General features: G+C 45.8%; 61 protein-coding genes, 1 tRNA gene and 1 pseudogene (1 of these 63 running past the window's edge). 31 read left to right on the top strand and 32 right to left on the bottom strand.

Going from position 1 to position 56417, the window contains the following annotated elements:
• A protein-coding gene (locus tag QUA16_RS07115; protein WP_333102455.1) for a hypothetical protein crosses the window boundary here: on the top strand, positions 1-468 show its 3' portion. Its footprint begins 114 nt before the window's first position; 468 of the gene's 582 nt are visible here — the last part of the coding sequence; its start codon lies off the left edge, out of view; the stop codon is at positions 466-468.
• Here the strand turns inward: QUA16_RS07115 and QUA16_RS07110 are convergent.
• Entirely contained in the window at positions 458-832 is a 375-nt protein-coding gene (locus QUA16_RS07110; RefSeq protein ID WP_333102456.1) for a nucleotidyltransferase domain-containing protein, read from the bottom strand. The genes QUA16_RS07115 and QUA16_RS07110 overlap by 11 nt on opposite strands.
• A gap of 86 nt (positions 833-918) precedes the next feature.
• Here QUA16_RS07110 and QUA16_RS07105 point away from each other — a divergent pair, with 86 nt between their 5' ends.
• Both QUA16_RS07105 and QUA16_RS07100 read left to right on the top strand, forming a co-directional pair.
• Positions 919-1242 (top strand): hypothetical protein, encoded by a 324-nt coding sequence (locus QUA16_RS07105; protein ID WP_333102457.1) that lies wholly within the window; start codon positions 919-921, stop codon positions 1240-1242.
• Between the two features lie 16 nt (positions 1243-1258).
• Positions 1259-1777 (top strand): SCO4402 family protein, encoded by a 519-nt coding sequence (locus QUA16_RS07100; RefSeq protein ID WP_333102458.1) that lies wholly within the window; start codon positions 1259-1261, stop codon positions 1775-1777.
• Here QUA16_RS07100 and QUA16_RS07095 read toward each other — a convergent pair.
• Positions 1716-2135: a hypothetical protein gene (locus tag QUA16_RS07095; RefSeq protein ID WP_333181066.1), complete on the bottom strand. Its 420-nt coding sequence runs from the start codon at positions 2133-2135 to the stop codon at positions 1716-1718. The two genes, QUA16_RS07100 and QUA16_RS07095, sit on opposite strands and share 62 nt — an antisense overlap.
• An 89-nt stretch (positions 2136-2224) precedes the next feature.
• Here QUA16_RS07095 and QUA16_RS07090 point away from each other — a divergent pair, with 89 nt between their 5' ends.
• Positions 2225-2371, top strand: coding sequence for a hypothetical protein (locus QUA16_RS07090; RefSeq protein ID WP_333102460.1), 147 nt, complete (start codon positions 2225-2227; stop codon positions 2369-2371).
• Here QUA16_RS07090 and QUA16_RS07085 read toward each other — a convergent pair.
• Positions 2354-3115 carry a lecithin retinol acyltransferase family protein gene (locus tag QUA16_RS07085; RefSeq protein ID WP_333102461.1) on the bottom strand — a complete coding sequence of 254 codons (762 nt, stop codon included), beginning with the start codon at positions 3113-3115 and terminating at the stop codon, positions 2354-2356. The two genes, QUA16_RS07090 and QUA16_RS07085, sit on opposite strands and share 18 nt — an antisense overlap.
• Positions 3116-3274: 159 nt before the next feature.
• On the opposite strand from QUA16_RS07085, the gene QUA16_RS07080 reads away from it, so the two are divergent.
• The 3 genes from QUA16_RS07080 to QUA16_RS07070 are packed head-to-tail and all read left to right on the top strand — an operon-like array spanning position 3275 to position 3940.
• Positions 3275-3454: a hypothetical protein gene (locus QUA16_RS07080; RefSeq protein WP_333102462.1), complete on the top strand. Its 180-nt coding sequence runs from the start codon at positions 3275-3277 to the stop codon at positions 3452-3454.
• 28 nt (positions 3455-3482) lie between these two features.
• Entirely contained in the window at positions 3483-3752 is a 270-nt protein-coding gene (locus tag QUA16_RS07075; protein WP_333102463.1) for a type II toxin-antitoxin system Phd/YefM family antitoxin, read from the top strand.
• A complete protein-coding gene (locus QUA16_RS07070; protein ID WP_333102464.1) occupies positions 3749-3940 on the top strand; it encodes a hypothetical protein in 192 nt (63 codons plus the stop codon). The genes QUA16_RS07075 and QUA16_RS07070 overlap by 4 nt, the downstream gene beginning before the upstream one ends.
• A gap of 33 nt (positions 3941-3973) precedes the next feature.
• On the opposite strand, the gene QUA16_RS07065 is transcribed toward QUA16_RS07070, so the two are convergent.
• Both QUA16_RS07065 and QUA16_RS07060 read right to left on the bottom strand, forming a co-directional pair.
• Positions 3974-4333, bottom strand: coding sequence for a DUF5615 family PIN-like protein (locus tag QUA16_RS07065; protein ID WP_333102465.1), 360 nt, complete (start codon positions 4331-4333; stop codon positions 3974-3976).
• Positions 4330-4662, bottom strand: coding sequence for a DUF433 domain-containing protein (locus QUA16_RS07060; RefSeq protein WP_333055073.1), 333 nt, complete (start codon positions 4660-4662; stop codon positions 4330-4332). The genes QUA16_RS07065 and QUA16_RS07060 overlap by 4 nt, the downstream gene beginning before the upstream one ends.
• A gap of 106 nt (positions 4663-4768) precedes the next feature.
• On the opposite strand from QUA16_RS07060, the gene trpC reads away from it, so the two are divergent.
• The 3 genes from trpC (at position 4769) to QUA16_RS07045 (ending at position 7499) form a co-directional block, all read left to right on the top strand.
• Positions 4769-5668, top strand: a complete 900-nt coding sequence (gene trpC, locus QUA16_RS07055; RefSeq protein ID WP_333102466.1) for an indole-3-glycerol phosphate synthase TrpC — start codon at positions 4769-4771, stop codon at positions 5666-5668.
• Between the two features lie 349 nt (positions 5669-6017).
• Complete coding sequence (locus tag QUA16_RS07050; protein ID WP_333055069.1) at positions 6018-6263, top strand: DUF5340 domain-containing protein; 246 nt, start codon at positions 6018-6020, stop codon at positions 6261-6263.
• Between the two features lie 78 nt (positions 6264-6341).
• On the top strand, positions 6342-7499 hold the full coding sequence (locus QUA16_RS07045) for an alanine--glyoxylate aminotransferase family protein (protein ID WP_333102467.1): 1158 nt from the start codon (positions 6342-6344) through the stop codon (positions 7497-7499).
• Between the two features lie 55 nt (positions 7500-7554).
• Here QUA16_RS07045 and QUA16_RS07040 read toward each other — a convergent pair whose 3' ends face one another.
• The 4 genes from QUA16_RS07040 to nblR form a co-directional block, all read right to left on the bottom strand.
• Positions 7555-7767, bottom strand: a complete 213-nt coding sequence (locus QUA16_RS07040; RefSeq protein WP_333102468.1) for a DUF2949 domain-containing protein — start codon at positions 7765-7767, stop codon at positions 7555-7557.
• Positions 7768-7882: 115 nt separating this feature from the next.
• The gene (locus QUA16_RS07035) at positions 7883-8095 is read right to left on the bottom strand and encodes a hypothetical protein (protein ID WP_333102469.1); all 213 of its coding nucleotides are present in this window, start codon (positions 8093-8095) and stop codon (positions 7883-7885) included.
• A 493-nt stretch (positions 8096-8588) separates the two neighbouring features.
• On the bottom strand, positions 8589-9104 hold the full coding sequence (locus tag QUA16_RS07030; RefSeq protein WP_333102470.1) for a DUF192 domain-containing protein: 516 nt from the start codon (positions 9102-9104) through the stop codon (positions 8589-8591).
• Positions 9105-9256: 152 nt separating this feature from the next.
• Positions 9257-9952, bottom strand: coding sequence for a response regulator transcription factor NblR (gene nblR / locus QUA16_RS07025; protein WP_333102471.1), 696 nt, complete (start codon positions 9950-9952; stop codon positions 9257-9259).
• Positions 9953-10283: 331 nt separating this feature from the next.
• On the opposite strand from nblR, the gene rbsK reads away from it, so the two are divergent.
• Positions 10284-11204, top strand: a complete 921-nt coding sequence (rbsK, locus tag QUA16_RS07020; protein ID WP_333102472.1) for a ribokinase — start codon at positions 10284-10286, stop codon at positions 11202-11204.
• A 467-nt stretch (positions 11205-11671) separates the two neighbouring features.
• Here rbsK and QUA16_RS07015 read toward each other — a convergent pair whose 3' ends face one another.
• Positions 11672-12949 carry a ribulose bisphosphate carboxylase small subunit gene (locus QUA16_RS07015; protein ID WP_333102473.1) on the bottom strand — a complete coding sequence of 426 codons (1278 nt, stop codon included), beginning with the start codon at positions 12947-12949 and terminating at the stop codon, positions 11672-11674.
• A gap of 128 nt (positions 12950-13077) precedes the next feature.
• Between QUA16_RS07015 and QUA16_RS07010 the strand changes: the two genes are divergently transcribed.
• The 3 genes from QUA16_RS07010 (at position 13078) to QUA16_RS07000 (ending at position 20249) form a co-directional block, all read left to right on the top strand.
• A complete protein-coding gene (locus QUA16_RS07010; RefSeq protein WP_333102474.1) occupies positions 13078-14349 on the top strand; it encodes an aspartate aminotransferase family protein in 1272 nt (423 codons plus the stop codon).
• A gap of 829 nt (positions 14350-15178) precedes the next feature.
• Positions 15179-16528, top strand: coding sequence for a transposase (locus tag QUA16_RS07005; RefSeq protein WP_333102475.1), 1350 nt, complete (start codon positions 15179-15181; stop codon positions 16526-16528).
• Positions 16529-16568: 40 nt separating this feature from the next.
• Positions 16569-20249 (top strand): CHAT domain-containing tetratricopeptide repeat protein, encoded by a 3681-nt coding sequence (locus QUA16_RS07000; RefSeq protein WP_333102476.1) that lies wholly within the window; start codon positions 16569-16571, stop codon positions 20247-20249.
• A 296-nt stretch (positions 20250-20545) separates the two neighbouring features.
• Here the strand turns inward: QUA16_RS07000 and QUA16_RS06995 are convergent, their stop codons facing one another.
• Entirely contained in the window at positions 20546-20980 is a 435-nt protein-coding gene (locus tag QUA16_RS06995) for a CAAD domain-containing protein (RefSeq protein WP_333102509.1), read from the bottom strand.
• A 402-nt stretch (positions 20981-21382) separates the two neighbouring features.
• Positions 21383-22825 (bottom strand): annotated as a pseudogene (gene gltX / locus QUA16_RS06990) (glutamate--tRNA ligase); the annotation flags it as partial.
• A gap of 349 nt (positions 22826-23174) precedes the next feature.
• On the opposite strand from gltX, the gene QUA16_RS06985 reads away from it, so the two are divergent.
• Together QUA16_RS06985 and QUA16_RS06980 are read left to right on the top strand one after the other, a co-directional pair.
• Entirely contained in the window at positions 23175-23672 is a 498-nt protein-coding gene (locus QUA16_RS06985) for a DUF393 domain-containing protein (RefSeq protein ID WP_333102477.1), read from the top strand.
• A 97-nt stretch (positions 23673-23769) separates the two neighbouring features.
• Positions 23770-23979, top strand: coding sequence for a hypothetical protein (locus QUA16_RS06980; RefSeq protein ID WP_333095267.1), 210 nt, complete (start codon positions 23770-23772; stop codon positions 23977-23979).
• Positions 23980-24025: 46 nt separating this feature from the next.
• Here the strand turns inward: QUA16_RS06980 and QUA16_RS06975 are convergent, their stop codons facing one another.
• The 5 genes from QUA16_RS06975 to QUA16_RS06955 form a co-directional block, all read right to left on the bottom strand.
• Complete coding sequence (locus tag QUA16_RS06975) at positions 24026-24619, bottom strand: nucleotidyltransferase family protein (RefSeq protein WP_333102478.1); 594 nt, start codon at positions 24617-24619, stop codon at positions 24026-24028.
• A gap of 43 nt (positions 24620-24662) precedes the next feature.
• Positions 24663-25325: a Uma2 family endonuclease gene (locus tag QUA16_RS06970; RefSeq protein WP_333102479.1), complete on the bottom strand. Its 663-nt coding sequence runs from the start codon at positions 25323-25325 to the stop codon at positions 24663-24665.
• A 163-nt stretch (positions 25326-25488) separates the two neighbouring features.
• Positions 25489-25562, bottom strand: a tRNA-Asp gene (locus tag QUA16_RS06965).
• 56 nt (positions 25563-25618) lie between these two features.
• A complete protein-coding gene (locus QUA16_RS06960) occupies positions 25619-26701 on the bottom strand; it encodes an esterase-like activity of phytase family protein (protein WP_333102480.1) in 1083 nt (360 codons plus the stop codon).
• A 133-nt stretch (positions 26702-26834) separates the two neighbouring features.
• Complete coding sequence (locus tag QUA16_RS06955; protein ID WP_333102481.1) at positions 26835-28703, bottom strand: TM0106 family RecB-like putative nuclease; 1869 nt, start codon at positions 28701-28703, stop codon at positions 26835-26837.
• Between the two features lie 160 nt (positions 28704-28863).
• Between QUA16_RS06955 and QUA16_RS06950 the strand changes: the two genes are divergently transcribed.
• The 3 genes from QUA16_RS06950 to QUA16_RS06940 all read left to right on the top strand — a co-directional run bounded on the left by QUA16_RS06950 (position 28864) and on the right by QUA16_RS06940 (position 30695).
• Entirely contained in the window at positions 28864-30021 is a 1158-nt protein-coding gene (locus tag QUA16_RS06950) for an aminotransferase class V-fold PLP-dependent enzyme (RefSeq protein WP_333102482.1), read from the top strand.
• A gap of 144 nt (positions 30022-30165) precedes the next feature.
• Positions 30166-30390: a DUF2281 domain-containing protein gene (locus QUA16_RS06945; protein ID WP_333102483.1), complete on the top strand. Its 225-nt coding sequence runs from the start codon at positions 30166-30168 to the stop codon at positions 30388-30390.
• Positions 30390-30695, top strand: a complete 306-nt coding sequence (locus tag QUA16_RS06940) for a VapC toxin family PIN domain ribonuclease (RefSeq protein WP_333102484.1) — start codon at positions 30390-30392, stop codon at positions 30693-30695. Before QUA16_RS06945 ends, QUA16_RS06940 begins: the two co-directional genes overlap by 1 nt.
• Positions 30696-30994: 299 nt before the next feature.
• On the opposite strand, the gene QUA16_RS06935 is transcribed toward QUA16_RS06940, so the two are convergent.
• The 6 genes from QUA16_RS06935 to QUA16_RS06910 form a co-directional block, all read right to left on the bottom strand.
• Complete coding sequence (locus QUA16_RS06935) at positions 30995-31306, bottom strand: DUF433 domain-containing protein (RefSeq protein WP_333102485.1); 312 nt, start codon at positions 31304-31306, stop codon at positions 30995-30997.
• A gap of 26 nt (positions 31307-31332) precedes the next feature.
• Positions 31333-31620, bottom strand: a complete 288-nt coding sequence (locus tag QUA16_RS06930; protein WP_333102486.1) for a DUF433 domain-containing protein — start codon at positions 31618-31620, stop codon at positions 31333-31335.
• A gap of 4 nt (positions 31621-31624) precedes the next feature.
• On the bottom strand, positions 31625-31969 hold the full coding sequence (gene mazF, locus QUA16_RS06925; RefSeq protein ID WP_333102487.1) for an endoribonuclease MazF: 345 nt from the start codon (positions 31967-31969) through the stop codon (positions 31625-31627).
• Positions 31966-32208, bottom strand: a complete 243-nt coding sequence (locus QUA16_RS06920) for an AbrB/MazE/SpoVT family DNA-binding domain-containing protein (RefSeq protein WP_333102488.1) — start codon at positions 32206-32208, stop codon at positions 31966-31968. Before QUA16_RS06920 ends, mazF begins: the two co-directional genes overlap by 4 nt.
• Before the next feature lie 360 nt (positions 32209-32568).
• Positions 32569-33777 (bottom strand): ferrochelatase, encoded by a 1209-nt coding sequence (locus QUA16_RS06915; protein WP_333102489.1) that lies wholly within the window; start codon positions 33775-33777, stop codon positions 32569-32571.
• A gap of 20 nt (positions 33778-33797) precedes the next feature.
• Positions 33798-34004 carry a hypothetical protein gene (locus tag QUA16_RS06910; RefSeq protein ID WP_333181065.1) on the bottom strand — a complete coding sequence of 69 codons (207 nt, stop codon included), beginning with the start codon at positions 34002-34004 and terminating at the stop codon, positions 33798-33800.
• Positions 34005-34490: 486 nt separating this feature from the next.
• Here QUA16_RS06910 and QUA16_RS06905 point away from each other — a divergent pair, with 486 nt between their 5' ends.
• Both QUA16_RS06905 and QUA16_RS06900 read left to right on the top strand, forming a co-directional pair.
• A complete protein-coding gene (locus tag QUA16_RS06905; protein WP_333102490.1) occupies positions 34491-35075 on the top strand; it encodes a hypothetical protein in 585 nt (194 codons plus the stop codon).
• A complete protein-coding gene (locus QUA16_RS06900; protein ID WP_333102491.1) occupies positions 35068-35793 on the top strand; it encodes a DUF3120 domain-containing protein in 726 nt (241 codons plus the stop codon). The genes QUA16_RS06905 and QUA16_RS06900 overlap by 8 nt, the downstream gene beginning before the upstream one ends.
• Before the next feature lie 112 nt (positions 35794-35905).
• Here QUA16_RS06900 and QUA16_RS06895 read toward each other — a convergent pair whose 3' ends face one another.
• Complete coding sequence (locus QUA16_RS06895; protein ID WP_333102492.1) at positions 35906-36376, bottom strand: aspartyl protease family protein; 471 nt, start codon at positions 36374-36376, stop codon at positions 35906-35908.
• A gap of 47 nt (positions 36377-36423) precedes the next feature.
• Complete coding sequence (locus QUA16_RS06890; RefSeq protein ID WP_333102493.1) at positions 36424-36612, bottom strand: hypothetical protein; 189 nt, start codon at positions 36610-36612, stop codon at positions 36424-36426.
• Positions 36613-36669: 57 nt separating this feature from the next.
• Here QUA16_RS06890 and QUA16_RS06885 point away from each other — a divergent pair, with 57 nt between their 5' ends.
• Positions 36670-37518 carry an alpha/beta hydrolase gene (locus QUA16_RS06885; protein ID WP_333102494.1) on the top strand — a complete coding sequence of 283 codons (849 nt, stop codon included), beginning with the start codon at positions 36670-36672 and terminating at the stop codon, positions 37516-37518.
• 108 nt (positions 37519-37626) lie between these two features.
• The gene (locus QUA16_RS06880; protein ID WP_333102495.1) at positions 37627-38859 is read left to right on the top strand and encodes a pentapeptide repeat-containing protein; all 1233 of its coding nucleotides are present in this window, start codon (positions 37627-37629) and stop codon (positions 38857-38859) included.
• Positions 38860-38979: 120 nt separating this feature from the next.
• Here the strand turns inward: QUA16_RS06880 and QUA16_RS06875 are convergent, their stop codons facing one another.
• The 3 genes from QUA16_RS06875 to ggt form a co-directional block, all read right to left on the bottom strand.
• A complete protein-coding gene (locus tag QUA16_RS06875; RefSeq protein WP_333102496.1) occupies positions 38980-39165 on the bottom strand; it encodes a hypothetical protein in 186 nt (61 codons plus the stop codon).
• A gap of 231 nt (positions 39166-39396) precedes the next feature.
• A complete protein-coding gene (locus QUA16_RS06870) occupies positions 39397-40278 on the bottom strand; it encodes a choice-of-anchor L family PEP-CTERM protein (RefSeq protein ID WP_333102497.1) in 882 nt (293 codons plus the stop codon).
• 520 nt (positions 40279-40798) lie between these two features.
• The gene (gene ggt, locus QUA16_RS06865) at positions 40799-42526 is read right to left on the bottom strand and encodes a gamma-glutamyltransferase (RefSeq protein WP_333102498.1); all 1728 of its coding nucleotides are present in this window, start codon (positions 42524-42526) and stop codon (positions 40799-40801) included.
• A gap of 1235 nt (positions 42527-43761) precedes the next feature.
• Here ggt and QUA16_RS06860 point away from each other — a divergent pair.
• From QUA16_RS06860 to QUA16_RS06845, 4 genes are all read left to right on the top strand, one after another.
• Positions 43762-44793: a glycosyltransferase family 2 protein gene (locus tag QUA16_RS06860; RefSeq protein ID WP_333102499.1), complete on the top strand. Its 1032-nt coding sequence runs from the start codon at positions 43762-43764 to the stop codon at positions 44791-44793.
• 694 nt (positions 44794-45487) lie between these two features.
• Positions 45488-46255, top strand: coding sequence for a DUF1350 family protein (locus QUA16_RS06855; RefSeq protein WP_333102500.1), 768 nt, complete (start codon positions 45488-45490; stop codon positions 46253-46255).
• A gap of 641 nt (positions 46256-46896) precedes the next feature.
• Positions 46897-47265: a sigma-70 family RNA polymerase sigma factor gene (locus tag QUA16_RS06850; RefSeq protein WP_333102501.1), complete on the top strand. Its 369-nt coding sequence runs from the start codon at positions 46897-46899 to the stop codon at positions 47263-47265.
• A gap of 42 nt (positions 47266-47307) precedes the next feature.
• Positions 47308-47964, top strand: coding sequence for a sigma factor-like helix-turn-helix DNA-binding protein (locus QUA16_RS06845; protein WP_333102502.1), 657 nt, complete (start codon positions 47308-47310; stop codon positions 47962-47964).
• Here the strand turns inward: QUA16_RS06845 and QUA16_RS36870 are convergent.
• Positions 47939-48184, bottom strand: coding sequence for a Uma2 family endonuclease (locus tag QUA16_RS36870; RefSeq protein WP_445299824.1), 246 nt, complete (start codon positions 48182-48184; stop codon positions 47939-47941). The two genes, QUA16_RS06845 and QUA16_RS36870, sit on opposite strands and share 26 nt — an antisense overlap.
• 1203 nt (positions 48185-49387) lie before the next feature.
• Here QUA16_RS36870 and QUA16_RS06835 point away from each other — a divergent pair.
• The 3 genes from QUA16_RS06835 (at position 49388) to QUA16_RS06825 (ending at position 52352) form a co-directional block, all read left to right on the top strand.
• Positions 49388-51151, top strand: coding sequence for an ABC transporter ATP-binding protein (locus QUA16_RS06835; protein ID WP_333102503.1), 1764 nt, complete (start codon positions 49388-49390; stop codon positions 51149-51151).
• Between the two features lie 38 nt (positions 51152-51189).
• A complete protein-coding gene (locus tag QUA16_RS06830) occupies positions 51190-52059 on the top strand; it encodes a class I SAM-dependent methyltransferase (RefSeq protein ID WP_333102504.1) in 870 nt (289 codons plus the stop codon).
• 113 nt (positions 52060-52172) lie between these two features.
• Positions 52173-52352, top strand: a complete 180-nt coding sequence (locus QUA16_RS06825; RefSeq protein ID WP_333102505.1) for a hypothetical protein — start codon at positions 52173-52175, stop codon at positions 52350-52352.
• Positions 52353-52565: 213 nt separating this feature from the next.
• On the opposite strand, the gene QUA16_RS06820 is transcribed toward QUA16_RS06825, so the two are convergent.
• A complete protein-coding gene (locus tag QUA16_RS06820; protein ID WP_333102506.1) occupies positions 52566-53045 on the bottom strand; it encodes an anti-sigma regulatory factor in 480 nt (159 codons plus the stop codon).
• A gap of 432 nt (positions 53046-53477) precedes the next feature.
• On the opposite strand from QUA16_RS06820, the gene QUA16_RS06815 reads away from it, so the two are divergent.
• Positions 53478-54614 carry a PP2C family protein-serine/threonine phosphatase gene (locus QUA16_RS06815; protein WP_006632014.1) on the top strand — a complete coding sequence of 379 codons (1137 nt, stop codon included), beginning with the start codon at positions 53478-53480 and terminating at the stop codon, positions 54612-54614.
• A 56-nt stretch (positions 54615-54670) separates the two neighbouring features.
• On the opposite strand, the gene QUA16_RS06810 is transcribed toward QUA16_RS06815, so the two are convergent.
• Positions 54671-54997, bottom strand: a complete 327-nt coding sequence (locus QUA16_RS06810; protein WP_333047161.1) for an STAS domain-containing protein — start codon at positions 54995-54997, stop codon at positions 54671-54673.
• A gap of 645 nt (positions 54998-55642) precedes the next feature.
• Complete coding sequence (locus QUA16_RS06805; protein ID WP_333102507.1) at positions 55643-56275, bottom strand: helix-turn-helix domain-containing protein; 633 nt, start codon at positions 56273-56275, stop codon at positions 55643-55645.
• Between the last annotated feature and the right edge of the window lie 142 nt (positions 56276-56417).

Here is a 56417-nt window from a genome sequence, read left to right as displayed (position 1 = left end):
GGAGCGATTTGGGTCAAAAAAAATGATGCAGGAGATGTGTTTGATATCGGGCTACCTTTGACAAGGGAGTTTGCGGATTATCCAGCTCGGATGGGAGATGCTATCAAGACGCTGGAAGTGTCAGAAAATAGTTCTCAATTAGAGATTTTAAGCGATTTAATTACTTCGTTAGACAATACTGAGATTCAGGGATTTGTTGTGAAAGTCGATCGCGAAGATGGGACGGAAATCGCTAAGGTGGTGATGATGGGGTTTGTGGTGAACAAGCTGCGGAAAATCTATCTTGAGCTCACAGAAATTGATTGTAATTTAGCACTGAAAGCTTATCAGGAGAGAATTCCTGTCACTTGCACCGGTGATTTGCTCAAAGTAGGTGGATATTTTGCGATGAAAAATCTGCACGATTTTGCTTTGATGGCAGAGGAAGCTAAAATAGATGAAAGTACGCGCGGCGTAGCTATCCCGTAGGGAATTGCGCGTATTTAAGGCGGCGGTAGAGGGCAGATCGTAAAGCTATTCCCTCTTTGCGAATGTTCCTGAATAAAGGCTCGTTGTAATGTATTAATCGCTTTTCGTCCATAAACAGAAAGCTAATCACTTCATCATTTTGGAGCGACAAATCGGCTCGAATGTGGCTGGTTCTTTTAATTTCTTCGCCTGGGTTTACTTGCCCTTTGAGGACGACTAAAATATCAATGTCAGAGTCTGGGCGTGCATCGCATCTGGCTTGGGAACCGTAGAGTACCATTTTGGTGAGGCGATCGCCGTAGAGTTGCTCGAAGTGCGATCGAAGTTGACTCAGTATGTTCTTAAGTTTATCGCTAATGCTCATATTTGTAATCAATGATTTAAGGTCGATATATCCTCTGTGGTAAAATTGCTGTCTAGGAACAGGATTAAGCATAAACCAGGTGCGAGGTGATTTCAAGTCAAGATTGGACATTTCCAGAAGCAGCCAGCCAGAAAATACCCGAATCCTGGGGCGATGCACAGCCAAACAAAAAGAAACCAGGTTGGCGGTGGCGAGATCCTACAAATCAGGGAAATGGTGTAAGGATTGACAAAGGGGATGCAGATAGCAGTTTTCCTTCTCAGCAGGTAGACCACGTTATTATTAGAAAAGACGGTCAAGTTATCGGTAAAAATGGTCAACCCATTGCAGGTAGCATCAAAAATAATCCCACAGAAGCTCACATCCCTTTAGATGAATGGTTGGAATGGCAAACTTGGTACGCACCTTAATAAAGGAGAAAATTGTATGGTAAAGTATCCGAAAATGAGAGAAGAGTTATTAGAAACTCTCCGCAGTTTGGCAGATAGAGAATATCAACATAAAGTTTGGTTAAAGAACGATTATCCGGCAGGAATTGAGTGCGACAGTTTTGATGAAGCGGTTCATTTTCTTTACGACGATACAGTGTTGGCAGAAAACCCTGATGCGGCGATAGGAGTAATTATTGAAGATGAAAAAGAAGCCCGTTTGATCTCAGCAGTTTGTCAGGCTATAGACTTAGTTTTTGAGGCGTTGGGGACAGGAGTTCCTGATGAGGAGTATATTAAATCTTCTGAGTGGACAAGCGTAGTTGAGGCGGCATCGAGAGCGTTGCAGGCGATGAAATTAAATCGCAGGAAGCGGTTAAGGTTTAAGTTAAAGTGCGATTCCCGACGGGATAGCTACCCTTCACGCACTTTAGGCAGAATGGCTGCAAATCTGGCTAAATTTTGGCAACCACAAAAGGGGATTCGAGATCGACGAGCGACCAGTTTTCATCAATAATTTTGAGATTGGTATCTAAAATCAGAGTCAGTTCGCCAATTTCATCATCGCCATCATCGCTAACCAGGTTGTTTTCGCCAGCAGATAAATCGGCTTTGAGTAAAAATTTAAGTTTAATCCAGTGAGAAGTGGAATGGTTGTTGATGATATTCGTGCCGATCGATCGGCTGATTAACTCAGCATAGGTTGGATGAATGAAAGCTATTTCTTCATAAAACTTATTGCTATCCCAGTAACCGCGTATTTTGTAATTGCAGGACTCTAGATGTTTCTCGATCAGGTGATTCAGGGCTATCGGTGCTAATAGTTGAGCAAGTTCATCCCAAATTTGGTGATTGGTGACAGTTACTGCATTCATCAGATTCCATTGGGTTGTCTGCGATCGGGATTCTTTCATTATACCAATTATCCCACTCCGATTTTCTCCTACTGGCTATAGCTTCTCTTATGAATGGTTATCAAAGCGGTAAAAATCCCCTAGGCTGTTGGATAAACAGAATTACTGATACTCAAAAAAAGAGCGATCGCACTTCAACAATAGAAGGGCGATCGCTCTTTCAGCAGCTAAATCAATTTTCACTCGCCTTGGAGTAGGTGATAAGCACCTAAACCAATTGCTATACCTAATACTGCGGGAGCCGCAACAGCAGCAGCAATGGCAACGCTACCACCAACCGTAGCAGCAGCAATACCTCCGCCAACACCTCCAATTGTTGATGCAACTTGTCCTGCTATTCTTCCATTTTTTCGTGCTTCACGTTCGCGTTCAGTCAAAGCTTCATCATCTTCAAGTATCTTGCCAACTATGAAATCAGCAGCTAATCCACTGGCTATGCCACCCACACCTACAATACCAGCAGCCGCTTTACCCGCTACAGCAGGCGCTTGTTTCAGCCCTACATTGATGAGAACTTTAGAAATAGGGTCAGCAGATTTAATAGCAGCTTCAGTGGCGATTTTAGTTGCAAACTTGGTTCCTGCGCCAATAGCGCTTCCTTGAACTAAACCAGCAACTCCACCTTGAGCTTGTGCGACTTGTTCACTCTTATATTTTCCTGTTTTGCACCAATAAGCAAAATGCTCGCAATTATTGCTGAAAAGGTCATATCCTTTTTCTGCTAACCTGCCCTCTGCTCGTCTGACTACTGCATCATCTGAATAACATTTTCCATACTCTTTGACATTAATTTTGTTTCCTGATGCAAACTCATTCTTAGAAATACGACAAATTATTCCACCTTGACTTTTTCCAAAATGAATAACACTGTCGTCGCCACAGTCGATACCGTGATGAGTGTGTGGAAGCTGTTGAATATAAATATGATCGCCTTTTGCCATAGTTTGTAACCAGGTGAGGTTAAATAAGTATTTAATATCACAGATGACCTGGCTTAGTCAATACGGGAAAACACTTAGACGTTCTGCAACAAGTTAAAATAGTCGAAACAATCATTCAAGATTTATTTAACGGCAGCCTAGCGAAATTTTTGAGAAAATATGCAATTATCTCGATCGCAATTTTTGAAAGTTATGCAATCCTTGGGACGGCGTTCATTAATTGAAAAAATCCCGGAGGGCGATCGCACAGTTTTTACCCTTTGCCCGATACTAAAAGAGTATGTCAAAACTAACTATTCCCGCCCAAACATAGAAAAAGAAGCCCGATCGCCCTTATAATATCCTTAGTATTGGGAAGCCAAAAACCATGTCACTCACACAAACCCAAGTAACCTATACTGAAGCTCTGGCTAATCTGGATGAACTGTGCGAACAAGTCATCAACGATCGCGATGCCATCATCATCACCCGCAAAGACGGCGAAAACGTAGCCTTAATTGCCGCTGACGAGTTGGCAAGCTTATTGGAGACATTACACCTGCTGCGATCGCCCAAAAACGCCGATCGCTTGTTAAGTGCCCTGAAACACGCAAAAGCCAGAACAGTCAAACCTCAGACTGTCAGCGAATTATCTTGAACTTAGAAATGTGCGATCGACCTTTTGGTAAAATTTGGGAATGCGCGATCGACCTTTGTTTATTGAATTGGCTTTTCAGTCCTCTTTTAGAGGACTTTCGCTATGAGACGGGGGTTTTCAACCCCCGGCGGACTTGCGGGTTAGCGAAGGGATTTTGGCTGCCCAAAAGTGCCATTCCTACGGGATAGCTACGCACGCGCGTACTTTTTCCACATCATTCTCTAATATGGAATCCAATCTAACTTATCGATCCATTCTTCAGCTTCAGTAGTTTCCCAAATAAAATGAATTGTTTCTGCCCATCTGCCGATACTTCCACTTGGACGCACCCAAACTAATCCCCAACTTTGTCCCCCTGCGGCCCAATGTTCCTCCAAATGTCCGGGAATACTTTTGCGATTATCCGTCACTAATAGTCGTTTCGATGATTCCAAATAAATGAGAATCTCTGGATCTAAAGTTCCGAATGGCGGTGCATTTGCGTCGCCCACCCGTAAAATATCTATCTCCGGTTCCAGTTTTAAAACAGCACTTTTGAGCTTAGGAGGCAAATTTTCATCGAGTAAAAAACGAATTTTCACTTCAGGTTAAGTAACTCCTGTTCTCGCTGTGCTTTGATTGCTCTCAAACGCAATGCTAGAGGAGATGGATTAGCCAACCATTCCTGATAGCGTTCTTCCCGCCACTTCGCCAGCCGCAACATATAAGCATCCATCTGCCTCCGATTTTGCAGATAATAAGTTAGCGTCGCGTAAATTTTCTCTAAATTCAAACTTGGTAATTCTTCCAGAATTTGGTCTGGCGAATATCCATCCAAGTAATATTTAATTACATCGTCAATGCCGATCCGATGTCCTTTGATGCGGATGTCATCGGGGTCGAGAAATTCAAAATAGTCTTCTAATTGCATCGGTTTATCTCCGAATACTTAGTTGATCGCATTTTATCATAAATTGAAAAGGGCGATCGACCTTATATAATAGAAACTTGTTACGATCGCCCTTTATTCCCCTATCATGCTTCAAATCCGCCGTCGTCCCCCCAGCACATCCGTCTCCGTACTCTACCTCAGCTACCAAATCGCCGTACCCGACGCCGAACCCCAGCACATCCTCGAAGAAATCGTCTGGGAAAAAGAAGCTGAAGTGGCCCAAAAGCGCGATCGCACCCCATTAGCCGATCTTCACAAAAAACTCCCGTTTGCACCGCCCATCCGCGACTTTCTTGCCGCCCTTAAAAACGGCAAAACCACACCCGCTATCATCGCCGAAGTTAAAAAAGCTTCCCCCAGCAAAGGCGTAATTCGCGAAGATTTCGATCCAGTGGCGATCGCCCTAGCTTACCAACAAAACGGCGCTAGCTGCATCTCCGTACTCACAGATGAAAAGTTCTTTCAAGGCAGCTTCGACAACCTCGCTAAAATCCGTGCCGCCGTCGATTTACCCTTACTTTGCAAAGAGTTTATTATCTATCCCTACCAAATTTATCTTGCCCGGATTCACGGCGCAGATGCTGTATTGTTAATCGCAGCCATTCTATCTGACAAAGACTTACAATACTTTGTGAAAATTGTCAAGACGTTGGGCATGACAGCTTTAATAGAAGTTCACACTCTCGAAGAACTCGATCGAGTATTAACCCTAGAAGGCGTCAGCCTAATCGGCATCAACAACCGCCACCTAGCAGACTTTTCCGTCAGCCTAGAAACCACCGGTCAACTATTAGCCTCGCGCCAAACCGAAATCCAAGCAAAAGGCATCCTCACCGTCAGCGAGTCAGGAATCCACACTCCCGCCGACCTCGCTAAACTTGCCAGCGCCGGCGCCGAAGCCGTCCTCATCGGCGAATCTCTAGTCAAGCAGCCCGATCCAGGCGCAGCTTTAGCCTCCCTTGCCGATCGCCCTCCGAGCCTCTGAAAGGCGAGACCGCTTGACAAACCACCCTTAATTCTGATAAAAAATGATTAAGTAGGTAAATAATGAGAATTTCTAGCCTGCATCGACTCAAGCGCTACTGTAAAAAAGAAATAGCACTGAAAGCTATATTGCATAGAAATATTTTGCCAGAAAGCAATTAAATCTATTCTGTAAGCCTGTCGATCGCAAGATTTAGCGTGTCCAACGCACCCAGCCCCGAATATTCGATCGGCAAAGCAGGGTTTATTGGACGGTTAGAAAACAAATAAAAAATCGGGCATCTAATGTTCACCGTGATGCCTCATGCAATTGCAATGGGGTATCGGTTCGCTGAGGTATGTTAGCTTTCATGGAGCCAATCCCCCTTCCTTCGTACATTCATTATGAATTGCTACTTCAATTGTTAGAACGCAAAACGATGTTTGCTGTCAGTCCACAATCGCCGCAGCAGCAACAAGTTCACCAACTTATTATTACACTGCGTAAAGCCCTTGCCATTCAAAAGCAATTAGAACAAAGCTGCGAGCGATCGAACTTAGCGGTAGAACATCGCTGGGCTCTAAATGAAATTAACCACAAGGGAGTTAAAAGTTAAAAAAGTTAGAGTAGCGACGTGACGTATCGTATTTGATTTATTCTATATAACTCCCACAGGAAAAGTTAGGACAATATCATGGACAACAAATTAATGCTGATGATTCCCGGCCCGACGCCGGTACCTGAAGCGGCCTTGTTAGCGATGGCAAAACACCCGATGGGCCACCGCAGCAAGGAATTTGACGCGATTTTTGCAGAATGTACCGAAAACCTCAAATGGCTGCACCAAACAAAAAGTGACGTGCTGAGTTTAACGGTTTCTGGTACCGGGGCGATGGAAGCTGGGATCATTAATTTCTTGAGTGCGGGCGATCGAGTTTTAGTCGGCACCAACGGCAAATTTGGTGAACGTTGGGCTGAAGTCGCCGAAGCTTACGGTTTAAACGCCGAAATTATTAAAGCCGAGTGGGGCCAACCCTTAGACCCCGAACACTTCCGCGAAAAACTCGAAGCAGATACAGAGAAGCAAATCAAAGCTGTCATCATCACGCACTCGGAAACCTCCACCGGCGTCCTCAACGACCTCGAAACCATCAACCGCCACGTTAAAGCACACGGTGAAGCTTTAATTATGGTTGATGCTGTGACTAGCTTAGGCGCTGTCAATATTCCGATGGACGCTTGGGGCATCGATGTCATTGCTTCGGGTTCTCAGAAAGCTTACATGATTCCTCCAGGTTTGGGTTTTGTGGCCGTCAGTCCCAAAGCTTGGGAAGCTTACAAAACTGCAAAACTGCCCCGCTATTATTTGGATTTGGGCAAATATAGCAAAGACGCTGCCAAAAATACCACTCCTTTTACTCCCCCTGTCAATATGTTTTTTGCCCTGCAAGCATCGCTGCAGATGATGAAAACAGAAGGGTTGGAAAATGTTTTCGCGCGACACAAACGGTTGATGACAACTACTCGCGCTGCTGTAAAAGCTTTAGGTTTGCCGTTGTTTGCTGCTGACGATGCCGCCAGCCCTGCGATTACTTCGGTTATGCCGCCAGAATCCGTAGATGCTCAAAAAGTGCGGACTTTGATGAGAAAGAGATTTGACATTGCTCTCGCCGACGGACAAGACCATTTGAAAGGTAAAATCTTCCGAATCGGTCATTTGGGCTTTGTGTGCGATCGCGATATTCTAGCAGCAATTTCCTCTTTAGAAGTTGTGCTGAGCGAATTGGGTCATGAAGGCTACACTCCTGGTGCCGGCGTTGCCGCTGCTGCCAAATTCTTGGCTGAATCCTAATCTCAGTTGTTAAAGGATTTTAGATTTTGGATGATCTCTAAAATCTAAAATCCTTTTAATATGCTTCGGATAACCAATCAAAGATTTTATCCAACTGTTCGAGAGTGACTAAACCGTATTGCCACAGAACCATCGGCAAGGAATTCGGGTCTTGATCGCGCTGCCGCTGTTTGTCACCGCCACGTTCGGCGACAGCAATTGACGCGGGAGAAATTGCCAAATCTTCTTGTAAAAATCGAATTAATCTAGTGTATGTAGCGGGTGCCATGTGATTTCACCTCTAAGTATAGGACACCATTTTCTGATGTGAACCTGATGTTTTTGATGAGTAATAAGCCAGTTTTAAATTTGTCTTGTTACCGTCGATAGCTTTTAAAATGCTATTAGCGGTTGAACTGCCAAACGTAATGCTGAGTGCGAGCGCACAAGCTAACCTTTCCCAAAAAGTGAAAGGTTTTGCAATTTGGCTGATGTCTGCCCGATCGACTGGTAATCGCGATCGAACCTAAACTGAATACCTCGGCATCTCTGCAGCGCGAATCAGAATAAATTCTGCTACCTAAAACTACTAAACCAGGTTCAGAGTGTAACTTCATCTGCCGAAATGCAGAATCCGCAAAACTACTTCGGCAAAATTAGTTAGATATTTCGATCAAACCCGAAACTGCTACCACAAGTTAAGTTTGCCAATTACAGCCAATTAACTTGGCTCGTAGCATATTACTTTAGATAGGTCTAGTAGATTTAGCTCGATCGCCAGAACTTCCAGAGAATTTCTTTTCGTGTTGCTACACCTTGAGGCTGAGTATCGTCTCTCAGGATTGGTAACGAGTCGCTGACTCGTCTGATACCTGCGACCAACAATCTACAGCTTCCGGAAACAAGCTCAAGTCCTGACTGACTGAGATCGACATCGTAGCAAATCTTTCGGTGTTTGTACTGAATGTTACATTAATATCCTAATAGATTTTATCAATTTTTGTAAAGTTTCTAAATTTTCTTGGGTAGTCCGAAGGCAGAGGGCTCTCTGGGCGCTGGAAACCGGGGGATGGTGTCTTTTTGCAGATTTTACTGAAACAGTCCGAAGTTTTACTGGGAAAACTCGATTTCAATACGATCGCCCTTTTTGACACCGAGTTCAGCAGCTCGCCCGCCCCGGAGTTCAATAACTCGATCGACAGCAGTATTGGGCCCGTAGGTAGGACAAGGATCTTCAGTACAAGGAGGTGCAGAAACTTCGATCGCCTCAACCACCCCATCTCGCAGAAAAATCATATCCAGAGAAATCTTGCAATTTTTCATCCAAAAATTGACCCGCCGCGCCGGTTTAAACTCAAACAGCATTCCTCTGTCATCCGGCAAAGAAGTTCTGTACATTAAACCCATAGCCTGCTGTTCCGGTGTTTTCGCCACTTCGAGTTCGATTGGGCGATCGCCTATCCGAGCTCTAGCAGAAACAGGCAGCACTTGACCCGATGTTGTCGCCGTCGGAGACTGATTCGCCAAAATACCAGTAGCACCAGCATTCGCGATCGGTAAAGTCGGCGAACATCCCAGCAAAAATATACTTACTCCAATACCGAGCAAAGTAGCTAAATAATTCATATTGATTTTAGATTTTAGATTTTAGATTTTAGATTGGGAATTGTTGACTGTTGACTGTTGACTGTTAACTGTTAATTGTTGACTGCGTTGAGTGATGACGACGGACGACGAACAACTGTCAACGAACAACTGTCAACTGTCAACTGGCTACTTCAAGCTTCCCGCATCACATAGCCAACACCGCGCACCGTCTGAATCAAACGCTTTTCGCCCTCATCTTCAATCTTGAGGCGCAGATAGCGGATGTAAACCTCAATTACATTCGACTCGCCCAAAAAGTCGTAACCCCAAACATTTTCCAGAATTTGTTCCCGAGTCAAAACCTCGCGGGGATGTTCCATCAAATACTTTAGCAGCTCATATTCCTTCATCGTCAGGTCGATCGCCCGTCCATTTCGTAGGGCCCGCCTAGAGGCCAAATCCAAAACTAAATCGCCAAACCTCAATTGTTCGTTGCTGGTGTTATCCGGCTGCAAATACAAGCGCACCAACTGCAAAAACTCCTCAGTGCGGTAAGGTTTGAGAAAATAATCATCCGCCCCAGCTTCCAGACAAGCTACGCGATCGTCAACTGTATCACGACCGACAAGTAGCAGCACCGGCACCCGATTGCCAATACTTCTGAGGTAAGAACACAGTGACAGCCCCGACTCAGCGCCAAGTATCCGATCGATTACAATCAAAGCTGGCTGCAATTCACGGGCTAAATTTTGGCCTGTGGCGGTATTAGAAGCCACTACCGGTTCATAGCCGGAGGATTTTAAGTCGAGACTCAAGTGTCCGGCGAGAACTTCGTCTGTTTCAACTAGCAGGACACAGGGATTGCGATCGAGAGTAATTGCAGCCATTGAATTGACCTGTGAAGACCATAACTGTTCTAGCACGTTTGAGGGTTGTTGGCGGTTGACTGTTGGCGGTTGACAGTTGACAGTTGACAGTTGGCTGTTGTTTGTTGGCTGTTGACTGTTGTTATTTGTTATTTGTTGTTATTAGGCTTCTCCTAAAAAGCAGATTTTGAACAGGCAAGATGCCTGTTCCACGATAATTATGGGAGATGTCTATTCGTTATGGGTTATTTGCGAGTTGCTACCCATTACCAATTCCCAATTCTATAAGGCTCCATGCGTCATGCCCCATGCCCCATGCCCCATGCCCAATTCCCAATTCCCAATTTAAATTATGACGATCATCGTATTCGGCAGTATCAACATCGACCTAGCAGCAAAAACTCCCCGGTTGCCACAGCCAGGGGAAACTATCATCGGTAGCAATTTTTTCACGGCCGGCGGCGGCAAAGGAGCAAATCAAGCCGTCGCCGCCGCCCGTCTAAGCACTTCTACCCACATCATCGGCCGCGTCGGCAACGATAAATTTGCTGAAGAATTATTGACAAATTTACAATCTTATGGTTTAAGTACAGACAATGTATTAATAGACCAAAACACTCATTCAGGGGTGGCAATTATCGCCGTAGACGAGACAGGTCAAAATAATATTATTGTGATTCCGGGTGCGAATAACAATGTTGGTGAAGCAGATATAGAACGTCTCAAAAAACTTTTAACAGGAGCTACATCTTTGCTGTTACAGTTAGAAATTCCCCTGGAAGTTGTCCAAAAAGCTGCAAAAGCTGCTTGTCAAGCGGGGGTGCGAGTTATTCTCGATCCAGCACCGGCTAGGGCGGATTTGCCGATCGAACTTTATCCGCTAATTGACATTATCACGCCGAATGAAGTGGAAGCCAGCCAGTTAGCGGGTTTTCCGGTGAATGACACGGAAACAGCGATTGTAGCTGCCAAACACTTGCAGGAGCGTGGGGTCAAGAATGTTATTGTCAAATTGGGCGATCGCGGGGCTGTTGCTGTTACGGCGGATGAAACGTTTTTTGTACCGGCTTTTGCTGTGGAGGCGATCGACACTGTGGCGGCTGGCGATGCTTTTAACGGCGGCTTGGCCTCGGCATTAGATGCCGGTCTGTCCTTGTCAGAGGCGGTGCGGTGGGGCGCAGCAGCGGGCGCTCTGTGCACAACTAAAGTGGGTGCTCAAGTTGCTATGTGCGATAGGGCAACTTTTGATAAATTTTTGCATAATTTAACTTGAATTTGTCAGGTGCCGAAGGCGCACCCTACTTTAACTTGTAAAGCTAATTCGCCGCTGGTTTGCATCCTCTCTATCTGTCCAGTAGTTTAGGGCGAGATAAAGAAGATATTGCCTGTAGGGACACAACTGTCTTCATTGGTATCAACTTAACATTAAATCGATAGTCCGACAGTCCGACAGGGGTTGAAACCCCTGCCTCAAAGCTAAAGTCCTCTCAAGAGGACTGAGAAGAAAATATTTAAACTCATTATATCATGTCCGATCGATTAACCATAATATCCCGGTCGGGGCGGGTTTTTGAGATGGTCAATTATTGGCAGGTATTGTTGGTGAACCCGCCCCTACAACAATCGCGATCGCTCGATCGGACATGATATGAGAATAAAACTTTTTAAACTCATTAGTCCTCATAGCGAGGACTTTAGCTATTAGACAGGGAATTCATTCCCTGGCGGACTGCTTTAACTTTAACCATTCGGCCGCTGAATAATTGTTTCAACTACCCGTCGCTTGACTTTTGGATCGATACCAATCAGCCGCACGTATTCGCCACCGTGTTCCGCCAAACAAGTTTCTAAAGATGCAACCACATCTTTTTCTTGTTCAGTTTTAATCGTCGCGCAACTTTGCCAAGAACCAGTTTTAAATCGGCGATTATCTGCATATTCCATGCCAATTTTGCAGCCTCTTGCTAATAACTGCTTTACTTGTTCCAATACCTCAGAACTCAGCCGCGCCGCATGACCGTTACCCGCTTCAGAACTTGGCTCAACGTAAGCCTTATAATATTTGGAGGACGGGTCGTTTAATTCACTTTGCGTGGGCGCAGCCGCAGGGGCATTGGGGGTTCCTTGAACGTTGAACAGGCGCGATTGGTTGTATTCATCTACTAAGCGCATTTCCTGAATCCGCTTTTGTTGGCCCACCATCAAACTGCCCATTTCTAATAAATGAGCGAGGCTGAAATTCGGGTTATGGAAATCTGGCGCTGCTTCCAAAGTGTTTACCAAACGCTTGGAAACTCGCTCGATTCCTACTTTGTGAATGAATTCGCGGATTTGTTCGTCATAAATGCGCGATCGCAAAGCACTAAAAAAGTCGATCGCCTGATCTGCAAAATTATCGACTAACGCCACAATATCGGTTTTTGACAATTTGTCAGACTCAAAAATTCCCCCAACAATGCCAATTTTATCATCCCGGCTGGGTTCCCAATAAAACTTTTCCATCCGCCCGTCGCGAATCAGCGGCGCGTACAGCGTAGAAAAATCATTTCCGGTGACAATAATCGGCACTCGGTGCAGCGGCGTACTGTCATAACTTCCCGGTAACTGCACGTTAGTTGGATTGTCAGCAATATTCATCAGAGTGGCATTGACCATCTGAGTATTGACAGTATATTGAGTAGTAGTATCGAACCTGCCAGCACCAGCATCCAAATCGTTAATAAAGATGGCGCACATCTCACCCCGCACCCGAATTTGCTCCGCAGCTTCCCGGTAGCGCAAGCGAATTAAACGCGCCGGATCTCCTGCATCCGGGCTTTCTAATTCCCCACCAGATATCATCACCGGTTCAAAGCCCATCCGCCGAAAAACCAGTTCGGTTTGAAAAGTTTTGCCTTCTCCTTTGCGGCCGTGAATTCCCAAAATTAGAGGAACTCTTACCCCGGGCAAATTTAAAAAGTTCTTAGTGACGTGCACCGCAACTTTATCGAGAAAGTTAGGAGAAATGTAATAACTCATCAGTAGATTTGTGAGGGATTAATTGTTGTTACTGTTATGATTTTATGACAAAACTAACAGCCTGCACCGCTAACCTGGATTTTTACCGTACAATCGAGGTCTGTATATTATGTGTTAAGGAGCGATTCGTGAGTCCAGAAACCTTACTAAAAGAACCAACCGTGCAAGCCGAAGCCAGTCCCTTCAGTTCTGAGAGCTTCGACAGCTATGTAATGACCACTTACGGGCGTTTTGCGATCGCCCTAGAACGGGGCCTCGGCTGCCGCGTTTGGGATACCGAGGGCCGCGAATATCTCGATTTTGTCGCGGGTATTGCTACCTGCACTCTGGGACACGCCCACCCGGCAATGATTGCAGCGGTAACTAAGCAAATTCAGACCCTGCACCATGTTTCTAACCTTTATTATATCCCCGTACAGGGCGAGCTGGCGAAGTGGCTTGTAGACCATTCTTGCGCGGACAGAGCCTTCTTTTGCAACTCCGGCGCCGAAGCTAATGAAGCGGCAATTAAACTCGCCCGCAAGTACGCCCACGAAAAATTAAATATCTCGAATCCGACAATCATTACCGCCGTTGCGAGTTTCCACGGGCGGACTTTGGCGACAATTACGGCCACGGGACAGCCTAAATACCAGAAGGGTTTTAGCCCGTTGGTTCCCGGATTTCACTATGTGCCCTATAACGATATTAGTGCGATCGAAAGTGCGATCGAGGAACTCGACAAAGACGAACGCCAAGTAGCTGCAATTATGCTGGAAGCGCTGCAAGGCGAAGGCGGAGTTCGCCCCGGAGATATCGCCTACTTCCAGCGCATTCGGGAAATTTGCGACGAAAAAGGCATTTTGCTGATTCTCGACGAAGTGCAAGTCGGGATGGGACGCAGCGGCAAATACTGGGGCTACGAAAACCTCGGCATTGAACCGGATATCTTTACGTCTGCCAAAGGATTGGGCGGCGGTATCCCGATCGGCGCTATGCTGTGCAAATCTTCCTGCGATGTATTTGAACCGGGAAGTCACGCCAGCACTTTCGGCGGCAATCCTTTTGCTTGCGCTGTAGCTTTGTGCGTTTGCCAAACTTTAGAAGGGGAAAACCTTCTAGAAAACGTGCAGCAGCGCGGGGAACAGTTGAAAGCAGGGCTCAACAAGTTGGCGGCCGAATATCCGCATTTAATTGCCGAAGTGCGCGGCTGGGGTTTGATTGTCGGGATGGAATTGCAAGCTGACATCGAACTTACATCCGCTGATATCGTCAAATCTGCCATCGCCGCGGGAGTTTTGTTGGTTCCCGCAGGGCCGAAAGTGCTGAGGTTTGTCCCGCCGCTGATTGTCACTTCCGCTGAAGTCGATCGAGCTCTGCAGGCAGTGGAGTCAGCGTTGCGCTCTCAAGCGGTACAGTAAAATTTACTGAGTTGATTTTTGTTAGCTGTAGTGCTGAAGCTGGCGCAATATCCTAGATAACTCACTTAGGATCGTCAATTAAATAATTTCCCTTTTTTCTTGTGGGATGGGCGTCCAGCCCGCCCAGAAAGGACGGGCGGGACGCCCATCCCACAACAAACAGGAAAAGTGGATTTTATTTAATTCTCATTCCTTATATCATGTCCGATCGATTGACCATAATATCCCGGCCGGGCGGGTTTTTGAGATTGTCAATTATTGGCAGATATTGTTGGTGAACCCGCCCCTACCTGATGAATGGTAATCGACCGGATAGGATTTTACTCCCGGACACACTCTTCCTCAGAAACCGGGTTTCTTTCGAGATTTCTCGTTACTAAACCGAATATTTTCCCAGAAACCGGGTTTCTTAGCGTAAGTCCGATCGGGGTAAAAGTAAACCCGTCCCGCTGCAAGTCTGTCGGGGCGGGTTTGTCAATTTTAGAAATGCCTGTGAAACCCGCCCCCACAGGGTGACGGCGCCTTTAACCGGGATTTTACTCAAGAGCCACGCGCAAAATAATACTATTAGCGATCGTAGGTGCTAGTTTCGCTATCTGCGTATCTGTTGGGACTGGTGAATCCTGGTTTAACTATTTCGCGCCCTTCCCACTAAACCGAGTACCGTTATAGTGGGAAGGGCAGGTGAGGACGATTGCATCCTCAAGTATTTTTGCGTATCGCTTTCAAGAGAGAAAATATGTAATCTTCGTCACAAAATTTTTTCGTAATGCTTTGTTCATCAACTGTATATTGTGAGAGAATAGAAGAACCAAGGAGGTGATGTTGATTGCTACACAAGGCTATCCAAGTTCGTTTGTATCCTACCCAAAATCAACAAATACAAGTAGCTTCAACTTTTGGATGGGCGCGTTGGTGGTCTAATTATGGTCTAAATAAATCAATTGAAGTTGATAAAAAAACTCCTAAAGGACTTGGCTGCTTCGGGTTCAACACACTTTTACTGGTGTTCAAAAAATCCGATGGAAGTGTAGGGATAGGTAAGTATTACAGCCAATTTTGGCAAGCTAGTACGCTTAACTTAACGACTGCATACAAAAACTTTCTTGATGAATTGGCTGGGTTTGATAAGCTCCCATCTCAAGAGAAAAAACAGTCATTTCAGTATCCTCAAAACGTGACAATTGTAGCTGGCACTAGGAGTTGCCTGTATAAGGGAATAAATAAGCCCAAAATAAATAGATATAGATTAAGTGAGGGTAAAATTCATAATTCAATTATTAGTAAAAAATATTCAGGGAAATATAGCAATCCAAAATCAGTTGTAAAAATATGTAGGGGTAGTGCTACCCCTACTCCCCGTGCCTACCCCAGCCAAGGCGGGGCAACCGGGCGTGGGTTTTGCCCCTACAAGAATTACACAAATCATTTAGGATTGCTATATCTGGCATCTATACTGACTGAAATTAAAGCTGAAAACCAGACAAGAAAAAAAGGTAGGATTGCGGGCATTGATTTAGGATTGAAATACTTTGCTATTGTCCCCGATGATGAAAAAAAATCTAAATATGACTTTAATGCTAAGCATTTTGCCAAGCACGGGAAGAACTTGAAGCGCCAGCAGAAAAGAAGTAATTCTGAATATAAATATAGAAAAGCTGTGACCAAGGTATGCGAACGGTTTAGGAATTTGTGGCAAGACTTTCTTCTACATAAACTTAGTTATAAGTGGGTCAGCGATCGCCTCGCGGTCATAGTAGAAAAATTTCATTTCTGGGACATGATTCGCAATTCCAATTGGGCGAAAGCAATATCAGATCAGGTTTCGGAAAGTTTTACCAACTTCTTAGCCTACAAGTGGGAACGCAAAAGCGGAAACTTAGTCGAGATTGATAGAGGGGTTTCCAGTTCCAAACTTTGTTCTAATTGTTTCGATCAAATGACCGAGATGCCATTAGATATGAGGGAAGGGACTTATCCTCACTGTGCTACCGATCGCGATCGGGAGGGGAACGCAGCGATAAAGATGAAAGCAGAAGGTATCAAAATACTAAAGGCGGAAGGTTCAGCCGTTTCTGCTTTAGGATGCGAGGTAAGACCAAAGCTGGGACGAAAGTCTCCGCTTTGGCACTCGCCTATGAGTACAGAAGCCCCTACTATATTCGGTACTACGATTTAGGGGTGGGTAGTTCACTTGGTTGCAGGGAAGCAGCGCTCCTATGGTTAATAGTTTGGCGGAATGCACGATGGACGAACAGCGTCGCAAAACTGATGTTAATATGCTCCAAGCGCTGCTGGAAAATCCTGGAGACTCAGGAATAGATTTGATTTTGAGGACGAACCCAAAGTCGATCGACTTTGGGCTCCTGCAAACGCTTTATTTGGAAGAAGTGGCACTGACGCGAGAAAGCTTGCTGAAAGCTGCAAAATTTTTCCAAAAGGCGATCGCACCCTTAGAATCTGCAAAGGGCAATTCTAAATTGCCCGCAACCGGGGCAGCATATCTGGCTTTTTTAGCAGAAGTATTGCAGGCAGTGGCGCGCGGCGCTGATTCGCAGCACCTGTACTCGCTGCTGAGAAACAATTTAGATAAACTCGACCAGAATTTTGCACAACTGCTGCGCTGCTGGGCAAATTTGGTGTTTTCTGCTGCCAAAGAATCCGAGAGAAGGCGGATTGCAGCGTTAATCGGCAATCTGAGCAACAAAATTGGGCGGTTTCCCCTCGGCAGCAAGGCTAATAACTTGGAAATCGAAATTGCCGGTTACGAAACAGTTGCTAAGGTTTTTACCCGCAAAGACTTTCCCCAAGAATGGGCGGTGATGCAAAACAATCTGGGCAACGCTTACACCGATCGCCCCAGAGGTGATAAGGCTCAAAATATCGAACAGGCCATCGCTTGCTTTGAAAATGCCCTACAAGTACGCACGCCCGAACAGTACCCGGAACAGTGGGCGACGCTGCAAAATAATCTGGGCAACGCTTACAGCGAGCGTCTCAGGGGAGATCCGGCAGACAATCTAGAACACGCGATCGCCTGCTTTGAAAACGCGCTGCGAGTTCGCAGCCGCGAGGCTTTCGGGCAAGAGTGGGCGAGCACTCAAAACAATCTCGGCCGTGCTTACAGTCGCCGACTGCGGGGCAACCGAGCCCAAAATCTGGAACTGGCAGTCGCTTGCTACCACAATGCTTTGCAAGTCTACAACCGCAAGGTGTTTCCCCGGCGTTGGGCAACAACTCAAAATAATTTGGCAAATGCTTACTGTGAGTTGCTGCAGGGCAACCGAGCTGAAAATCTCGAATACGCGGTTACGTGCTATCAGAGAGCTTTGCAGGTGCGGACTCGGGAAGCTTTTCCGCAGCAGTGGGCGACCACTCAAAGGAATTTGGGTCGGGTGTTTGTCGATCGCATCAAAGGCGATCCGGTGGAAAATTTGGAAATGGCGATCGCCTGTTATCAAAATGCTTTACAAGTCTACACCCGCATCAAATTTCCAGAAGTCTGGGCTTCGATCCAAACTTACCTCGGTAGGATCTACAGTCGGCGGGTGAAAGGGGAAAAAGCCGAAAATATGGAAATGGCGATCGCCTGCTATCAAAATGCTTTGCTGTTTTGCAACCGCCAAAAAACTCCAGAACGCTGGGCAATGCTGTGTGCCTACCTCGGCCGCGCTTTCTGCGAACACCTGAAAGGGGAAAAAAACCGCAACCTCAAAAGCGCGATCGCCTGCTATCAAAATGCGGGCGAAGTCTACACCAGGCAGGCATATCCCAACCGCTGGGCAATGCTGCAAATTTATCTCGGTAGGGCTTATTCGCAACTGACGGAGGCGGAAAACTTGTCGCACATGGAAAGCGCGATCGGCTGCTATCACAGTGCCTGTCAAGTCTACACTCGCGAAACCTATCCTCACCGCTGGGCTGAAATTTTATTTTATTTGGGTCAAGCTTACCGAGTTCGAGGCGACTTGCTTCGCGCTTACGGGGTTTTTACCGCTGCTGTCGATACTGTGGAATTCTTGCGTTGCGAAGTTGGGGTTGATACAGTTGATTTTGGCGATTCCCTACGGGATAGCTACGCTTCACGGACGAGTACCCCAAAAGTCAAATTAACCCGCACCTGGGCTGGACTCTATAAATGCCTGGTGCAAGTTTGCCTGGAACTCGGCGCCACCCAACCTGAATATTACGCTAAGGCTCTGGAATACGCCGAACGCCACAAAAATCGGAATTTGGTAGAACTGCTGGTTAAATGCCACTTGACTCCGAAAGCCGAAATTCCCGCAGCGGTGCGAAGCGAGTTGGAGTCGCTGCAACTGGAAATAGCGGGGGAACAGCGGCACCAAGAAGAGGGAGAACCTGAGCCGAACACGACCTTGATTTCTGAGGGCGATAGCCAAGGTTTGAACAGCGGTTCTCTGCTGTCGAATTCGGACTTCATGCACTTAAATCAATTGTGGAAGCAGTTTGATAGGTTGATTGCGCGGGAGGTGCAGGCAAACGATCCTTTCTTCAGCCTAGCTCACAAAGTTGAACCGATCGCTTTCGAGCAAATTCGCCAATTGTTGCCTGATGACAATTGCGCTGCTGTGGTGTGGGCGAGTTTGGGAGAGTTGCTGGTTGCTTTTGTGGTGGTAAAGAGTGCACAATATCCCGCCGTTCACGTGTGTTCGCCGGAAAATGCTTTGGCTGCCGAAAGTTGGGGCCAGGAGTACCTCACCGCTTATTCTGAACAAAAAGGTCGCTGGATCAATCATCTCCCGACTCGCCTCAAACGCTTGGCTACGATGCTGGAAGTCGATCGAGTGGTGGCGCTGATTCCCGATAATTGCGATCGGCTGATTTTTGTGCCGCACCGATTTTTGCACGCTTTGCCACTCCACGCTTTGCCTTTGGCGGGGAGAGACGGGTTTGATGACGGTGGGGGAATTTTTAGGTCTGGGTGGAGCGATCGCAGCGGTTTTGATGTGGAAACCTACAGCCTTTCGGATTTTTCTCAAAGTTCGTCTTTTGGCGACGTTGCAGCGCCTGCTGCTTATTTGATCGATCGATTTGCCGGAGGAATTCGCTATGCTCCTAGCTGTCAGCTATTGCTGTTGAGACAAAGTGCACACGGAGCGGCTATTGGTCGGTACAAACCCGGTTTGCAGCAGCTTTTGGCAATTCCCACTTTCACCAGAGATGCGTTCTACAGCAACATTGAAATCGGCACTATTTCCCAGTATTTTGCCAGTACAGAAGTTGTGCGCCATAAGCCGGCAATTAAAGAGGCTTTTTCCCAAGAAATGTCTGCTAATAATGGGAATTTGCCCCAGCAAATAGGGCAGTTGCCGCATAAAAAATGCGCTCATTTTGCTTGTTTGAGTTTGCTTAATTTGGCTTGGCCACTGAAATCCGCAGTGTTTTTGAGGAATGATTCTCTGAGTTTGGAGGAAATTTTTAATCTCGATTTTCGGCAATATTTTTTAGTTACTTTATCGGGTTGCGAAATTGCCGCTGGCGGAGTTAGCGGTGCTGGAGGAGATTTTGTGGGTTTGTCGGCGGGTTTGTTGTATGCTGGCACGTCTAGTGTGGTTAGCAGTCTTTGGAAGGTGAATGATGTTTCTACGCTGCTGCTGACGAGCAAGTTTTATGAAAATCTGGGACGGTTTTCTCGGTTGCAGGTGGGAGATGTGGCGATCGCCCTGGGGGATGCTCAAAGGTGGCTGCGGGATTTGACTAGCGAGGAATTGGAGGTGTTGCTGGCGGATTTTCAACCTCAAATTTCGCAAATGTTCGATCGGCTTTCTCAAAGTTCTCGCCTGATTGCGGAGGCTTCTTTGCAGCAAATCCGCAACCGCAAACCCTATCCTTTTGCTAACCCTTATTATTGGGCGGCTTTTACTGCGGCTGGGGTTTAGTCAGTAGTCAGTAGTCAGTAGTCAGTAGTCAGTAGTCAGTAGTCATTAGTCAGTAGTCAGTAGTCAGTAGTCAGTAGTCAGTAGTCATTAGTCATTAGTCATTAGTCATTAGTCATTAGTCAACAGTTAACAGTCAACAGTTAACAGTCAACAGTCAACAGTTAACAGTCAACAGTCAACAGTCAACAGTCAACAGTCAACAGTCAACAGTCATTAGTCATTTAAAAACCCGACACTAACAACTTATTTAAAGTTATCAGTGTCGGGCACAATTTCAACAAATTACCAGCAAAAGTTTAGGACTTTTTGCCGAAAACTTGTTCTTTCAAGGCTTGAATTTCTTGAGCTAATTGTTGCCGATTGGACGATCGCAGCAAATAGCGGTAGACAAACCACACGGTGTATCCGATACCAATTAGCTCGAATGTGGGTGCTAGCAGGGGGATGTCGTTGAGTTCGTCTATTACGCCCAAAAGCACTTTCAAAGAGACAATCGAGGCTACAATTACACCGATAACAGTCAGGGGACTTTTGTACTGTTCGTAAAAGCTGCCGATGTAAGCGGGCAACTCGGACAAAATTGAGATAATTTGTTCTTTGATCTGCTGGCCCTGACTTGGCGGTTCTTCGGTAATTATGACTTTTGTTGTACCGCTGGAACTGTCTGCTTCATTTCCGGCAGGAATTTCGGTGATGATAACGGTTGTTTCTGGTTCGTTTGATGAAGTCATTTCTCCACTCGCAATAGTTTTTTGCTGGTTGGCGGCAGCTATTTCAACTGCTGCTGCGACTGTTTCAAGAGCCGGTATTTCGACTGCTGCAACCTCCCCGTCGGTTGGTTCAAGAGCCGACACTTCGCCTGTTTCTGAAGTCGGTATTTCGACTGCTGTAACTTCCACTGCTTGTTCGACAGTCGGCGTTTCGACTGTTTCGATCGCAAGTTTTTCCACTTCTGAAACCTCTGCTGCTGATGGTTCAACAACCGGGGTTTCGACTGTTTCAAGAGTCGGTGTTTCGACTTTTGAAACCTCCACTGCTGACTGTTCTGTAGCAGAACTTTCGGCGACTGTTTCTGCGTGTGGTTGTTCTGGGGTTGGAGTTTCGGCCGCCACACCAACACCAGGCAAATTCAAGTTGCTAATGGCATCAAGCAAGCGGGTTTTAGCCGTCCCCCGCTGGTGAAGGATTACCCAAGATTCTATCAGGTCGGGGCCGTGCATTGCACCTGTCAGAGCGGCTCTGAGCGATCGCATAATTAGCCCTTTGTTAAGATTTTTCTCTTTACTGAGCTTTTTAGTGATTTTCTGAGCTTCCGCTGATGTCAGGGATGAATGACTTTCCATCGCTTCTACAACTGCTTGTAAAGCCTGTGCAGCCCCTGGTTGCTGCAATTGTGCGAGTGCTTCTTCTTCGTATTCCACCGTGGTGGAGAAGAATAACTTGCACATATCCACAGCATCGGTTAAGCGAACGAGACTCGGGCCGATTAAAGCAGCTATTTGTTCGAGCCAGGGGCGGTCTGCCGCGGAGTCAAACTCATAACCGCCTTTCTGCCACCAATAAGGTATCAGCAAATCTGTCAATTGCGGCACTGGCATTTTGTGCAGGTATTGACTGTTAAGCCAATTGAGTTTATCCCAGTCAAATTTTGCACCGGCTTTGTTGACTCGATAGAATGTAAATAATTCTGCTGCTTCCGACAGTGTAAATATTTCCTGCGTTGAATCCGGCGGAGTCCAACCGAGCAAAGTCATGTAATTAACTAGAGCTTCGGGCAGGTAGCCCATATCTTTGAAGTCAGAAATCGAGGTTACGCCGTCGCGTTTAGAAAGCTTTTGTCCTTGGGTGTTTAAAATCAGCGGCGTGTGGGCAAATTCTGGGATTGTCGCGCCCAAAGCTTCGTAGAGCAATATTTGTTTCGGAGTATTGCCGATGTGATCTTCGCCACGGATGACGTGGGTGATGCCCATGTCGATGTCATCGACAACTACTGCGAGGTTGTAGAGGGGTTGACCGATGACGCCGCCGCTGGATGCACGGGCAATCACCATATCGCCGCCGAGGTCGCTACCTTTCCAGGTTACTGTGTCGCGTACCATGTCGTTCCAAGCGATCGTGCGATCGTCGTCGATGATAAACCGAATCACAGCTTGTCGCCCTTCGCCTTCAAAAGCTGCGCGCTGTTTGCTTGTCAAGTTGCGGTGCCGGTTGTCGTAGCGGGGGGCTTGTTTGTTGGCTTTTTGTGCTTCCCGCATTTCGTCGAGTTCTTCCGACGTGGTGTAGCAGCGGTAGGCGAGTCCTTTGTCTAGAAGGGTTTGGACTGCTTGGCGGTATATTTCCAGACGCTGTGACTGAAAACTCGGGCCTTCGTCCCAGTTCATACCCAGCCAGGTGAGGCCTTCGAGGATGTTATCGGTGTATTCACTTTTAGAACGTTCTACGTCTGTGTCTTCTACCCGCAGAATGAACTTGCCGCCTTGGTTGCGGGCAAACAGCCAATTAAATACGGCGGTTCTGGCGGTACCGATGTGTAGGTTTCCGGTGGGACTGGGGGCTAGACGGACTCTGACATTCATGTAGATTTTTGCTTTTAGATTGGGCGATTTGCTGGTTGGGCGAATAGCTGATGTTTAAGACTTCAAATTTTATTATATTTTGTTGCCGACTTAATAGTTGTGCTTGGCAGGTACTTTGCCTCGAATTGCTTGATATTCGACGATCGAGCGATCGGGCGTAAAGTCTCCGGCAAGGCAGGAGAGGGCATCTTGATGATAATAGCTTGCGGGTGGCCAAGACTGGATTGACCTTTGGGACTATTTTTCACACCACAAATAACTGCTTTAGGAGTACCGAAGGCGCACCTGATAACTATTTATCCTTGTAAAATGTTTGTGTGCGATCGACGACATTAAAATATATTTCCCTATGTCTGCTGCTAAAACCGAGTTTTCCGAATCTGTTGCGCCCTCACCCAAGTCTGTTGCGCCTGCTTGGCAGATTGAGTTACTGTACGACGGTGAATGTCCTCTGTGCGTGCGGGAGGTTAATTTCTTGAAAAAACGCGATGCGGGGCGAGGTTTAGTGTCGTTTGTGGATATCGCGGATGATGGCTACAACCCGGAGGCCCACGGCGGAATCGACTACGAAACGGCGATGGGTCGGATTCACGCGATATTACCCGACGGTACGACAGTTAAAAATGTAGAGGTTTTTCGCCGCACCTACGAGATTTTAGGTATGGGATGGATTTATGCAGTTACTAAGTTACCAGCGATCGGGGCGATCGCCAATTGGCTGTACGGAATTTGGGCCCACTGGCGGCTGAAGCTGACGGGAAGGCCGGATTTAGCAACTATTATGAGCGATCGAACTCAGCGGATCGAGTGCGAAAGTCAGGGCCGATGCCAACCCAACTCAAAATGAGTAATATTTGGTAAGTGCGATCGACCTATCAGAAGATGTCCGCAGAAACAGACTGCAACTAACATTAAAGATGGACTACTATTAAAGGTCAAAAAAAATGCAAGATGCAGGCTATACAGTCTTCATGGGCTTCGGTGGTCTCTGGATACTTATGGGAATTGTCGCTGTAATTTTCCTGTTCAAATCGGACGGTCAAAAACTTAGGTTTGGCAAATGGGGACTGCTAGTGGCGATTCCGATCCTCGTGCCCATCGTCCTAGTTCTGACATATCAGATAGCCCGACCCTTTATTTCCTCGCACCTTTGAGCGCTGCTGGGAGTCAATCGTCCAATCAATAGAAATTCAATTAATTTCAAACATCAGGCTGAACATCGATCCACAGTCGGGAATATTCTTCTCGCACAGAGCGATCGAGTTCCTGTGCTAATTCCGCAGGCAAACTCAGAGCTTTAATCAATTCTTGTACATCCGCCAAATCTTTCAATCGACCGCGACCGCTCAAACCTGATGACAACTTCAGTTCAATCAGTGTAACCAATCGAACGACTTTAATGCCGTCTTTTTCAACAGCTACGGCTGCCGGGTTAGGGAAACTAACTGATTTAGGTTTCCCATCTCCAGGGAACTCTCCGGTTGTGATAATCTCAACAGATACTCCTGTTTTCACATCCTTAAACATTTTGGTAGCACCAGCAAAGGCAGGCACAAATCCACGACCGAGCAAAATCGATCGAAAGGAATCTAGCCCTTGTGGTGTCAGTAACAAATCTACGTCTTGAGTAGTTCTGATATAGCCGTGAATCACAAGAGCCATACCACCAATTACTGCATAGTCAATGCCTGCTCTCGACAAACTTTGAGTAATGTTTTGGAGTGCTTCATACACCTTACCTTGCTGCATAAAAAAAAGTTCAACTTCCTGTAAAACAACGCTTGTCTCTAACATTTAGCAGATTCCTCCATTAAAATTAGTTAAATTTAGTTAAGTATTATTGGTCGTTGTCGGGCGATCGCAACTGCTCGCTTGCCCATTGACGCAAAGACCGAATTATGGCATTGTCATCTTGAGTTTCTGCCATCTGCAAGAATTGATTGAGCATTGCTACAGAAAGGATGGGAAATGTCGGACTGCGATCGCAGGTAATATATTCCCGATTTTGCAATTGATAAATTTGTACAGTTTGTCCCCGATACCGCCAAACTTCAGGGATTTCTAGCTGTGTGTAAACTACAAATCGATTAGAAGAAGGACTGGTAATATCAACTTCAATTACCAAGTCTGGGGGAGGAGCAGTTGAGATGTCAAGCCTTCTCCCTAGAATGCGATCGACATTTTGGATATAAAAACAGGAATCTGGTTCTGCACCTTGTTCTAAATCTTCACGGTTGAGAGTCGTCGAACCAAATCCCTTAATCTTCAAGTCCAACTCCTCAGTCAAAGCTGTAACAATCCGTTTGAGCCAACAGTTAATAGTTTCATGCAAGTCGGATGGCATGAGAATTTCTAAGACTCCTTGAGAGTATGAAAATCGCGAGGATCTCTTGTCTCCCGCTTCTGCTAATAAGCTTTCGTAAGTCTGCCAACTGATATTAGATAATACTACCCGTTGTGTAGTTTTTTCCGGTGAGGGCTTAATGGTTGTAACGGTCATATTTTCCCGCTCCTTAATCATGTCCTGCTATCTAAATAGCATAAGATTCGTAGTCAGGACTTTACTCCTTTTTTATCCGCAGGAGGACTGAAGTCCTGACTACAAACGAACTCAATTTAGAAAGAGATTTATGAAAGGTTTAAACTTTCTATTTACGAGAGAACGGGACAGACGGGGCTCGAACCCGCAACTTCCGCCGTGACAGGGCGGTGCTCTAACCAATTGAACTACTGTCCCTCGTTTTGCCGTTTTTTCAGGCACAATTTCTATTATGCCTATAACTTCACCTTTTGTCAAGAGGTTTTTTGAACTTTTATTTGGAAGCCCAAAATCTGAGTCTCTTGCAGGGGACTGAAGTTGTTGTCGCTCACCAAAATCAGACCTCTGCTAGCATCCGCTAGGGCGGGGCCAAATGTCAACCCCTCAATGTTGTCTAGGGGAATTTTCAGCGTTTCCAAATCCAGCAGGAGGCATTTTTGAGCGGGAGAAACCTCGCTGAGACGGCTTTTGAGGCTTTCGAGTGCTTCAATACGATCGCCCTTTTCCAGAGAAATCTCAAAAATTCTGATAGTTGTGCCGGTTTCCAGGGAGAAAGCCCGCTCTAAACTCAGTAACCGATTATCGTCGATCGCCAACAAATCCACTAAACCGTTGCTAGTTAATTTTCCCACAGGATTCGCACCAGCCGGTAGGGGTTCGGTGATGTAGAGAAACGATGCTTCTGGATTGCCGCTCACCGCATCGTAGCGCAAAATCCGGCACGGACTCCCGGTTTCCAGGGAAGCTACGGCGCCATCTTGAACCAAGGCGTTTTCGGTGGCGGTGAATAGGTATTTGCGATCGGGCGTTAAAGTTAAACTTTCAAAAGCGAGATTGTTGCGGATCCCTTTAGTGCCCTTGTCATCCGGCAAAAATAGTTCAGGAATTGCCAGCGTTTTCAGGAGTTTACCATCGAGGGAGAACTCTTTGATAAAAGGATTTATTTGGCGATCGACATCTCCCTCAGAAGAAACAAACACGCTATTGCCAGTAAAAGCTATCCCTTCCGGATCTAAACTTAATTCAGGAAAACCTTTGCCGTTTTCATCTAATAAAGTAGTGACACCAGTAAAAGTAATTTTCTCTTTTTCCAGTTTACCAGATTGCAAGTTGATTTTGAGAGTATAGAATCGCGCCGGAGCCTTGCTGCTGCGGTCATCCGACATGGCATAATAAACTTGTTTTTCGGCATCATAAGTAATGCTCGAAAGTCCGCCAATTTCCGTCCCCTGAAACGGAGAACCTGTAGGAAATATTGCTCTGCCGATAAAATCTATTTTCGTAACGGCGAAAGATTTTGCTGACTGGTTTACCCAAATAGCAACTGTTGCTGCCATCAAAAAACAGACAATAAATATAGTTGCTTTTCCTAGCTTTCGCATTTTACCAATAAATACATTATTACCTATCTTCCTCTTCCCTTTCTTCCTTCGCGCCCTTTGCGCCTTCGCGGTTCATTAAATCTAAAAATCACCCCTCATGATTCAGCAAAAAATTGGTCAACCAATCTTTAACTATGTATGTAGCACGACAGTCGTCCTCATTGTACCGGACGATCGCCTCCAAGAGCGATCGATCGCCAGTTTTGAGCCAATCGTCGTACCAGCAGACGCACTGAGCACCATTAGCCTTAGCATCTCGCCAGTCAAAACCCAGCCAGCGGGCAATTGGTTTGAGTGCGTAACTTTCCACCGGCATAATCGCTTTTTGTGTCACTTGTTTGTGAATATCTACAAACCGTTTCAGCACAGGTTTCCACAAATAAGCGGGAGTATTGTAAAGTTTAGCCAGTCGCTTAAAAGTCTTGACTTCGTAGTCGCAAAAGTGGAAAATCGGAGCTATAGGATAAGCCCACATTAATTCTAAAAATTGCTGCCAGATTGCACCTTCCTCTGCTGCTGATTCTGCCAAAAAACCGTGGAATTTTTCCGTATTGTTGTACCTGTCAACAACTAAGACTCCGTGGAGGTAATCTAAGTTTAACTCTGGTTCCGCTTCAATGTCAAAGTAGAGTTCGATTGGGGCGATCGGCAAAAAGACAGATTGGGAATAGGGAATTGGTTTCTTGCGGAGAATTGGCGCAGGTATAGAAGATGTCGCAGGTTTATTTTCTGTAGTTTTTCCCAGAACAAGATTAACTTTTGCTAAACTCTTCTCGGCAACTTCAGGTATGGTTATAAATTCATTAACTTCTGCCTCTTCCCTTATTCCTTCTTTCCTCACACCTAGATCCGTTAAATTTGTTAAATCCCGTACAGTGTTCGCTGTCGAAATTCTATCCGCTACATCCGTTACAAAATCCGTTGCCGAACTTCTATCCGTTACATCCGCTACATCCGTTACAAAATCCGTTGCCGAACTTCCTTCTTCCCGCAACAGCGGTTGATTTAGCAAGTGCGATCGAGCTTGCTGCACCACATCAAAAGCAACTCTGTCCGGGAATTCTGGATACTCAGCTAGCAGTTCGGAACTAGCATTAGCGAGAGCTTCTACATCAGTAATTTCGAGAGTTTTTAGCCTAGCATAGCGGCTGGCAGTAACTCCCGGCAATAAGGAAAGATGTTTAATAGATTCGGCTTCGGCGTGACAGATAGTATACCAACCGCAAAGATTGCACTTTTGCCTAGAAATGAACACCTCTGGTTTATCCCGATTTTCTATCATCTGAATGCAATCATCTAAAATCTCGAACATCTGAGGAGTTCGCTGGTCGAGATTCACCTGCCACCACCCTTTTTTTCGCAGCATCAGCCACGCAGTCTCTGGCATTGTTTCCTGCACCGAAGCTAAAACATGGGCGTGAAAAGCTGCGATAATTTGATACTCTTGTTTTGGTCGCTTGCTAAGCCAAATATCCGCAGTAATATAACTCCAATCGCCCAATTTTGATTGTCCCGGCTGTTTGATTAATAAATGGGGGCGGCTGATCAGGGTAATGTTTGAAGAGTGAAGATTGGAGGATGAAAGATGAACGGGAGTTTCGGGGATTTCGCCAAATTCTGGGAAATATTGACTGTCAATTCCTACCAGAGAAGTTGTTGCGCCGTTGGTTTTGCCGAATTCGCCCTGGATCAGAACTCCTCGGTAAATGCGATCGACCCCTTGCTGCATTAAACTCAATGTAGCGGCCGCGCCGGCTTCCCAATCCCCTCTAGGATAATATGGTTGTTGGTAAGTCTCGTGTTCCAAAGCTTGCTGCTGGTATGCGGCGCTGTCGCGCATCAGTTTCAGCAGAAAGTCGCTGGGGGGATCTAGTTGTTTCCAGTCTCCGCAGGTGTCTAAAAATGCTCGGAGATGGCATCGCTGATAGGAAAGTAGCAGTTTGTCAGTTATTAACATTTAGTATTCGCAAGGCATAGAATAATTAGAAGGAAAGCACGACACGGATTTTGAGACGGATACACGGATTGATTATTTAGCTTGAGGCAAAAGTCAAAGGATAGAAAGTTCACACCATCAGTTATTCAATATTAACGCTATCAATAATTCCCCAAAAAAAATGACAAAGGACAATCACCGGCAACAATTCCCTGCTTTGGCCAATAAAGCTTATTTTAACTACGGCGGACAAGGGCCGCTGCCTGAGCCTGCTTTAGAGGCGATTTATCAGGCTTACAAACGGGTGCAGCTTGGGGGGCCGTTTTCGGGGGAGGTGGGGGCTTGGGTGGTTCAGGAGGCGATGCTGACGCGACGTGCGATCGCATCTGAGTTGACGGTACCTCCTGAAACCATCGCCCTGACTGAAGATGTCACCGTCGGCTGCAATATTGCGCTGTGGGGCATTGACTGGAAAGCGGGCGACCATTTGCTGCTTTCTGACTGCGAGCACCACGGCATTGTAGCTAGTGTAATGGAACTTCAGCGCCGTTTCAACATTGAGGTTTCGATTTGTCCGTTGGCGGCTACTTTGAATGAGGGCGATGCGGTGGCGGTGATTGCTGATAATTTGCGGCCAAATACTCGCTTGTTGGTTATCAGTCACATTTTGTGGAATACTGGCCAAGTTTTGCCTCTGGCTGAGATTGTGAAAGTATGTCATCAAACAAAAGTCAAAGTATTAGTTGATGCGGCTCAATCTGTGGGGGTTTTGCCTTTGAATTTGATTGAATCTGGGGTTGATTTTTATGCTTTTACTGGTCACAAATGGTGGTGTGGCCCGGAAGGTTTGGGGGGACTTTATGTGAGCGCTGAAGCTTTGGCAGATTTGCATCCGGTGTTTATCGGTTGGCGGGGAATTGTGACGGATGCTAATGCTAAAGTTCTTGGCTGGAAGCCTGGATCGCAGCGCTATGAAATTGCGACTTCTGCTTATCCTTTGTATGCGGGTTTGCGGAGTGCGATCGCCCTGCAACATGAATGGGGTACGATCGAGGAAAGGTATGCAGAAATTTGCCGTTTGAGTAAGTATCTCTGGGAACGTTTGTCGGTACTTCCTGATGTGGAATGTTTGCGGACATCGGCGCCGGAAGCTGGTTTGGTTTCGTTTCGATTAACTAACGGGATGCCGCACAAGCAGCTAGTTGATTTGTTAGAGAAGCAGGGGAGTATGGTAAGGACAATTCTTAATCCTGATTGTGTGCGGGCTTGTGTTCACTATTTTACAACGGAGGCGGAGATTGATAAGTTAGTTGAGGGTATTTTGCGTCAAGTTAGTTAAAAATTCCTGATAAGAGTCGGCTGTTAAAACCGCCACCACACAAATCAAGATACTTGTGTTACAATAATCATCTTGATAAAAAAGGATATTTGCTAATCAAAGACGTGAAGATTATTTGGGATAAATCGCGGAGGAAAATCAACCATGAATTTAGAGCAAGCAGTTTTAGATAAGTGGCGGGAATTGCCACCAGAGAGGCAGCAAGAAGTTTTAGATTTTGCTGAGTTTCTTCAACAAAAAAGTATTGTCAAACGACCGCTAAAAAGTGTCAAAGGCTTGTGTGCTGACTTAAAAGTAGATATTACGGAAGAAGACATCGCCCAAGCCCGACAAGAAATGTGGGGAAATTTTCCCAGGGAGATTGTTTGATGCCCTCAGTCGTAGCAGATACCCATACCCTAATTTGGTACATTTTTGAACTACCAAGATTGTCGCCAGCAGCATTAATAGCATTAGAACAAGCGGTTAACGAGGGAAATTTTATCTACTTTTCCGCAATTTCAATTGTAGAAATTGCTTACTTGATTGAGCGAGGGCGTTTGGCAGGCGAAGTGCTGACACGAGTTTTAAATGCTGCGGACGATCCAAATGTGGGGATTTTGCTAGCACCTTTGGATCGCAATATCTCGGCAACTATTCAACAAATTGACAGGGCAACAGTTCCTGATAAGTAACCACACAAAATTAATTACATAAAGACTCCTTGCTAGGCAAGGGTTTCAGTAGAAATAGTGTGTAATTAATTAGGAACTACTACTTATGCCAGACAGGATTATTGCGGCTACTGCTTTATCTTTGAGTCTTCCGTTAGTTACTCGCGACGCAAAAATTCAAGCGTTAACCACTATTCAGACAATTTGGTGAGTATGAATCGAATAGTAGCGAAATATTTCTTGTGCCTTTTGAGAGAGAGCAGTAAATCAACCATTGGGATCGGGAAGTTTTCATTTGAGTAAAACTTTAGCATCAGCAGTTATTCATTTTCAGCAAGCCAGCGATTGATGTCTTCTCGGTTATGTTCGTAATAGTTCGCAACCCCTTGCAAATCCTGAAGGGTGAGTCCCGGATAATTATAGAGAAGTTCGGCTTCATTTGCGCCCTGTTGTTGGTAGGCGATAATCGTCCAGACGGGAATGCGGGTATGGCGAATTCGCGCTGCACCACCACAAATTCCTGGAGTTTTGTGAATGGGATGTTGAAGGGTTTGGACGAATTGCAGCGTTTGTGCTAGCAAGTCATCAGGCAGTGTTTCAATGGTTTGGAGAAGTTGTTCTTTGATGGTCATAATCGATATCGGGATGCAATAGCGGTTTACATATTGGCAGCTTCGATAATTCGCTCAGCAGCAATAGATGCGTCTATTTCCTGAAAATGGGCTGCATAAAAAGCGATAACATCGTTCACTTGAGCTTCACTTAAGTCATACTCAGCGGCAATTTGGTTGGGCGAAAAACCCCATTTTTGGGCTGCAATGACTACTGTTTGCACCCGCAAGCGAGTGCCACGCAAAACGGGAACGAGTTCGCCGCTAGCGCCGCGCACATAGGTGATTTCAGGAAAAGCGCGATCGTCTGATTTATCCAGCCCCGTGAACTTCATGCTTTTACAATAACAACGGCTCTATTTTAGCTTGTACCTCTTCAATTACATCTTGAGATACCGACTCAACAAATCGAATACCGCGAGCTTTCCAGTCTAAACACTTAATTTGTTCTGCAAGAATTACTCCCTGAACTTTTAATCCAGTGGGTAGGATAACTTCAAAAGGATACCCTTTTTGTTGTTTGGTAATCGGCATAAATAGAGCTAAGGAGCTTTTATCGTTGTAGGAACGAGGCGACAGCACAAAAGCAGGTCTAAGTCCCTTTTGCTCGTGTCCCTTAGTTGGGTCAAAGTCTAAATAAACGATATCGCCTAGACTCGGAATGTAGGGATTTGATTGTGTCACCAAACTTCCTTCCCCACAGCAATTCCAGTATCAATCTCAGTATGAACATTCTCTGGCGTCATTGCCTCTATCAGCTCATCAAGCGAATACCGCCGACGAAGGATAGGCTCGATTGTCAGCTTGCCATCTATCAAGACAAGCTTCACTTCGGAACCCTCAGCCAAGTTAATCTCTTTAGCTAAATTTTGTGGAATCCGAATAGCAAGACTGTTTCCCCATTTTGCGATCGTCGCAACCATAGCCTGAACGTCTAGTTAGTGATATCACTCTGAGGAATTTACCCTTTCTCAGAGAAAGTATATACAGAGTATCTACAGTGTAGCGACTAAGCGGATGTTTGACAAGCACAGAAAATTTGATAAAAAAGTCGATCGCCCCTTCTCTAAAAACAACAAAGGACGATCGACCTTTTCATCTAAATTAATCGAACTCACGCACTCAATTAGTATAACCGGGGCGGGTTTATCTAGATTGTTTGTGAGCCTCAAATATTATCTGTAAAACCCGCCCCTACAGGCCTGTAGGGGCGGGTTTTACCAACCATCTATGTTGGAAACCAACAATATAATAAACCCGCCCCCACCCAAGGACTCAATTAATTAATGACTGTGCCCGTGCCCGCCATGAGAATGCCCGTGATCACCATGAGAATGCCCGTGATCCCCATGAGAATGACCGTGCCCTTCATGAGAATGACTGTGCTCGCGGTGCGCCGCAGCCAAACTCGGATTAACAGCAACCGCAGTCTCACTCAACAACGCTTCAATCTGCGGATTTGCCCACTCGGCCGCCATTTTCAGAAACTCTGGATGGTCGTTAACGCAAGGCACTTTGCGGTAAGTAACTCCTTGACGCTGTTTCTGCAAAGACTCAATAATGTGGTCTACATCTAACAATGTTTCGTGATTTTCTGTCGCAAATCCGATCGGCATAAAGACGATCGCAGTTGCACCCAAATCAATCAAATTCTTCGCAGCCAATGTCGCATCCGGCTGCGTCCATTCAATCAGCGGTGTGTCGTGATTCAGCCAACCCACCGAAATCAAAGGATAGCGGTGCATCAAACGTTCCCGCACGCGATCGTACAAAGCTTGACTTTCCACAATTCCCGAAGTAAAGCCCTTCGCCTTGTGCGGACAACCGTGATTCATCAGCACAATCCCAATCTGAGAAGGCAAATGGGCTACAGCTAAATCATTCTTAATTTCCTCTTCAACCAAATCCGCCATTAGCTGGATGTAAGCAGGTTCATCGTAAAAAGAAGGAATGTAGCGCTGTCCTTTTACCCAATGTTCCTTACCATCAAAGGTTTGTGCTAAAGCTTTATTCACCTGTTCGACTGCAATGCCGCTGGTGAAAACAGAATCAACAACCAACAGCGGATAAATCAGAATTTTGTCAAATCCTTCTGCTTTAATTTGCGGAATTACTTGTTCCGGCAAAAACGGCGCGCAAAAGTTAAAAGCTTTGAACACTTTTACTTTATCGCCCCATTTCTCCTGTAAATTCTTTTCAATCCCGGCGCGCTGCTGTTCAAAAATTGCATTGTGCGGCGAAACGAATTGACCGTGTTGGTGACTCCACTCGTGCAAGTCAAAGATTGCTAAAATCTTCGCCAGGGGCGGATAAATCCAAAGCGGTACTGGCGCAAACTTTGCCGTAAGCAAATTTAAAGCTTGTTCGTTGTAGTTGGCAAAATCGTCGTAGCTTTCGACTTCGCCATAACCCATCAGCAATACAGCAACGCGATCGTTACTTGCGGGTGCTGCAGATGTTTTGTACTCGATTTTTTCTGGAGAAGCAACCACTTTGTATTCCTCAATTTTATTTATTCTAAGAGATCCAGGCAGGATGAAGGGGGAATCGGAGATTTTTCATTGTGTGCGATCGCACGACGGTTGTGCGCGGGGCTGATTCCCGGTTTCTTGGCCCATACTTCCCGGTCAAACCTCTTATTTATCCTAGAAACCGGATTGATGAGCATCAGTCCTAAGTAGGTTTTTTGACCAAGAATTTCAAAGGTGGTACCCGCCACGTGATTTATCCGTGGAATCAATCCCCAATCGAAAATCCTCAAACCTCCGCATTTATCCGTGGGGTCAATCTAAAATCTAAAATCTCAAATCTAAAATCGATTGACCCTGACCCGAAATTCGTAGGGCAGCTAAGCTGGCAGGCGTCTAATTTTCACAATCCTGTTTCTTTAAGCTTTTGTGGGGTCAGCTTCGACGCCGCCCCAAAAGTTAAATCTAAATACAGAACCGCTTAAAACTAGAATCAGCCTTTGCTAAGCTTGACAGGAGATGGGGCGGGGGGGGGATAAGTTTCATGTTTTCTTAAGACTCCCTGACCTTGCCTCAGATTAATGGGGTTTGGAGCGTTCCCAGCATTTAAGTTGGGGGGATACTCTTCAAACTTGACTCTATTATAAGTTTAACACCCTATCCCCAGGGGTAGTATATGATATAGTAGGCATATGATAAAGTTATGTTGCGAACTATATTAACTTTCTTGACGAACTATGAGACTGGTAATTTGCCCCGGATTCCACGAACCAAAGCTAACCGACTGTTTCCTGACGGGACTTTCGGGGCTTTGGGGACTGGTAGCCGATCGCCCAAACCAGCAAATAGTCGAGCCTGTCAAGATTTTTCCCGCTCATAAATATCCGCCTTTTTCAGCTATTGACATATTGCACTTTTTGTGCAGTGAAGACTTAGCAGGAGAAAGTCTAGTATTTGTCAGCTTTTCGGCAGGAGTAGCCGGGGCGATCGGGGCGGCTCTTCTGTGGCAGCAACTCGGCGGCAAAGTCGGGGCTTTTTTTGCCTTAGACGGTTGGGGAGTACCCCTGGGGGGCAATTTTCCCATACACCGAATCAGCCACGATCGCTTTACGCACTGGAGTTCGGCAATTCTCGGTGGCGCTGGAGAAAGCTTTTATGCAGATCCCGCGATCGAACATTTGGATTTATGGCGAGCTCCCCAAACGGCAAAAGGCTGGCATCTCAGCCAAACCGCCGCCGGGATTGAGACTGCCGCACCCACAACCGCAGCAAAATTTTTAGTCCACCTATTGAAACAATACGGAGTCCAATCAGTTGTTTAATCTAAATTTAGTATCCTCAGCGATCGCACCTATTGCCACCATCGCCCGCCTCGACAATTCTCTCACTTCAGCCACAACAAACACCATCAAACAGTGGTTAATATTTAGCGCCTCAGCATTTTTAGTCTCAATTCCCGTCTTTGTGCAAGCACCGTTAGTGCGCTTATATCCAACCATCAGTTTGCTGTCAACTATCCCCTGGTTCGTTCTGAGTTTAATTCTAATTTTCCGCCCCAAAACACAACTTTGGGGAGATTTATTATTAGGATTTGCCGGATGTTGGCTCGCAGGTTCTATCTATTGGGGCTGGTTTAGATGGGAACCAATTTTACATCTACCTATAGAAGCAATTGGCTTGCCCTTTGCTATTTGGTGCTTGGGCAAATCTTGGGGAAAAGTTGGTGGCTATTTTTACTTGGGTTCGCTCTTGGGTACTGCCATTACCGATTTATATTTTTATTTAACAGGGTTGATGCCCTACTGGCGCCAAGTGATGCACGCGGAACCGGAATTAGCAATGCCGATTTTTCAAAGTGCGATCGGTCAAATTGAAACTCCTTGGGGCATAGGCTGTGCTTTAGTTTTAATCGCTGTACTGCTAACAGTTGGTTTGCTGAGCTTGCGGGGCACGCAACTGCACTGGCGCGCCTTCAGCGGAGCAGTGTTAAGCACGCTTTTGGTAGATGGTTTATTTTGGCTGGCTGCCTCCGCAGCTTAAAATTTATGATGGTTTCTATGTTGGGGATTTTTTACCGCAGATGTAGGCAGGTTGACGCAGATTTTTTTGAGATTCCCGACTTCTTTAAGAAGTCGGGAATCTGGGTATTTGTTTAGCATCCGCCTGTTAACTTGATATAAGTTACAGGATAGTTAGGATTAGTGGGATTCCCGATTAACCGCTGATTCCTACAGTCCACAAGCAAATCTAACTTCTCTAAAACCACCTGACCAATCAACACCTCATCACCTGTCACCAGAGCATCCTCGGTAGTCCTACGCCCCTCAATTTCAATTAATATAGCCTCCGTTACTCCTACGGTTTCCTGACGACCATCAGCATACTTAACAAGCTGCTGTCCTATAATTCGTAAACCTAGCTGCTGTACCATCTCTGCTGAAATTACTAGATAAACCGATCCTGTATCTACTAGAGCTTCTATTTCACACTCACGCAACAGCCGAGGCGCCAGCAACCCCCGACTAATTAGAGCTTCATCTATGGCGTTGGTCAGCTTTACCTGAGTCTTAACTGCCCCCATGTTGTTAATTCCATCCAATTCTAATTTATTTAATTCTTTCATATTAAATTTCCTTTTAATCTTTTGCTGCTTACATTATACGAGTTCTGCTAAATGAGACGCGATCGCCCCGGGAGCATCTCATATTTGTAAAAATACTTCTTCTGGCTCCTTCCTTCTTGTGGCTCCTTCCTTCTTCTAGCTCTTTCCTTCTTCCTCTTTCCTTCTGCCTCCTGCCTCCTGCCTCCTGCCTCAAAACTCCAATTTCTAGCTTGGCCGCAAAGGTGAGATGCTCCCATCGCCCCTCCTTCCTATATGATTTAAAATTATCACTCAAAACTCAAAACTACTTAACCATGTCTTTCATTTCAATTCGCGGTGTAGAACATTATTACGAGTGGATAACTGCAGATAACAGTACCCAACCCAGTGGCAAACCAGTGATGGTATTCCTGCACGGCTGGGCGGGATCGGCGCGCTACTGGGAAAGCACGGCACGGGCTATTGCTGATGATTTTGATTGTTTGCTCTACGATATGAGAGGTTTTGGTCGATCGCCCTTGCCGAAAGAGCCTCCTGAGTCCAGCTACGAACTCGAAACCTATGCCCACGACTTAGCGGAATTATTAGAATCTCTGAATTTAAGCCGCGTCTTTCTCAATGCTCACTCTACAGGTGCATCAATTGCTACTTTATTTCTCAACCTTTACCCTGAAAAAGTAGAAAAAGCAATTCTCACTTGCAGCGGGATTTTTGAATACGATGAAAAAGCCTTTACAACTTTTCACAAATTCGGTGGCTATGTGGTAAAATTTAGACCATCTTGGCTGGCATCGATCCCTTTTGCCGATCGGCTATTTATGGCCCGGTTTTTGCGCCGTTCCCTGCCCACAGAGGTCAGTCTGGCGTTTCTCAAGGATTTTTTAATGGCAGACGAACAAGCTGCTATAGGTACAATGGTGACGGCAGTCAGCAAAAGAGCAGCCGAGGAAATGCCCCAAGAATTTGCGCGGCTGAGTGTTCCCACACTGCTTGTTGCCGGAGAATTCGACCAAATTATCCCCGCCGTCATGGGAGAGCAAGCGGCCTCCCTCAGCAAAAAAGTAGAATTTGTTATAATTCCGAATACGGCTCACTTTCCGATGCTGGAGGATGCTGCAACATACTTGCAGCGAATTCGAGACTTTTTGCCAGCAGCGGCTTAGCTGAGTTATTGTTCATCTAATGCACGATCGGACAAGCAAGCTTTGAGAACGGCTTTTGCTCCGATCTTAATTTTTAATTCCTAATTTCTTAAAGCGAAAGGTGGTACAATGAACGACCTCGACCAATACTATAAAGTGCTGGGACTGTTGCCGGGAGCTTCCAGAGAAGAAATTAGCCAAGCCTACAAGGATTTAGCGTTCATTTGGCACCCCGATCGCATCCCCAAAGACAATCCCAGACTACTACAGAAAGCTGAAGAAAAGATTAAGGAAATTAATCAAGCTCGCGAACAATTGCGATCGATTCAACCAAGAGGTCAGAATCAGAACGTTCAGCACAAACATACTCAGCACAAACACACCCAGCAACAAAACACCCAGCACAAACACACCCAGCAACAAAACACCCAGCACAAACACACCCAGCAGCAAAACACCCAGCAACAAAACACCCAGTACAGAAACACTCAGCAACAAAATACTCAGCAACAAAACGCTCAGTACAGAAACACTCAGCAACAAAATACTCAGCAACAAAACGCTCAGCAACAAAATACCCAGCAACAAAATACCCAGCAACAAAATACCCAGCAACAAAATACTCAGTACAGAAACACCCAGCAACAAAATACCCAGCAACCCAATACTCAGTATCAAAACACTCAGTACCAAAACGCTCAGCAACCCAATACTCAGTACCAAAACACTCAGCAACCCAATACTCAGCAACCCAATACTCCGTACCAAAACACTCAGTACCAAAACAATCAGTACAGAAATACTCAGTATCCAAACACCCAGCCACCATCGGCCAACCCAAAAGAACCCCGGTACTCTTCTGAACCCTCTTCAGGAAAATATCCTGGAAATTATGCGGGAAACTATGGGGGAAACCCTGCAGGGCCCTATTCAGAGGCCTCCCGCTACCAATCGCCGCCGCAGCCATCTCAGTCTTACCGCCAAGCTGGCCCCCAAGCTCCCGATTTGAGCGGTTCCAACTTCAAAGGAGCTTCCTTAAAAGAAAAGGATTTTTCAGGGAGAAACTTGAGCAATGCAAACCTGAGTGAAGCCGACTTAAGTGATGCTTTTCTACACAACGTCAATCTCACAGGCGCTAATTTGCACCAAGCAAACTTGTTCAGGGCCAATTTGTTAGGAGCTTGTTTGATCAATGCCAACTTGAGAGAAACCAACTTAATCGGAGCCGATTTGAGCGGTGCTGACTTGAGCGGTGCTGACTTAACAGGAGCGAAAATCGGTTACGGCGATCGAGTTATGGTCAAACTTACCCGGACTACATTAACAGGTACAATCTTACCAGACGGTACTGTTCATAGCTAAATTATTTAGTTTTTAGTCAGTGGTTGTAGACGCGGGTTTTACCCGCAATATTTGCTGCAACTCCAAACACAAAAAAATCCGCCCTTTGCGAATTTGGGATGAAAACTTATATTCTTTCCGCTAGAACAACCGCAATAAAATTGGTTCGTAGTGAGGGCCTTCGTCGTCAGAATTGTATGAGGACTTGCATTCCGCGCTGCGTACCCATAATGGTTGAATTACTTGATATGATATTACGCGATCGCGATCGCACAAACCGAGTTTTTTTACCCGGTTCAACAACTGCAACGAGGTCTTTTCCTTCATCAAACCCCCTTTCTGTCTCCCACACGGCTAATCGAGATTCATATTACAGCAACCGCCAAAAAGGTTCCTGTTCTGTTTTTTCCTTCTGCCTTATTCCCGACATCCGTTACATCCGTTACATCCGTTACATCCGTTACATCCGTTACAGAATCCGTTGCCGAACTTCCTTCTTCCGGACATCCGTTACATCCGTTACAGAATCCGTTGCCGAACTTCCTTCAACATCCGTTATTAATTACTTCCGCCACGGCCATTGCGTAACTTTCGTCCAGCAGCCAGCATAGCGCCTCCCGCCATCAAACCCCCCACAGTCATCGGTTCGGGAACCGGCTCAGCTTGAACCGTCTCCACAGAACCGCCTTTAATAAATACAGCAGAATCTAACTTGCCATCGCCCACATCTTTAATGCGGATGCTGAGAACATTCGTCTGATTTTGCTTGAGCAAACCCTCAAAACCTAAAACTTTAGTAAAACCGTCGAGCTTAACGATGTTAGCAGCAATACCTGTAAAACTTGGGTTGTCAATATAGTCTGGGTGATATGTAGAGCGATTATATGGATCTGGAACAAGATTATTAATCGTAACTGTTTTTCCGTCTCTCAATTTTGCCAAATTAGTGCCGTTCAGCAGCAGTTCAAAATCGTCATTATATTCTTCATAAGCGCCGAACTCAGGAAACTCCTCAGAAGCAAATACATATTGAAAGGACAACTTTTGAACCGTGCTATTAGCAAAAAAGCTGAGGTTTAGCTGAGTCAAATCCCCCTCTTCGCCTTCAGCCCCAAAGTCCGTGCTTAAATCGCTGTTTTTGGTCGTGAAGTTATCTTTCCGATTCTTACCCGGTATATCGGTGACTTTACCAGTGCTCAGAACAACACCTGATCTCAAACCGAAGGGGTCATTAGTGAAAGTACCAAAAGCAGCCGAATTACCCCTAATTGAAACAGAGAAATTACTCAACCCGGCTGTTTTAGCCCCCAATAAATTATTTTTTAAAGTCTCGGTGTTATTAGTTGCCCCTACCGAAAATGCCATTGCTGGCGCTGCCAACAAACTCAGAGCAGTAGTTAATGTAGCTGTTAAGGCAGCAATTTTGTGAGTAATTATCATAAATTTTTCCTGGAAGATACAAACCTGATCTTATGCACAACTTAATTTTTACATGATATAACTATTAATGTCTAGTGCCTTTACAATAACTTTACACATAAGTGTATCTACGCTTTTTGTGGTTAACTTTTTTGGTAGTTCTTGGCAATTAGTCAGCCTATAAACCTCAGCGCAAAAATACGGAGGCAAAAATACACCTACAGAGACTAATAATTTCAGGACTTACGCACTGGAGACAAAAGAAACCGGGTTTTGATACCGTTGTCATCTCCAAAATGACTAATAGCTAATGACTAATAGCTAATGACTAATGACTAATGACTAATGACTAATGACTAATGACCTCCCCCAAAAAAACGATACAAGCCCCCGATTCCTGTCGTAGAGAGATCAAAATTTTTGACCCTAGTTCAACATCCCAGATTCATCTGTGGAGTAAATCTACAATCCTTCGACCCTCGCGCCACTCGACCGCTGGCCGAAGTCTAAAATCTAAAATCTCTAATCGACTGACTGTTGACTAAAACCCCCTTGCTTCTCCTTCCCCGCGCCGATCGGCAGCCCCTTCCAACCAACCGTCGGCAGTTAGGACGATCGCATTGGCATTGCCCCAGCCGTCACCTTCGACAATCTGGTGCCCCCGCCGTCGCAACTCCGAAAGCGTCGCAGCCTCAAAACCTCCCCGTTCCACCCTCAGGCGATCGGGCTGCCACTGGTGGTGTACGCGAGGTGCAGACACAGCATCGCCGACATTCATGTCATAAACCAATACGTTCAGTACAATTTGCAACACCGTGGTAATAATGGTGCTGCCTCCGGGAGCTCCCGCAGCGAGGAGAAATTTGCCATTTTCTGTCACGATGACCGGCGTCATGCTGGATAAAGGAGTTTTCCCTGGGGCGATCGAATTTGCCTCGGAGCCCACCAAACCAAACAAATTCGGCACTCCCGGCGCCGCTGCAAAATCATCCATCTCGTTGTTGAGCAAAATTCCCGTACCCGCCGCCACTACTCCAGCCCCAAAACCGCCATTCACCGTAAAAGTCAAAGATACCACATTGCGCTCTTTGTCAACTACCGTGAGATGGGTAGTTTCAGGAGACTCCCACACAAAGCGGCTCAAAGTTTCAGCGTCAACAGCTTTTACCTCGCTGGAGGGTCTGGCTTTTGACATTTGGATTTGCGATCGTCTCAATTTGGCATAATTGGTGCTAGTGAGAGCTTTGACCGGTACACTCACAAAATCCGGGTCGCCCAAATACTCGGCCCTGTCAGCATACGCAATCCTCATACTCTCCGCCAGCAAGTGCAAAGTATCTGGACTTTGCCTCCCCAACCTCTTGAGATCCGTATCTCCCAGAATATTTAAGATTTGCAACAAATGAACGCCGCCGGAAGAAGGAGGCGACATCGCGCAAATTTCGTAGGTGCGAAAGTTGCCGCAAACCGGATTTCGCCAAATCGGCGTATAGTTTTTCAAATCTTCGAGAGTGATAATGCCGCCGTTTTTAGCCATATCGCCCGCGATCGCCCGCGCAATGTCCCCGGTATAAAAACTCTGCGGGTTTTGTGCAATCTGCCGCAAAGTCCGCGCCAAATCCCGCTGCACCAAAAGCTCACCAGGTTGGTATAAAATGCCACCACGAGTAAAAACATCTCGCGCCGCCCGGTTTTTTTTGAGCACATCCTGTCGTCGCCCGGTAGCCTTGGTAAACCGCGAACTTACCGGAAAGCCTTTTTCAGCCAGGGCGATCGCCGGCGCCACCACCTGTGCCCAAGGCAACTTACCATACTCGCGGTGCACCGTATAAAGTCCAGCAACAGTGCCCGGAATACCCGCCGCCAAATGCCCGTCCAGACTTGCCCTTGGGCGCACCTTGCCTTGCTTGTCGAGGTACATATCCCGCGCCGCCCGTTTCGGAGATCGTTCCCGGAAATCCAGCGCTTGCACAGTCCCCGTCTCGGTCCGCCGCAGCAGCAAAAAACCCCCGCCACCGATACCCGCCGAAAAAGGCTCCACCACCGAAATCGCCAAAGCCGTAGCAGCCGCCGCATCCACTGCATTACCGCCCTGTTGCAGCACGGCCAGCCCCGCAGCGCTCGCCAGAGGGTGAGCTGAAACTGCCATCCCCTGTTTGCTGCGCTGTTGCTGCAAGTTTGGCTGTAGCTGCTGCTGGCAGCCACCCAACACCAAGACTGTTAGGCAACAAGTATAAATTCGCACTTTACTCAAGAAATTTGGCAACATTTTTTACGGGTGAGGCGAGGATTTTTTACAGTATAATTTTATGATGGTCTTCCCTAAGACCTAGCAATACTAAGTTCAATCGCAGATAAATTACCTGTTATGGTAGACGGAAAAACGCTTTGACCCTGGGAGGCGATCGCGGTACAAGAGGAAGAGAAAAATCAGGGACAGCTTATGGTCAATTCATAATTAAACAAGTTTGAACAAGCATTTTTGTGGAGAAAGTATAGCGGTTCTCAAAAAAGTGAGGTATGCTTTTCGGCCCTATGCCCTATGCCCTATGCCCTATGCCCTATGCCCATGAGTACCTCATCTTTCTGAGAAAGGCTATACACATTTCCAAAAAGCTGATGAACCGACAAAAACGCCGTTGCTGATTTACGGTAGAAGAAGTTAAAGATGCAAATCATATAAACAGTATTCACAAAGCTTCGTAATTTTCCCTTTATTTTTTTTTCCTAGCCTGATTAAGCAACAGCAATAACCATCGGTATTTTAGGTGATGGCTATGGTAATGCAACATATAGCAGATTTAGCATAGCCGTTTTTGGGCAGTTGTTCGACTGGTTAGTTAATCAATACAACAAGATTTACCCAATCAGGCTCTCAAGTTTGATTAATAATTATAATGAGGTTTGTAGTGAGGAATCAAAGTCCTCAGTCGCCCGCCTCTGGCCCATGACAAACAATTTTATGCTCACCGATTAACCGGAATCCCTCTGAGTCAGAAACCAGGTTTTTTAGTAGCTCTATAGTTCTCCCACCAATAATTTGGGCTGAGACCTGGTTTTTCTGGGTAAGTCCTATTAAAGCAAAAAGATGCGATCGAATTTAGGACAACTCCAGTCCCCCGTAAAAACTCTCAATCCCTCGCACCCGTGGCCTTCGTGTCAGAAAAATTGCCCGCCAAATAATAGTCTGCACTCCGCCTGCTAACGGCTGTCCCCTCCTTATGGTAACTCGCACTGATGTCCGTAAACCTGTTATATTGGCAGTATCTAGGCCCGTTTCCTGACTACAGGTACTTGCACGTAAATGAGTCAGAGTGTCGGCTTCGAGACTATAGCAATCCTCGCATCAGTTGTAAAAATATGTAGGGGTAGTGCCAAGAATGCCTACCCAGCCTGCATCGGGGCAACCGGGCGTGGGGAGAGCCCCTACAAGAATTACACAAATCATTTAGGATTGCTATATACTTCGGCGAACAACTACCAAACCACACCTTAATGCAAGTTATGAACAGCCAAAAAGTCAGCGTAATCATTCCTGCATTCAATGCTGCCGACACTCTGGCCGAGACAGTTGCCTCCGTACTCAATGGCACCCACAAGAATCTAGAAATTTTAATTGTTGATGACTGCTCTACTGACGCTACTGACAAAGTTGCTGCTAAGCTGGTCGAGCAAGATTCGAGAATTCAATACTTCCAGAATCCCCAAAATTACGGGGTTTCTAAGGCGAGAAATTTAATGATATATCGGGCAACGGGCGAGTATGTAGCGTTTCTCGACAGCGACGATACCTGGGAACCCAACAAGCTAGAAGTTTGTTTGAAGATGCTCGCCGACAATCCCGAAGTCAAAGCTGTGGCTCACGCTTTGCGGTATTTAGACAAGCGCGGTAAGAAGTTGAGTTACATTCCCACCTATCCTACCACTAAAGCAGAAATGCAGGCGATTAAGGAGACAGGCGAATGTCCTTGGGTTTTCCCGTCTTCTGTTGTAGTCGATCGCTCTATTCTACTCCAAGAAGGCGGGTTTCCCGAAGATTGGGAGGTAGGAGAAGATACAGAATTATTTACCAAACTTGCTCAAAAGTATGGCTTGCTAGCGGCCAGAGAACCTTTGGGAAATTATCGAATTAGAGGCAACTCCCTCACAGATAAGCACTGGCTGAAGAAGCGCATAGCTTCTGATTGTGTCAAGGAAAACCAACAGCGGCGCTTGCGGGGAGAAAAAGAGTTATCGCTCAACGAGTACGAACAGTTATGTTTTAAGAATTTGCCACTTTTGAAAAGGCTAAACAAATTCCGAGAAGTTTTGGCACTGCACTACATGAGAAAGCTGGGACAAAGCTGGTTAAATCGGGAGGTTTTGCCTACTATTGTTTACGGCATCGCTACCACAGTGCTCAATCCTCAAGCTACTGTGAACAAGTGGAAATGGATGAAGACTCACGAAAAGTTGAGTCATCAAACCGCAGAAGATATTGGTCCTTCGGCAGAATCAAACCCTCAGCGATCGTCTGAAATCGGGCGGCTGTCCTAAAAAATGTTATAGTTGTATAGCCTTTCTGAGTAACATGAGGTGCACTCTGGATAAGCGGCCATAGGGCATAGGGCATAGGGCATAGGGCATAGGGCATAGGACATAGGGCATAGGACATAGGGCATAGGACATAGGGCATAGGACATAGGGCATAGGACATAGGGCATAGGGCATAGGGCATAGGGCATAGGGCATAGGGCATACCTCACCAAGATTGAGAACTGCTGTATGCGGATTTAGTCAAGAAATTAGGTGCTGCCAATACAGCCGAATCAAAGTTGATCGCCCAGGGGCTGATTAATACGCGATATTGGAGGTTCTGAGCCGTATTTGACTGTTAATATCCTGTAGGGTCAATTACCCGCGATACCAGCTACAGCGGCTTGCAGCCGTGCGATAGGACACCATATACAAATCTTTGAAAGCCTGGACGCGATCGGATGTCAGCCTTGAGTTATTCGGCCGCCAGCTTCAACCCTATACAGGGCGAAAATAGCAGCGATCGCCAGCCGTGCTATTTGCCCCCACAACAGTTAGAATAAATAATGTATAAGTAAAAAGGAAAGTTTTTGGAATTAAAAAATGGGTAGCAAACCCCTTTTTGATGCAGAAAATAAAAGCAAAAATTTATAAAACATTCTGCCTTTTACCTTCAGAGGACGATCGCCTTTTTATGTGGAATTAGATTGAATTTATGGACTGGCAAGAAATTTCTGGTAACTGGGTATTAATTCCTTCAAGACCGATCGCGATCGTGCATTTTCTCGGCGGTGCATTTGTGGCGACAGCACCCCAACTCACCTATCGCTGGCTGTTAGAAGCTTTGGGGAACCAAGGGTATGTTGTAGTCGCCACGCCGTTTGTCAATACTTTGGATCATATTGCGATCGCCCGCGATGTCCTCAACAAATTTGAAAATGCCCTGGATCGCCTGCGGGCCACTAAATTGCTCAAATCTTCCTATCTCCCCATTTACGGTATGGGACACAGCATGGGATGCAAACTGCACTTGCTGATCGGTTCTGTGTTTGACGTAGAAAGGGCAGGCAATATTCTGATTTCTTTCAACAATTATGCGGCATCCGAAGCAATCCCGATCGTAGAGCAAATTTCCCCCGTCTTTAACGTTGAGTTTACCCCGTCCCCGCAAGAGACTAATCGCCTCGTCCAAGATAGCTATCAAATCCGGCGCAATCTTTTAGTCAAATTTAACGGCGACAACATCGACCAAACCCTGCTGTTGACCAAACTGCTAAAAGCACGATTTCCCGACATGATTACAGTTCAGACTCTAGCGGGCAACCATCAAACGCCCTTGGGTCAAGATGTTAGCTGGCCTGTGGGTCAAATTTTTACGCCCTTCGATGCGATCGGGCAGTGGGTCAAACAAGAAGTGTATCGAGAATTAAATCAATTAAAACGGACAATTCTGCTGTGGCTTAATCCTACGTCCCGCGTTTGAGATTTGAGATTTGAAATTGTGGAAGTGCTCCCACGGATAAATCTGGGGGCTGGTGATTCAAACACATAGCATAAAGTGACAACTAATACTAATTTTAAAAAAGAATGCAACAGTATTCTTGTTCCCCCCGCAATGCAGCGGGGGGGCTAGGGGGGTCGAAGAGTGTTGCACGATTTTAGAGAAATGGTATAACGTCGCAGAAAGCCAACTCCTGAGCGGGGTTGGGATGATGGACAGCATATAAAACAGACGCTCCCCTTAGCCTATATATCAGCCTGAATTCAGTATTAATACAGTGGCGTTTGAGCTAGCGGGTGCTCTTAAATTGTTATAGGGATGTCTGAGCTATTCACTCATAGCGGCGATGATCCTACTTTTCCGACTTTTCCGACTTGAAAGATCCGACTTTTCCGACTTTACTTTAGCCTGAGTCGTGAGTCAACATAGTGATAAGCTGTTGTGCATTTAATTTGTATGTTGAGGGCGGGCTCTCCTGCCCAACCCCTACTCCCCACAAGAGGAAAAATTTATTTTACTATGCAATTTAAATGCGGATTAGCTTAGGTACATCCGAGGCTAGGTAAATTACCGCCTAAATTAATCGCAAGTTGTTTGTCCACCTAGAGTTTCAGGCTCCAGAGATGTTAAGTTGTAGTTCTGCATCCATCCCTTGCTCAGGCACTCAAGATATAGATTCAGCTTTTTGGAAATTATGGCAGGATAATCAAGATTACCTTTACCGTTGCTGTCGCAAGTGGATGGGCAACCCAACCGATGCTGAAGATGCCCTCAGTCGGGCGATGCTGAAAGCTTGGGAGAAAGTAAGAGATTGTACCGATGATATCAAAAACTTTAAGGCTTGGTTAACTAAACTGACTTATAACCTGTGCGCCGATATCCATCGAGAGCGCAACAGGGGTGCACTAGGAGTTGACAGTTTAGACACCATTGCTATAGGAAACGAAACCGAATTAATTAGCCAAGAAGAAACACCAGTTCGCGCTGCATAGCAGCGCGAACTCGAATTATTTTTTCGTGGCACAATAGATGAGTTGCCAGATAGATTGCGCGAGACTTTTATTCTCAATTTTGAATCAGGGCTATCTTATCAAAATATTGCAGAACAGCTTAATATATCCTACGATAACGTCCGCAAGCGCATTTCCCAGGCGCGGGCAATTTTGCGTCAGCGGTTCAATGAAAATTTCTCTGAAGATGGGACTGACTCTGATTTGTCTAATCCTAAGTCCAGGGTTTCTCCTCAGTCTGCAAAACCACGGAAGTCGAAGAAGACTGCTCAAAAAGAACCGGTTGCGGGCGAGATAATCTTATCTGGGGAGTTAGAAGAAGTACAAATTATTGCTGGTGTAGAATTACCAGAGGCGGCTTTGTCTGTTACGCAGATTGAGCCTGTTTTGGTGGATGCTCAATCTGATGAGAAGTTAGAGAAAATAGAGATTGTTGCTGATGGGGAACCTCAGTCGGCGGCGCTGTCTGTAGCGCATAGAGAAAAGCTGGAACTAGAGGAAAGGATCAAAGGCGAGAAACCACGTTTCTTTAGCTTTAAGCGCATAAATGTTAGTTTTAATGCTGAAAGGAAGTCGGTTTCTGGGGAAATGAGAAACCGGGTTTCTCTAGTTTTGATCGATAAAATCTTAGCCTTTACCCCGAAAGAAACCCGGTTTATGAGGGGGATAGACTCAAGCTAAACCCAGACAATATATTTTCACCTGATAATTCTGTGGGGAGATTTCGCACTTCCACGTCTTGTCGTGCGCGATAAATTTCTACTTGTTGCTGTTGGGGGTTAATCAACCATCCCAATTGCACTCCTGCGCCCATATATTCCCGCATTTTGGAACGCAGCATTTCTAAATCATCTGTTGCTGACCTTAATTCGATCGCCAAATCGGGTGCGATGGGGGAAATTTTATGGCGTTGTTCGGGCGTGAGTGCTTCCCAGCGTTCGCGCTGAATCCAAGCGGCAATTAATTCGGTTTCGCGCCAACGAGAGACATAATAATTAATTTTCCGACAGTTCGTTCAAACTGTAACTCGCGGTTATTTTGACATAACTGATAGAACTGTTCGTCTGTCAGGTGAACGGTTCTAGGTTTAATGTCAAGGGACTTGTAACTTTACACCTAGCCGGAATAGTAGTGAAAATTATATTGTGCTATTCCTTGACAAGAGAAGACTGGTGTGATATTGACTCGTTTCTGCTTCCCCTGAAGAGGAAGAGGGGCCCATTTTTGGGTTGGTTTTATCGGGTTCGGCGAGTTTCGGAAAGTTATGCAGTTGAAGAGTTCACAATTTGGGTTCGGGAAACGTCTTATTAATAGATGAGCAAGCAGTTCCAATCAATATGTATACAGTTAATAACCAGCAACTAGATCCGATGACGTTAACAACCAACAATGGGCAGATCAACCTCCCCGGTCAAGGTCAGGTTCAGGTGGATGGCCAGATTATAAGAATTTCATATCATAAGCTTAACTATGATCTTTTCGGAAATTGGCCATTCGCCATTGGACAGGTCTTAAATGCGTCATATTCAGAACCAAATGTGTATTTGTCCAATCAATCCGCAACAGCTATTTATAACTATCCTGGGCCATAGATAACTTAATATCTTGGTTTACAGATATAGCGGTTCTCAAAAAAGTGAGGTATGCCCACGGAACCCTATGCCCTATGCCCCATGCCCCATGCCCTATGCCCAGTCGTACCTCATCTTTCTGAGAAAGGCTATAACTTGGAACGTCTTATTCACAAATTATCGTTGGAAATCAATACCTGAAAGCTGATCGCCCCTCAACCGTTCATATTCCGAAAATCAACAATCAATAACCAAAGGAAAAACAACTATGAAAGTACCAATCCAAGCCGGACACGTACCGCGTTAAAAGTGGTAAATGTTCGGTCAACAAAAAGTAAACACCAACAAAAAAAGGAGTGAAAATCATGCGCGGTGGTCCTCGTTAATATCTAATTCAATATAACTCAAAGACTTCATCAGCATTTACTAGATAGTATTTAGCTGATGAAGTCTAATTTCGATTCATAGCTCTAACCGCAGAGCTATCCTATCTAAAAAATGGGTTTCCCGTTCGCTTCAATCAAATATTATCAATGCATATTACTTGGTTTTTAAAAGCTGTCAATAAATATATTGCTGGCCATAAAAAGTTAGCTGGTGCGATCATTATTTGCCTGGTTCTTGATGCAGCATTTGATACCCTAATGAGGGGAAGTCTAAAGTTTATTATCGATGCGGCCATCATTCCCCAAAATTATCGCCTTCTTGTTTTAATTCTTGGTCTGCTGGCTTTTGGCGGAATTCTCTATGCCTGTGTCGGTTTGCTAGGAAACTTTTTAGGAGCGCGTTTAGGCGTTTTAATTATCAATAAAATCCGCTATTCTCTCTTCGAGCATCTCCAAACCCTATCAATGGATTTCTTTGGCAGACGTTCGGCGGGGGATATAGTCAATTGTTTGTTAGCAGATGTAGCCAAGGTCGAAAATGGTGTAGTCACGATGGGGCTATCCGTGCTGATTATAGACCTGAGCAACATTCTGTTTTCTGCTATTTTCCTCTTTTCCCTTAACTGGCAGTTAGCCGTACTCAGTTTTATCGGTTTAACCGTCTGTACAATTGCCCCAATAAAAATTGCTGGTATCGCTACTGAAAAAGGCTATGACTTGCGGCAAAAAGAAGGACAGATTGCTAGTGTCATCGAAGAAAATATCCTGTCTCAATCTGTTATCAAAATCTTTGGCTTAGAAAAGCAGATGAACCAGGAGTTTAACACCTATTTAAAGGATTTTAAACGGGTTTATGTCGGGGCAACATTTCTATCCTACTTAGTCCAAAAAATCCCGGTTGTCACTTTCGTATTCGTCCAGATTATTATTTTAGGTGTCGGGGCGACGATGGTGTACCGGAATTTTATTTCAGTTGGAACCTTAGTCTCCTATCAAGTTTTATTAATCGGCTTACATAACAGTATTTTCAGCTTTACTTTTATGCTGCCTTACCTCATAGAAGCAGTAGCAGCGATGCGACGGATTAATGATATTTTGACTGAAGTTCCACAAGTACAAGACTGTGAAAGATCTGTGGTTTTACCCCACTTTTCCCGCGCTATTGATTTTAAAGAGGTTACTTTTAGCTACTCTTCTGAGAGAGAAGGAATTAAAAATCTATCCCTAACTATCCGTCCAAAGGAATTTATCGTATTTGTTGGGCCAAGTGGTGCGGGGAAAAGCACGATTGTCAATTTGCTGGCGCGATTTTATGACCCAGATAAGGGGTGTATTTTGTTTGATGGGGTAGATTTACGTCACGCTCAAGTCCGCTCTCTCCGCTCACAACTCGGACTGGTTTCGCAAGAGGTGATTCTGTTTAACACAACTGTGCGAGAAAATATCCGCATGGGTGATCTGGAAGCCAGTAACGAGCAAGTAGAAGCTGCCGCCAAAGCCGCAGAAATTCACGATTTTATTCTGACTTTGCCCCAAGGTTACGATACCCCCATAGGCGACAGAGGCGGACAGTTATCGGGAGGACAGCGACAAAGAATTGCCCTCGCTAGAGCGCTCGTCAGAGATCCGGCGATTCTGATTCTTGATGAAGCCACCTCAGCCCTAGATCCGGCAACAGAAGCGGGTATTCTCGCCACCATTGAGCATATCGCCAAGGAACGCACAGTTATTACGATCACCCACCGGATCGGTCAGGCTTTGCGTGCGGATACGATTTTTGTGCTGGAAAACGGACAGCTTGTTGCATCAGGTCGCCATGCAGACTTGTTGGAACAAAAAGGACTCTATGCCACCCTTTGGCAACAAAGTCATCCAGCAAATACCAACTTAACTTTACAAGCCCATTCCTAATAACAGATTTCAACTACTGACTCTTGGAGCTTAATTTTATGACAACTACCAATGATTCTAAATGGGTAATTCCTTCCTCTCAGAGCCTTGCCTCAAAATCCCTTGAGGAAGAGAAAGCTAAGTGGGATGAAAACCACGAAGATTATGCCAACAATGCTTTCAGCATGACTCAAGACCCTGAAATCTGCAAAGCACTGGTACGTCCTAATCAATGTTCTGGCTTTGATATTCCCAATTTACCTGACATTAAAGTTCTGATTCCCGGTTGTGGCTCGGAAATTTATCTTCAGAAGACCTTATTAGAATTTTGCCCTCAAATTGGACAAGTCTACTGTACTGATTTTTCCAAAACAGCTATTAAAAAAGCTCAGGAAAATTGGAAAAACGCAAATGGGGATTCCCGACTCAACAATCAGCAAATTGTGTTTGAGGAAGTAGATTCCACTCGCATAACTGAACAAAGACCTGATTGGCAGAATAGATTCGATTATGTTCTACTTGTGAATGCAGTGGTTTCCAGTGAGGATGAAGCCAATCGCAAGATGATACGAGAGTTTGGTAAGGTTCTCAAGCCAGGAGGGAAGCTCTATGGTTTTTTCCCAACAATCTATTGTTTCTTAGAAATTGCCTATTTAAGTAAAAATCACGCTCACTGTTTAACAGAGGGTTTCATCGATTTACCTCACAATACAGTTTGGGGCGTTGATTGGCATGATCCACAGATTTATTACAGTCCCTTGCGTTTGAATCGCATTTTTAAAGAAGCGGGATTAAAACGACTCAGTTTAGAAACTTATTTCTTGGACTCTGATATCTTAGCTCCAGCCTTTAAACAGGATATAGGCCATGACGATCCAGATATCTATGAATGGACTCTTCTAGCCCGGTATGAGAAAGAAAAGGTTTAAACAGCCTTTTAGGACTTACGCACAGACTCTATTTGTAGGGTGCGTACTACGCACCTTACTACTAACGCCAAAGAATCGCCCTTGCTAGAGCATTAGTCAGAAATCCGGCTATTTTGATTTTAGACGAAGCGACATCCGCCCTTGACCTGGTAACGGAAGCGGGTATTTTTGCTACAATCGATCGCATTTCTAAACAACGCACAGTAATTATGATCACCCACCGTATGGCTCATGCCTTGCGTGCAGATAAGATGTTTGTGCTGGAAAATGGCAGTATTGTGGTATCAGGCTAGCCATACAGATTTGATTCAACAAGAAGGAATCCATAGCACACTTTGGCAACAAGTTAATGGGGTAAATACCGATGCTATGGGAATTGCCACTATCTAGGGCGGTGCAGTCAAATCAAAAGATCGTAAGCTGCGTAGCAGCTTAACAGTCACGCAGGGTTATTAGGGAAGAGTTGAGGGGCTACCCTCAACCCTTACCCGCTACAAATATTAGTGTTATTTTCGATCGTCGATACAGGGCGAATAATTTTTGACGATCGACAAACAGTTCCGTCCATCAGCCATTCTCTCGTAACTAATACTGTCTGCGATGTCTTTGATCAATTTTAGGCCCCGCCCGCCCGGAGAGTGAACATCGACTTTTTCCGAAATATCCTGGATTTTTTTCTCTAAATCAAACGGATCGCCCGAGTCCCAAATTTTAATCTCTAAAGATTCAGCGAACACGGCCACCTGAATGTCAACAGGCAAATCCGCTGGTTTGCCCTTGTGGGCGTGACGCACCGCATTCGTAAAGCCCTCAGCCAAAGCCAACTGACACCGTATCCACACACTTGTAGGAATTCGCGAGTCGTACAATTGTGCAAACCACGACAAAACCCAGCTTAATCCATTCAGACCTGTATTGACTTGAAGATCCGCTTTTTTTAGCATCGGCAACTTTTGGGAACCCTTTAATTCAATCACGCTCACCACAGAAGTTCTTCATCGGCCCGTGGGCAAAATACAACCATAAAAAATACGATGAGACAAAATACAACGAGACCAAGTATAACGGGGGCAAAATTGAATGGTAGTTTGAGGATACTAGCTTTGGTGGGCCGTGGATCGATGTCTAATCCACTAATCGGTTAGCCACTATACCATAAATACCACATCCCTGTCAACCAGCGCCTGTGGGAAATAAAAGTCTATAAAAATTTATATTCTGAGTATAAACTGAGTGAAGTTCGATCGCGCCAAATTTCCATCAAGTTTTAACGTAAATTGAACTCAACGACCCGCCCTCAAAAGCAATTACCTCGAAAGCGATGTCAATCAACTATACTCAATCTCAGACAAGGGCGCTGACAGGATATATTTTAAATGACCCCCAGACCTTGAAAAACTTGTAGTACCTAAGTGCCCATGTTTCAAATTCTGGTTATAGACGATGATACGGCTGTTCAAGAACTGCTGAGAAGAACCCTGAAAAAACAGGGTTACGAAGTAACAGTAGCAAGCAATGGCGAAGACGGTGTAGCCCAGGCGCAAAAATTGCGTCCGGCCCTGATAATTTGCGATTGGATCATGCCGCGCTTGACGGGCATCGATGTCTGCCGTCGAGTTAAGGCAGATCCGGATCTGTCAACTACACAATTCTTTTTGTTGACTTCTTTGGGTTCGATCGCCGATCGAGTCAAAGGCCTCGACGCCGGTGCCGACGATTTTATCTCGAAGCCGATCGAACTCAACGAATTACAGGCGAGAGTACGCGCGGGATTGAGGCTGCACCAACTCAGCCGAGATTTGAAAATAGCCAAGCAAAGTCTGGAAGCAGAATTAGCCGAGGCCGCCGAGTACGTGCAATCGCTGCTGCCAGATCCGATGACGGAACCTTTCAGCATCGAGGCAAAATTCATTCCCTCCCGGCAGTTGGGGGGAGATTGCTTCGACTACAACTGGCTAGATGCCGATTATTTGGCGATTTACTTGCTCGACGTAGCCGGTCACGGTTTGCGGGCGGCCCTGCCTTCGGTGGCGGTGCTGAATTTGCTGCGATCGCGCACGCTCCCCAACATAGACTACTACAAACCCAGCGACGTTTTGCGGGCCCTCAACACCACCTTCCAGATGAGCTACCAAAACGACAAGTATTTCACCATCTGGTACGGCGTTTACAACCGTATTTCTCGCCAGCTAGTTTATGCCAGCGCCGGCCATCCACCGGCAGTGTTAATTTCCCAGTCCCCTGCGAGCACCGCTAAAATCCAGCGATTAAAAACCCCCGGAATGCCGGTCGGAATGTTCCCCGACGCCCCCTATGTCGATAATTGCTGCGATGTCGAGGATTTGAGCACTCTCTACATCTTTAGCGACGGGGTATACGAGATCCACCAACCTGACGGCAATATCTGGGGGCTTGACCCTTTCGTAGATTTGTTAGCAGCTTACAACGGTGCAAGTGCCGACCAGTTAGAGCTGGTTTTGAACTACATTCAAAAGTTGAACGCTAAAGCAGTTTTTGATGATGATTGGTCTTTACTCAAGGTAAACTTTGGCTAGCTGACTTCTTGCATTCCATCTGCGACCAAATAGCAAGAAGGCAGCAGCCCCAAGATTTAGTTAGTTGAAGGAATTTTGCTATTAAAAGCATCGCGGGTCTGAAATATCTCGAAAACTCGATCCATACTGGTGAGTTCAAATAAGATGCGGATTTGCTCGTTGATAGAACAGACAACTAATTGACTCCCAGCGGCCCGGACTGTTTTGAGCGCCAAGACTAAAGCGCCCAAACCAGAACTATCCATAAATGTCACATCAGTGAAGTCTATCAATACCACATCAGCTCCCGCTTCCACTAGGTCGCTAATCTCTTGGCGGAATTGACTTGCCTTGGTGCCGTCTAAAATGCCAGAGGGCTGAATAATTTTAACTACAGGACTCATATTTTGCGGTGGGAATGTCAGAATTTCTAGCCAGACTAGGCTAGTATAGCTGCGAGATGGACTCCGATCCAAATAATATCAATTCCGCTGGCATCGTCCGTGATTGTTGACTGTTGACTGTTGAAGGAGGGGTGGAAAAACTCAATGGTTGAGTATTAACTGTTGACTCGATTTTATGATTCCGATGCAACCGGAAACGATATAAGAGAGGGGAAAGCGCCAGAGCCTGAGAGCGGGAGAATAGTTTTGAGTGCAAAAGATGGTGCTCGTCGCGGATCGTAACGCCGATCAGAGTCGCCGCGCTTCGCCGGGAGTGAATGTTGAGAGAGAGACAATCTTTGTTCTGCCGAAGGCCTTCTGGTATTAACTACCAGCCGGGAAGTCCCGGGCGTATATTTAGAGGGGATTAATCTGAGCGCTGTGCCCCGTACCCCGTTGGGAATTACGCCCGCGTGATGAAAGGCTCGTCGGGTGTAGGTACCGAAACCGACAATTATTCTTTTATACCCCAAGATGCTCGGGAAATACTCTGATACTATATTAGCAAGTGGGGGTGGAACTACCTCACTATAAAAAGCATGAGAAAAAAAAGGAAAAAGAAGCCTGCGGTCTAACTGTACTCAGTTGACCGTCAGGTTTGTTCACTCAAACTCGGCTAACTTTGGCGCGGTAGAGCAGTTTGTCGCCTTGTCTGTAGCCTGTGTAGCGGACCTTGACGGGTTCTCCTGGCTCGGCTGTTCCTTCCATGAGCTGGTGGTGTTGGGGGTTGTAGGGAATCTGGGCTCCGACTGGGGCGATCGACTCCACTCCCCAATGCTCTAATAACTGCTCGACGGGCCGCAGCAAGGGCAGTAGTTTCTGAGCCCGCAAGTTGTGATTTTCCTGAGCTTTGCTCGCAGCAGTCGGCCACTGCAACATCCAAGATTCTAAAATTTGGACGCTAGATAGCTGGAATTCCTGCATCAAAGATTCTCGTTGCTGTTCGATCGAAGCTTGCAGGCGCTGATATTCTTGTTCTAGGGCACTCGGTGGTGCCTTTTCTAACTCTACATAGTTTGGCGCCAAGGTTGCGAGCAGTTCGGTTAAGGAAATTTGCAAAGCTTGACTAATTTTGAGCAGGATGTCGGCTCTGGTTTGCAGGGCTAAGCCACGACGCAGGCGACTTAGCTGGATCTCGGAAACTCCCGCTTTTTGGCTGAGTTCTCGATCGCTCGAAAGCCCCGCCTGTTCCATCAGGCGTTGCAGTTGAGGAGCATAATCTGGAATATTGGCAGTCACGAAAAACTCATCCAAATTAATAAATGGACATATTCTCGATCGTAAACTGTCACGAGCCTTAAGGAAATAGCTGGTAAAAGTATAGTCATTTATTGCATGACATGGGAGGCGCTAAGCCCCTCCCCTTTCACTTTTACTTTGA

The sequence above is a fragment of the Microcoleus sp. S13_C3 genome (assembly GCF_036700905.1).
Lineage (GTDB): Bacteria > Cyanobacteriota > Cyanobacteriia > Cyanobacteriales > Microcoleaceae > Microcoleus.
Note: the sequence above shows the minus strand (reverse complement) of the source record. Positions and strands in the feature narration are given on the sequence as shown.

Excerpts from the sequence above, each read along its gene's own strand:
- QUA16_RS07110 (WP_333102456.1), bottom strand. The coding sequence starts at position 832 with ATGAGCATTAGCGATAAACTTAAGAACATACTGAGTCAACTTCGATCG.
- QUA16_RS07100 (WP_333102458.1), top strand. The coding sequence starts at position 1,259 with ATGGTAAAGTATCCGAAAATGAGAGAAGAGTTATTAGAAACTCTCCGC.
- QUA16_RS07095 (WP_333181066.1), bottom strand. The coding sequence starts at position 2,135 with ATGAATGCAGTAACTGTCACCAATCACCAAATTTGGGATGAACTTGCT.
- QUA16_RS07090 (WP_333102460.1), top strand. The coding sequence starts at position 2,225 with ATGAATGGTTATCAAAGCGGTAAAAATCCCCTAGGCTGTTGGATAAAC.
- QUA16_RS07085 (WP_333102461.1), bottom strand. The coding sequence starts at position 3,115 with ATGGCAAAAGGCGATCATATTTATATTCAACAGCTTCCACACACTCAT.
- QUA16_RS07080 (WP_333102462.1), top strand. The coding sequence starts at position 3,275 with ATGCAATTATCTCGATCGCAATTTTTGAAAGTTATGCAATCCTTGGGA.
- QUA16_RS07075 (WP_333102463.1), top strand. The coding sequence starts at position 3,483 with ATGTCACTCACACAAACCCAAGTAACCTATACTGAAGCTCTGGCTAAT.
- QUA16_RS07060 (WP_333055073.1), bottom strand. The coding sequence starts at position 4,662 with ATGCAATTAGAAGACTATTTTGAATTTCTCGACCCCGATGACATCCGC.
- trpC (WP_333102466.1), top strand. The coding sequence starts at position 4,769 with ATGCTTCAAATCCGCCGTCGTCCCCCCAGCACATCCGTCTCCGTACTC.
- QUA16_RS07050 (WP_333055069.1), top strand. The coding sequence starts at position 6,018 with ATGGAGCCAATCCCCCTTCCTTCGTACATTCATTATGAATTGCTACTT.
- QUA16_RS07045 (WP_333102467.1), top strand. The coding sequence starts at position 6,342 with ATGGACAACAAATTAATGCTGATGATTCCCGGCCCGACGCCGGTACCT.
- QUA16_RS07040 (WP_333102468.1), bottom strand. The coding sequence starts at position 7,767 with ATGGCACCCGCTACATACACTAGATTAATTCGATTTTTACAAGAAGAT.
- QUA16_RS07035 (WP_333102469.1), bottom strand. The coding sequence starts at position 8,095 with ATGAAGTTACACTCTGAACCTGGTTTAGTAGTTTTAGGTAGCAGAATT.
- QUA16_RS07030 (WP_333102470.1), bottom strand. The coding sequence starts at position 9,104 with ATGAATTATTTAGCTACTTTGCTCGGTATTGGAGTAAGTATATTTTTG.
- nblR (WP_333102471.1), bottom strand. The coding sequence starts at position 9,952 with ATGGCTGCAATTACTCTCGATCGCAATCCCTGTGTCCTGCTAGTTGAA.
- rbsK (WP_333102472.1), top strand. The coding sequence starts at position 10,284 with ATGACGATCATCGTATTCGGCAGTATCAACATCGACCTAGCAGCAAAA.
- QUA16_RS07015 (WP_333102473.1), bottom strand. The coding sequence starts at position 12,949 with ATGAGTTATTACATTTCTCCTAACTTTCTCGATAAAGTTGCGGTGCAC.
- QUA16_RS07000 (WP_333102476.1), top strand. The coding sequence starts at position 16,569 with ATGGTTAATAGTTTGGCGGAATGCACGATGGACGAACAGCGTCGCAAA.
- QUA16_RS06995 (WP_333102509.1), bottom strand. The coding sequence starts at position 20,980 with ATGACTTCATCAAACGAACCAGAAACAACCGTTATCATCACCGAAATT.
- QUA16_RS06985 (WP_333102477.1), top strand. The coding sequence starts at position 23,175 with ATGTCTGCTGCTAAAACCGAGTTTTCCGAATCTGTTGCGCCCTCACCC.
- QUA16_RS06980 (WP_333095267.1), top strand. The coding sequence starts at position 23,770 with ATGCAAGATGCAGGCTATACAGTCTTCATGGGCTTCGGTGGTCTCTGG.
- QUA16_RS06975 (WP_333102478.1), bottom strand. The coding sequence starts at position 24,619 with ATGTTAGAGACAAGCGTTGTTTTACAGGAAGTTGAACTTTTTTTTATG.
- QUA16_RS06970 (WP_333102479.1), bottom strand. The coding sequence starts at position 25,325 with ATGACCGTTACAACCATTAAGCCCTCACCGGAAAAAACTACACAACGG.
- QUA16_RS06960 (WP_333102480.1), bottom strand. The coding sequence starts at position 26,701 with ATGGCAGCAACAGTTGCTATTTGGGTAAACCAGTCAGCAAAATCTTTC.
- QUA16_RS06955 (WP_333102481.1), bottom strand. The coding sequence starts at position 28,703 with ATGTTAATAACTGACAAACTGCTACTTTCCTATCAGCGATGCCATCTC.
- QUA16_RS06950 (WP_333102482.1), top strand. The coding sequence starts at position 28,864 with ATGACAAAGGACAATCACCGGCAACAATTCCCTGCTTTGGCCAATAAA.
- QUA16_RS06945 (WP_333102483.1), top strand. The coding sequence starts at position 30,166 with ATGAATTTAGAGCAAGCAGTTTTAGATAAGTGGCGGGAATTGCCACCA.
- QUA16_RS06940 (WP_333102484.1), top strand. The coding sequence starts at position 30,390 with ATGCCCTCAGTCGTAGCAGATACCCATACCCTAATTTGGTACATTTTT.
- QUA16_RS06935 (WP_333102485.1), bottom strand. The coding sequence starts at position 31,306 with ATGACCATCAAAGAACAACTTCTCCAAACCATTGAAACACTGCCTGAT.
- QUA16_RS06930 (WP_333102486.1), bottom strand. The coding sequence starts at position 31,620 with ATGAAGTTCACGGGGCTGGATAAATCAGACGATCGCGCTTTTCCTGAA.
- QUA16_RS06920 (WP_333102488.1), bottom strand. The coding sequence starts at position 32,208 with ATGGTTGCGACGATCGCAAAATGGGGAAACAGTCTTGCTATTCGGATT.
- QUA16_RS06905 (WP_333102490.1), top strand. The coding sequence starts at position 34,491 with ATGAGACTGGTAATTTGCCCCGGATTCCACGAACCAAAGCTAACCGAC.
- QUA16_RS06895 (WP_333102492.1), bottom strand. The coding sequence starts at position 36,376 with ATGAAAGAATTAAATAAATTAGAATTGGATGGAATTAACAACATGGGG.
- QUA16_RS06890 (WP_333102493.1), bottom strand. The coding sequence starts at position 36,612 with ATGGGAGCATCTCACCTTTGCGGCCAAGCTAGAAATTGGAGTTTTGAG.
- QUA16_RS06885 (WP_333102494.1), top strand. The coding sequence starts at position 36,670 with ATGTCTTTCATTTCAATTCGCGGTGTAGAACATTATTACGAGTGGATA.
- QUA16_RS06880 (WP_333102495.1), top strand. The coding sequence starts at position 37,627 with ATGAACGACCTCGACCAATACTATAAAGTGCTGGGACTGTTGCCGGGA.
- QUA16_RS06875 (WP_333102496.1), bottom strand. The coding sequence starts at position 39,165 with ATGAAGGAAAAGACCTCGTTGCAGTTGTTGAACCGGGTAAAAAAACTC.
- QUA16_RS06870 (WP_333102497.1), bottom strand. The coding sequence starts at position 40,278 with ATGATAATTACTCACAAAATTGCTGCCTTAACAGCTACATTAACTACT.
- ggt (WP_333102498.1), bottom strand. The coding sequence starts at position 42,526 with ATGTTGCCAAATTTCTTGAGTAAAGTGCGAATTTATACTTGTTGCCTA.
- QUA16_RS06860 (WP_333102499.1), top strand. The coding sequence starts at position 43,762 with ATGAACAGCCAAAAAGTCAGCGTAATCATTCCTGCATTCAATGCTGCC.
- QUA16_RS06855 (WP_333102500.1), top strand. The coding sequence starts at position 45,488 with ATGGACTGGCAAGAAATTTCTGGTAACTGGGTATTAATTCCTTCAAGA.
- QUA16_RS06850 (WP_333102501.1), top strand. The coding sequence starts at position 46,897 with ATGTTAAGTTGTAGTTCTGCATCCATCCCTTGCTCAGGCACTCAAGAT.
- QUA16_RS06835 (WP_333102503.1), top strand. The coding sequence starts at position 49,388 with ATGCATATTACTTGGTTTTTAAAAGCTGTCAATAAATATATTGCTGGC.
- QUA16_RS06830 (WP_333102504.1), top strand. The coding sequence starts at position 51,190 with ATGACAACTACCAATGATTCTAAATGGGTAATTCCTTCCTCTCAGAGC.
- QUA16_RS06815 (WP_006632014.1), top strand. The coding sequence starts at position 53,478 with ATGTTTCAAATTCTGGTTATAGACGATGATACGGCTGTTCAAGAACTG.
- QUA16_RS06810 (WP_333047161.1), bottom strand. The coding sequence starts at position 54,997 with ATGAGTCCTGTAGTTAAAATTATTCAGCCCTCTGGCATTTTAGACGGC.